Here is a 57671-nt window from a genome sequence, read left to right on the forward strand (position 1 = left end):
CTGAGGGCGGCCACCAGCTCCTTGGCGGAGGGGTCCGCCGGCATTTTCAGCTTTAGGATGTCAGCCAGCCGCCGCAGCTGGGAGGGGGAGGTCGTTTCCACACCGCTGTCGTCGGTGGTCACATTCTCAAAGGGCCGGGACTCGGTGTAGCCGAAGGGGACGCGGCCGCTTACCGGCAGGGTGTCGCTCCACGCCACCCCCTGCTCCCGGCAGATCTCCAGCAGCTCGAGCACCGTGTCGTTCCGGCCCTGGACGTTCCCCATAAGTTTCGTGTCCAGCGTCACTTGGTAGCCGGCCCGGTTGGACACCAGCACCCGGCCATACCGGTCCAGGATCTCCCCCCGGGCGGCCTGCACCGTCTCGGTGTTGGCGATCTTCCGGGTGGACTGCTCCAGATAATAGCTCCCGTGGACCACCTGGAGGTCATAGAGCACCCAGGCGAAGGTCAGCAGGACGGCGGCCAGGGCGGCCACCACCAGCCGGGAGCGGAGATGAAATTGTTTTCCGTCCATCGTATCTCCTTAACAAGACCTTGTTTGAAAATCGGCGGTATGCCCAGGGGCCAAAAGGCCCGCCGATCAGGCATGCCGGCAATTTTCAAACAAGGGCTAAAATACCGTGGCCTTGGGCACCCGCCGAAAGACCCAGCGGAAGAGCAGATACACCAGGGGCACAAAGCACAGCGACCACAAAATCTCCTTGCCCGCCACCGCCAGCATTGGCTCCAGCGGCGCCGAGGCCAGGAAAAGCCGGCCGGCCACCCGGCCGGCGTCGATCACGCACAGGGCCAGGGCCGAGCAGATCAGGCAGCCGATCAAGTCCTGACGCAGCACGTACTGGGCCAGCAGCCCCGTCCCCAGCCCCACCAAAGCCATGGCGAAGGTCATGACCCCGGCGGCGCCGGGGGTCACGGCGTCGAAGAGCACCCCCACCGCCAGGCCGAACCCGGCCCCGGCGGTGGCCCCCTCCAGAGTGGCCACCGCCACCGCCGCCAGGGGCAGCAGCATGGGCACCACCCCGAACAGGGGAAAGCGGTTCAATAAAAAGGATTGGGCAAACCACACCGGCAGCAGGGCCAGGGCATAGGCCAGCCATTTGATGGAAAAATCCTTGGTCGTCATGGTCCGGCCTCCCCTCTCCATGTGTATTGTCCCGGCGGGTTTCTCACCCAACCATGTCGAACGCCTTGATGACGAATACCTGTTCCAGCGTCCCCAGCTGGGCGGCGGGGGTGAGCACGGCGTAATCGCTCATGCCGCTGTCGTCGCTGCGCACCTCTTCCACATAGCCCACCACCAGCCCCGAGGGGTAGGTGGCCGTCCCCCCGGACACCAGCCCGGAGGTGAGGATGGTGTCCCCCGCCAGCAGTTGGGTGTCCTCGGGCAGATAGGTCAGCTTCAGCTTCCCCTGGCCCATGAGCTCGAAATCCCCCTCCAGGATGGCGGCCCCGTCGGTGCGGGCGATGAGCCCGCCCATCTCCAGATCCACGTCCACCACAGTGATGAGGGTGGACCAGTTGGCCCCCACCACAGAGATGACGCCCACCAGGTTCCCGTACTCGTCCACCACGCAGTCCCCCGCCTCCACGCCGGCGGCGGAGCCCCTGCTGATGGTGAGGGTGGAGGACCAGTTGGAGCTGGTGTGGGCGGTAATGGTGGCCTCCTGGAAGTCGAAGTCGGGCCGCTCGATCTTCAGCCCCAGCAGGTTGCGCAGCCGCTCGTTCTCCCGGCTGGCTGCCTCCCCCTCCCGGGCCTGGCGGCGCAGGTCGGCGTTTTCCTTCTTCAGCGCCTCCAGCTCCTCCCGCTCGTTCTCCCGCTGGAAGGCGTCGGAGTAGACCCCCTCGGTCCAGTTGACGAAGGCGTTGATGCCGTTTCGGAAGGGGGTGGCGATGACCCCGGCCACGTTGGCCAGGGGATTGGCCACCCCCCCGAAGGTGAGGGAGACCACCGCCGTGATGAGGGCCAGCAGAAGGGCGATCACCAGGATCAAGATTCCATTGTGTTTGAGAAAGTCCTTCACAGCCCTTGTCTCCCTATCTTACCCTTGTTTCGTCCCGCCGGCGGCCAGGGTCAGGCAGTCCACGCCGAACCCGGCCAGCACCCGGCCCAGGGCGCACACCGGCAGGCCCATCACGTTGAAATAGTCCCCCCGGATGCCGTCCACCAGCAGGGCCCCAAAGCCCTGGATGCCGTAGGCCCCCGCCTTGTCCATGGGCTCGCCGGTACTCACATAGTGCCCGATCTCCTCCGCCGTCAAACTTCGGAAGGAGACCTCCGTGCGCTCGCTGCGGGTGACCGCCTCCCCGTCCCGGAGGACGGTAAAGCCGGTGTACACCTCATGGCGCCGCCCGGCCAGAGCGGTGAGCATCTCCACCGCGCCGGCGGCGTCCCCCGGCTTGCCCAGCACGGCCCCGTCCAGGGCCACCACCGTGTCGGCGGCGATGATCAGCGCGTCCCCGCCCAACTGGGCGGCCACCGCCCGGGCCTTTTCGGCGGAGATAGTCTCCACCAGCCGGTGGGGGGGCAGGGGCCGGTCGGAGCGCTCGTCGATGTCGGGGGTGACGATGCGGAAGTCCCGCAGGCCCATCCGCTCCAGCAGCTCCCGCCGCCGGGGGGAGCCGGAGGCCAAAATGATATCCATAATCTGAATCCCTCTTATTATCTTATGATTTCCCGGTGGAGCCGAACCCGCCCGCGCCCCGCTGGGTATCGTCCAGGGTGTCGGTGACGGTGATCCGGGCTTGGGCCACGGGCATGACCACCAGCTGGGCGATGCGCTCGCCGGGCTGGATCAGATAGTCCTCCCAGCCCTGGTTGAAGAGGGCCACCTGGATCTCCCCACGGTAATCGCTGTCGATGACCCCCACGCCGTTGGCCAGAGCCACCCCGTGCTTGGAGGCCAGGCCCGACCGGGCAAAGACCAGGGCCACGTACTCCGGCCCCGGCAGGGAGATGGCAAGGCCGGTGGGCACCAGCCGGGGCATCCAGGTGCCGTACTTCATCTGCTTCTGACCGGGGAGATAGAAGGGCTCGTCAATGCAGGCCCGCAGGTCCATCCCGGCGGAACCGGGGGTAGCGTAGGACGGGTACTCGATCTCCGTCCCGATCTTGGGGGACAGAGCTTTTATTTTCAATTCCATATCCATGTTGGCTGCCTCCTGAATTGCCTTCCCCTGGGGGAAGGCGGCATTTGCGGGGCAAATGACGGATGAGGGGAACGTATCGTTTTACTCGGGCCCTTCTTGCCGAAAGGTTCCCCTCATCCGTCAGCGGCTTTGCCGCCGACACCTTCCCCCGGGGGAAGGCTTTTTGGGGGCTTTTTCTATTCCACGCCCCGGTAATAGAGGCCCCGGGTAAAGGCCCCCGGCGACCACTCGCTCCCGCCCTGATACCGCTCCAAGGCCTGGACGCACTCCCAGGGATTTTCCGTGGTGAAGGCCAGCCGGGCGTAGGTCAGCCCCGCCTTCTTCCACTCCGGCTTGTCCGCCAGGAACAGTTTTTTGCTGTTCAAAATCTCGTTGCGGCACCCGGCGGCCTTCACCACCGGGAAACGCTCGCCCTTGCGGTCGGTGAGGATGTTCTCCCCCTCGCAGGTGCATTGGCCCGAGCGGTTTTTCACGATGCAGTTCTCCACGATCATCAGCGGCAGCCGCCCATAGACCAGGGCCTCCGCCGGGATGGCCTTGGACAGGTCCCGGATCTGGGCCAGCTTCAGCTCAAAGGACAGGGTGGCCGAGGCAAACCCCAGGCGCTTGTACTCCTTGAGGGCCTGGGCGTTGAACACCGGCAGGCCGTAGTCGGCCCGGAGGGTGAAGCCCAGCGCCCGGGCAGCGGAGAGCATCCCCAGATTGCCCACCAATGCCTCGGTGGCCCCCAGCTCCCGGGCCCGCTTCAGCTGATCCAGGACGCCGGGCCACTCCCGGTCCCAGATGACCCGGGGGAGGATGACCCCCACCGCCGTCTCCGGCCGCAGGCCCTTGAGGCACTCGGGATGCTGGGAGAGCTCCTCCGCGGGAAGATAGAGTATGGCGGGGGCCCGCCCCAGCAGCTCCGGGCTCACCTGGGCGGCCTTCCGCACCGAGACGGTGAGGGCGGGGGGCGCCGTGGGATTCTCATACCGGGCCCCGGCGTGATATTCCCCGCTCCCCCGGGGCGGAAGGGCCCGGCGCTGGGCGGAGAGGTCCTCCAATACTTGGCGGCGCAGGGCGTTAAGGGCGGAGAGGGGCACCGAGAGCCCCTCCTCCACCAGGGCCTTCACCTTTCCGCACCGGTAGGGGGTCCCGCCGGTCCGGGCCAGCTGCTTCTCCACCTGGTCGGCGGTGATGGACCGGGTGAGGGCGGCCTCGGGGACATCCCCCGCGGCGGTGGCCACCCGGCCGTCCGGGTCCTCCACCCCAACCCGCACCGGTTCCCCCTTGCGGACCATGGCGTAAAAATTCACATCCACCAGGGGGTTTTCCTGGTTGACATAAGTTTGACGTGCCTGGGCAAACAGCTCCTTGGGTTCAGGGGTGTTCTCTGGCCGGACGCCGAACATATCCGGCCCGGTCCGGTCCTCGAAATAACCCTGGGTGAAGCCCTGGCGGGAGAAGGCCGCCTCCAGGTCCCGCAGCTCCTGGTCGGTGGGCAGCCGGTCCTCCTTGAGAACGGCGGCGTAGATCCGGGTGATGACCGCCACATACTCCGCCCGCTTCATCCGCCCCTCCAGCTTGAGGCAGGCCACCCCCATCTTTCTGAGCTGGCGCAGCTTGTCGATGAGGCAGGCGTCCTTGAGGGAGAGTGGATAGCCGTCGGGGCGGCCCCCCCAGCCGTATTTCATGCGGCAGGGCTGGGCGCACAGCCCCCGGTTGCCGCTGCGCTCCCCCACCACGGCGGAGAAGAAGCACTGGCCGGAGTAGCACATGCAAAGGGCCCCGTGGCCGAACACCTCGATCTCGATGGGGGAGCGGTCGCAGATGTACTCGATCTCGCTGGCGGACAGCTCCCGGGAGAGCACCGCCCGCTTCATCCCCAGGTCGGCGCAGGCCTTCACCCCGTCCAGGTTGTGGACGGTCATCTGGGTGGAGGCGTGGACGGTGAGGTCGGGGGCCGCCTGGCGCACCGCCCGGAGGACCCCCAGGTCTTGGACCAGCACGGCGTCCGCCCCCAGCTCGCTGGCCCTTCTCGCCAGGCCGGCGGCGGCGGGGAGCTCCCGGTCGGTAAGGAGGGTGTTGAGGGTCAGGTAGACCTTCACCCCCCGCAAATGGCAATAAGAGATCGCCGAGGCGAAATCCTCCTCGGTGAAATTTTTGGCGTTCCGGCGGGCGTTGAAGTCGCCGTAGCCCATATAGACAGCGTCCGCCCCGTTCTGCACGGCGGCGGTGAGGGAGTCCATAGACCCCGCGGGCGACAGGAGTTCCAGCATGTCAGCTCTTCTTGTTCTGAAGCTTGAAGATCTCCCGCTTGGCCTCGGACAGCTGCATCTTCAGGTCGGTGGCCTCCTCCAGGTACTCCTTGAGCTGGCCCCGCAGGTTCTCAGCGGCCTCCACCTCTTTAAAGTACTCGTCGGCCACGTTGAGGGCGGCCAGGACGGCGGCCTCGGTGGTGGAGACCTTCGAGCCCTCCAGCACTTCCCGCAGCTTGGCGTCCACGTGGTGGGCCACCTTCTCCATATAGGCGGCGTCCTCGGTCGCCACCAGGGTGTATTCCTGGTTGGCAATGGTCACGGTCACCCGGTTTTTCACACTGAGCCCCTCCTCTGTCTGTTTTTGTTTCACGGATGCGATTAGAGTTATTATATCATAGGTAGGGGCGGTTGAAAAATAAAAAATCGTGAATTTTTTATTCTTTGGGGCGGCAGGCCGCCGCAAAAGGCGGGGGACGGGGGCGGGCGGATAATATCCGCCCCTACATGGGACGCACAAATTACTTGCGTACCCGCGCGGCAGGCCGTATCCGTAGGGGCGGCTATCAGCCGCCCGCCCCTCGTCCCCCGCAGGGCCGCATCCCCCCACATTCCCACTTTACGCCAGGGGCGATTTCGTGTAGAATGAGATGATAGAATATTTCGTCGAAAGGAGGGCCTTCCCATGGCCGACAGCGTGTTCCTGCCCGGCAATATCCTCTCCCTGGCCGCCGGGGCCGCCGACCGGCTCATCGCCGCCGGGAACGGGGACGCGGCCCTCCTCTACCTGTGGCTTTTGAAGGCGGGGGGCGCCTATCAGACCGGCCCCGCCGCCCACGCCCTGCGCTGGGACCCCGCCCGGACCGAGGCCGCCCTCTCCCTCCTGGTGGGGATGGGCCTGGCCGAGGCCAACACCCAGGCTCTGGCCCCCGCCCTCCACCCCTCCGAGGAGCCGCCGGAGTACACCGCCGCCGACCTGAACCGGGAGCTGGAGAACAAGGATTCCCCCTTCCCCGCCCTGGTGGGGGAGGTCCAGCGCCGTCTTGGAAAGGTGCTGTCCACCGCCGACCTCAAGTGCCTCTACACCATCTACGACTTTGCCGGCCTCCCCGCCGAGGTGATCCTGCTGGCGGTGAGCTGGTGCGTGGAGGAGAGCGAGCGGAAATACGGCCCCGGCCGAAAGCCCCGGCTCCCTCAGATCCAGAAGGAGGCCCTGCGCTGGAAGGAGCGGGGGGTGGATACCATGGAGGGGGCGGAGGCCCACCTGAAACGGCTGGCCATGCTGCGCTCCCGGTCGGGGCAGATCATGGCCCTGCTGGACATCCGGGACCGGCCCCCGGTGGCCCGGGAAAAGGAATACATCGCCGCCTGGGTGGACATGGGCTTCGACGACGAGGCCATCCGCCTGGCCTACGAGAAAACGGTGCTGAAAAAGCAGTCCCTCAACTGGCCTTATATGAATTCCATTTTGAAGAACTGGCACCAGAAGGGCCTGCACACCCTGGCCCAGATCACCGCCGGGGACAGCGTCCGCCCCCAGCGCCCCGCCTCCGCCGCCGGGGCCACCGCCCCCCAGCCCGCCGCCCCCGGCGAGGCCGACCGAAGGGCCCGGGAGGATATGGAGCGGATGCGGGCCTTTTTGAGACAGCACAGCGAGGAGGGAACCTGAATGGCATATGATCCCGCCGTCCTCCGCCGGGCCTCCGCCCGGCTGGAAGGGGCCCGGAAAGCCCGGCAGGAGGACCTGTCCCGCCGCCGGAAGGCCATCTACGCCCAGGTGCCCGAGCTGGCCGACATCGACCGCCAGCTTAAGGGGACCATCCTGGACATCATCAGCTCCTGCCTGCGCTCGGGCACCGACCCCGGCCCCGCCCTGGGGGTCATCAAGGACAAAAACATGGCCCTCCAGGCCCGGCAGGCCGACCTGCTCCAGGCCGCGGGCTACTCCCCCGACGCCCTCAGCGACGCCCCCGCCTGCCGCAAATGCGGCGACTCCGGCTGGGTGGGCGCCCGGATGTGCGACTGCCTGAAGGCCCTGTGCGCCGAGGAGCAGGTGAAGGAGCTGTCCAAGCTCCTGGACCTGGGGGAGCAGTGCTTCGACGCCTTCTCCCTGGATTGGTACTCCCCCCTCCCCTGGCCGGGAGAGGCCATGTCCCCCCGGGAGAACATGGAGTTTCTCTATGAGCTGTGCCTCAACTACGCCCAGAAGTTCGGAAAATTTTACTTTAAAAACCTCTTCCTCACCGGCGATCCCGGCCTTGGCAAGACCTTCCTCTCGGCCTGCATCGCCCGGACGGTGGCGGAGAACGGCTTTTCCGTAGTCTATGATACGGCGGTGAGCGTCTTTGCCCGGTTTGAGGAACAAAAATTTTCCAGAGACGTCGAAGAGGGACAGGAGGCCGGCCGGGAGACCCGGCGGTACCTGAACTGCGATCTGCTCATCCTGGACGACCTGGGCAGCGAGATGACCACCCCCTTCGTCCAGTCCGCCCTCTACACTCTGGTCAACTCCCGCCTGCTCCACGGCAGGGCCACCGTCATTTCCTCCAACCTGTCCATGGACGGGGTGCGTGCCCGGTACGCCGGACAGACCGCCTCCCGGCTGGAGGGGGAGTACCGGGTCCTGCGGTTTTACGGGGAGGATATCCGCCTCAAACGCAAGCAGCGGCTCTGATCGGCCGATTCCCCCTCTTTTTGCTGGGAAATATTGGCCTGCCCATGGGAAATGATTGCATTTTCCCCGGTGAAAGCGTATAATTTATGTAAAGTACCCATTTTCAAGATTATTTTGGAGGTACCTATGATGAAATTGAAACGGCTCGGGGCGCTTGCCACCACACTGGCGCTCACCCTCTCCATGACGGCGCTGCCCGCCGCCGCCATTGAGTTTACCGACGTGCCCAGCACCTATTGGGGCTATTCCGACATCAGCAAGATGTCCAACCAGGGCTACGCCAAGGGCTACGAGGACGGAACCTTCAAGCCCGAGGGCAAGATGACCGCGGCCGAGACCCTCCTGTTCTGCGCCAGGGCCACGGGGGTGGAGTCCTCCACCCAGACCAAGATCGCCCAGGCCCGGGCCGAGCAGATGGAGGAGATCCTCCCCGAGAGCATGGTCTCCTGGGCCGCCAAGGAGATGGCCGTGGCCGTGGAGGCCGGGGTCCTCACCGTTCCGGAGCTGGAGGCCCTGTCCGAGGCGGGCGCCCTGGCCAAGACCATCACCCGGGAAAACATCTGCATGTACCTGGTGCGGGCCATGCAGCTGGAGCCCCTGGCCAAAAGCCTGACCACCTACTCCCTGACCTATAAGGACAAGAGCGACATCTCCGCCGCCCTGCAGCCCTATGTCTATGTCCTCACCAACTTCGGCATCGTCAAGGGCACCGACACCGGGGACTTCGACCCCAAGGGCGCGGTGACCCGGGCCCAGATGACCACCATGCTCAGCCGGGCCCTGGACTTTATGAAGACCTCCGGCATCGTCACCGAGCTTCCCGAATATACCACCTACGACTGGCAGGGGGGCACCATCGCCGCCGTCACCTCCTCCGCCGACGGCGCCATCATCCTCACCCTCTCCAGCGACATCTCGGGCAACCGCTCCTACTCCCTGCCCTCCACCGTGAAGATCTACGAGGACAATATGCTTACCACCTCCACCGCCCTGAAGACCGGCCAGTACGTCAGGCTGAACCTGACCTCCGGCGGCGCGGTGCGGGAGGCCCGGCTCAGCGGCGCCCTCACCACTTATAACGGCAGCGTCTCCAGCCTGGCCGACGGCCAGCTCTCCCTGCTGGTCAACGGCGCGGCCAGGAACCTGACCATCGACCGCTTCACCGAGGTGATGGTGGGCAAGACCGTGGGCGACCGCAGCATCATCGACGAGGACGCCGGGTACACCTCCGCGGTGTGTTACGTGGACGAGATGGGCCATCTGGCGGGTGTGAAGTTTGCCGGCGGCACCCAGCTGGTCAGCGGCCTGGTGGAGAGCGTCACCACCGTGGGCGGCACCACCACCCTGGGGGTCACCCAGTTCAACGGCGTGGTCTACCGCTACTCCGTGCCCACCGGCATCGCCGTCACCGTCAACGGGGTGCTGGGCTCCCTCACCACCGGCAACGTGGGCGACTACGTCCAGGTCCGGGTGAGCAACGACACCGCGGAGGCCGCCTCCATCGCCGTGGACACCGTCAGCAACTACATCCAGGGGCCCATCAAGCGGCTGGGCACCGTGGGCACCGCCCGGAGCGTCTACATCGTGGACCAGTTCACCGGCAAAGAGGTTTCCTATAACGTGAGCCAGAGCGCCGTCATCACCTACAACGGCGATGTGAAGACCGTCTCCCAGATCGAGAGCGGCTGGTACGTCACCGTCCTGGTGTCGGGCAATATGATCACCCAGATGGAGGCCTACTCCGGCTCCGTCACCGTGGAGGGTACCCTGACCTCCATCACCTACGGCACCACCACCGTGATCCAGATCACCCAGGCCGACGACAGCGTGGTGACCTATTCCCTGGACATCACCGACCTGCCCACCATCAACCGCAGCAATAAGACCAGCTCCATCGACCAGCTGCGCACCGGCGACAGCGTGGTGGTGACCATCCGCTACAACGAGGTGGAGAAGATCGACGCCACCCCCCAGACCGCCAACCTGAACGGCACCATCAACAAGATCACCATGGAGACCAACGGCGTCACCATGGAAGTAAAGCTCACCGACGGCACCACCGCCACCTATTCCGTCTCCGAGGGCGTGTCGGTCACCCAGGGGAGCGCTTCCTCCAATATTTACAGCCTGAAGCCCGGCTACACCGTGGGCCTCGTGACCAACGGGGACCAGGTCATCTCCATCGAGATCACCGCCACCTCCTCCTCCGCCACGGAGCTGAAGGGCACGGTGCTCCTCACCAACTCCTCCGGCGGCACCCGGACCATGACCGTCCAGGTCACCGATTCCCTGGGAAATACCAACCTGGTCACCGTGGACGTGAAGAACGCCAGCCTTATGAGCCTGTCCGGTTCCAGCCTGAGCCTGTCTTCCGGCTTCACCGCCGGGGACGTCATCACCGCCTACGGCAGCTATGACGGCGCCGCCTTCGTGGCCACCATCGTCATCAAGCAGAACTGAACCGCCCGCTGAACCCCAGACCGCCCCGGGACCCTTGTGGTCCCGGGGCGGTTTTTCTTTCCTTTTTTCTCTTTTAGGAGATCTCTCCCATTTTTATTTACATTTGGAAATAAATTTGCTATCCTATATGATAACTATATAGGAAACGAGGGACCTGCTATGAAACGCGCCGCCGCCCTTCTGCTCAGCGCCGCCCTGATCCTGTCCGCCCTCCCCGCCGCCGGGGCCTCCGACACGCCCTCCGCCTGGGCGGGGAACGCCGTCACCTGGCTTCAGAGCACCGGAAAGCTCACCGACGCCGACTTCAGCGGCTACGACAGGACCGTCACCCGGGCGGACTTTGCCCGGCTGGGGGTCGTCCTCTACGAACTCATCACCGTGATGCCCACCCCGGACGTCTCCCAGACGAAAAACCCCTTCACCGACACCGATGACGTGAACGTCCTGCGGGCCTACAAGCTGGGGCTGGTCAACGGCACCGGGGACGGCACCACCTTCTCCCCCGACGCGGCGGTGAACCGGGAGCAGATCGCCGTCATGCTCCTGCGGGTGCTGGATGCCTGCGGCCTGCCGTACAGCGGGGCCGACGTGTCCGCCGTCACCTTTTCCGACGAGGCCGAGCTGAGCTCCTGGGCCGCCGGGAGCGTGAAGCGGGCCTACCTTATCCAAATCATGAACGGCACCGGGGGCAACTCCATGTCCCCCCAGGCCCCCGTCACCCTGGAGCAGGCCTACCAGCTCCTCTACAACATTTACACCAACCGGGACGCCATTGCCGCCGGGCAGACCCGCTCCATCTCCGCCGGAGCCCTGGGGACCCTCTCCCTGAAATACACCGGGGCCGGGAAATACGACACCGGCTGGGTGGAGGAGGCGTACAACGCCCAGCCCGCCGTCTGCGACCTGGAGGGGGACGGTACCCTGGAGATCGTCGCCGCCTCCTACTCCATCACCTGCCTGGACGCCGCCACCGGCGCCCTCAAGTGGCGGGTGCCCTCGGGCTACGACCGAAGCAATCCGAACGCCCAATACCTGGGCCGGACCTGGGCCGACGTGTTCGTGGGAGACGTGGACGGCGACGGCTTCAACGAGATCGTCACCGGCCACTCCAACGGCACCCTGGCGGTATACGACCGCTACGGCTACTTCAAGCCCGGCTGGCCCGTGACTCTGCCCGGGGACATTTACAGCGTGGCGGTGGCCGACCTGGACGGGGACGGCACCCTGGAGATCGCCGCGGGCATCGGCGAGGCCGACGGGATCAACGTCTGGGTCTACGAGCATGACGGCAGCGTCCGCCCCGGCTGGCCCCAGCTGGACCCCAGCGTGGACGGCCAGAAGTTCCAGCGCAAGGAGACCGACCCCCAGGCCGCCGGAACCGCTTTCGCCTGGGGCGTGTTCAACGACAACATCGCCATCGGGGACATCGACGGCGACGGCGTCCCCGAGATCGTGGTGCCCGCCGACGTGCCCCAGATCTGCGCCTACAAGCCGGACGGCACCCAGGTCCGCTCCGCCGCCGCCCTCCGGGGCGGCGTGGTCTGGGGCCGGGTGGGGGCCTTTTCCGACGCCGCCTACGAGTATCAGGTCCCCAACGGCGGCTGGGGCATCCAGAATGACCGCATGGGATACCCCATCGACCTCTTTTCCCTGCCCATGAACGAGCGGCGCATCGCCACCTTTACCCACTCCAAGGCCGTTATCGCCGATGTGGACGGGGACGGGAAGAGCGAGGTGGCCGTGGTGGGCGCGGTCCACGACCGGGCGGTGGGGCCCCTGCCCAGCCTCTACCAGGAGCTCTACCTCTATCGGGGCGACCGCACCCGGTTCGACGCCGGCTGGATGTCCGCTCCCGACCGCCTGGGCGCCCCCCTCTCCGAGGACTGGTCGGTCATCGAGCGGTGCACCCCCGACCCGGTGTGCGCGGATCTGGACGGGGACGGGAAGCTGGAGATCCTCTACCCCGACTTCTCCGGCAAGCTCAACTGCTACTGGCTGGACCACACCCAGCACGGGAACTGGCCCATCAACGTCTACGACGGCACAACCATGGAGTACGCCACCGCCCCGGCGGTATATGACTTCAACGGCGACGGCACCCCCGAGATCGTTTTCGCCACCCACACCCAGAAGAACGGAAGCAAAAAGGGCTCCCTCCTCATCGCCGACACCCAGGGCAATGTGCTCCAGCGGGTGGAGCTACCCGACTCCCTGGGTGACCCCATCCCCAACGGCTGCTGCATCCCCCCGGTCATCGCCGACGTGGACGGGGACGGAAAAATGGAGATTGTGCTGCACACCTACCTGTCCGGGGTGACGGTATACGACCTGGACTGACAGAAAAAAGCGGAGGCCTCAACAGGCCTCCGCTTTCTTTTTCTTCTTTTTGCAGTAGCGGTCCTCTTCGCTGAACACGCACCCGCAGTACTTCTGCATGTAGAGCCCCAGGGCCCGGGCCTCGTCCTGGCCCTCCCGGTAGTGGGGGGAGAAGTCGTAGGGGGCGAATTTCACCCCGTACTGTCTCGCCAGCTTTTCCCCCGTCTCGAAGATGAGGGGGGTGTTCTGGTAGGGGCTGACGGTGAGGGTGGTGCAGAAGGCGTCGAAGCCGTTCTCGGCGGCGTACCGGGCGGTTTCCGCCAGGCGGCAGGCGTAGCAGTAGCCGCAGCGGCCGTCGATGTCGCCGCACACCGCCTTCACGAAGGGCCGCAGGCCGTACTCGTCCTCCATCACCAGCTCCAGGCCGATGGACTTGGCATAGTCGGTGAGGCAGTTGCGGCGGGCGCGGTACTCGGTGAAGGGGTGGATGTTGGGGTTATACCAAAAGCCCGTGGGCTCGATGCCCTCGGAGCGCAGCTGCTTGACGCAGGCCACCGAGCAGGGGGCGCAGCAGATGTGGAGCAGGAGTTTCATGGTTGGGGCCTCCTTCCTGGGATGGGGATATTGTAGCGCAGAAGAAAAGGAAGAGCAATCTCTTCCCTGTTAAAAGCCCTGGAAAAAATCATCATAGGAACAGCCTAAAACCTTGCGAAGGGCAGCAAGCTCACTGACACGGATATTATAAGTCCCACCTTCTATATGTGCGTAAAAATCCCGGGACATGTTGACCCCCAATACTTGCAGCTTTGCGGACACCTGCTCCTGGGTATATCCCGCCTTGATCCGCAGTCGGCGGATGTTTGCCCCAATGCTGTGATCCTGTTTGATCTTCTGCTCCATGCCTCATTCCTCCCACCCAAAATATGTGGTAATCCACACATTTTTAATTGATTATACAAGACGAATCCTGTATAATTGTGTGGTATTCCACATAAACGGGGGTAAATTTATGTACGAGGAAAACAAAACACTTAGACTTCAGCATTGGATTACAAAGAATTTCGATGACTGGAGCACAATTTGTGGGACAGGAAAATTTCCTATTGATGAACAGGAGTTTATGCGCTTGATAAAAGTCTTGGTCGACAATGATTTTGAAGAAATGACTTTAGTCCTGATAAACTGCCACTTTTATGCCATACAAAATCGGGCGCAAAAAGCACGGAACATAATTGCAGACGCTTGCAAGGACGAGTTAAGGCACAGAGGGTTGGAAGCAGATAAATAGCTTGTAAGACAAGGGGACGGTTCTTCCGCCCCAAATGCCTTCCCCTGGGGGAAGGTGCCCCAGTGCGCGCACTGGGGCGGATGAGGGGAGCGGCGGAGGGTCGAAAAGGCTCTGCGGAAGGGATAACCTCCCCTCATCAGTCTCGCTGCGCTCGCCAGCTTCAACGACTCCGCATGCATCAAGCGGCCCTAAGCTGCCGCTAAGGCCCGCTAGACCCCAAGGGGAAGCCTTTGAAAAAGCCCCCGGCGGCGCATGAGCGCCGCCGGGGGCTTCCTTTTTGTCGTTAGATGAGGTGATACCGCTCCAACAGCTCGGGCACGATGGTGCCCTCCACCTTTTTGAGGGCCTTTTTCCCCACGAACCGGGCGCCGAAGGGGAGGGCGATGTCCTCCAGCTTCTTGCCGTCCATCATCTTGGAGGTGGCGTCCAGCAGGGCCCGGACGTCGTAGACGCTGCCCCAGACCTCGGGGACGCCCCGGTCCACGTCCAGGAGGGTGTAGACGGCCTCCATGGCGGTGCGGACGGAGTACTCGGTGGTGAAGACGGTATCACGGGGGGTCTCGCAGAACTGGCCCAGGAAGGCGAAGTTCACGCAGCCCTCGGGGACCACCAGGGGCCGGTCGCCCTTGGTGCGGGGCATGAAGAAGGCGGTGATATAGGGCATCATGACAGGGACGGTGCGGGCGGAGTTGTGGGCCAGGTCCAAAATCTGGTCCTCGGGCACGCCGATGTGGTAGAGCCACTCCTGGCAAATCTCCTCGCCGGTGCAGTCGCGCATGGGCTTTTTGACAAAATCGCCGGGGCGGTCGGTGAAGAGGCCGTAGACCCAGACGCAGCACTGGTCCTTGGGCTGGGACTTGAACTGGCCCTGGCGGTTGATGGTCCAGGACATGTACCAGCCGGAGTCCTTGCAGGTGACGATGCCGCCGGTGACGGTGCGGCCGGAGAGGGGGTCGCGCTTGCAGATGTTCTGGATATAAGGCAGAATCTTGCCGTCCAGGGTGGTGACGGTGGCGGACTCCCAGTTGGTCTTGTGGATGTCCGAGCAGAACTTCTCCGGCCGGCCGAAGGCGGGGTCCTGGGCGGCGATGTTCTTCCACAGCTTCCAGCACTCCCCCTCGCCGTCCTTGACGTTCACCACGGGGGCGTGGTCCTGGTCGCCGTAGGCGGAGGAGTCGGTGCAGGAGCCGTTGGTGAGGAAGACCAGGTCGTCCTCGATGAGGTCGATGGCCTCCTCCTTTCCCTCGTGGAGGCAGAGGATCTGCTTGGCCACCTTCTTGTCCGGGGTGATGTCGAAGAGGACGTTCGTCACCTTGGTGTCGTACTGGAAGTGGACGTTGTGGGATTCCAGGTACTTCACCATGGGGAGGATGAGGGACTCATACTGGTTGTAGCGGGTGAACTTCAGGGCGGAGAAGTCGGGCAGGCCGCCGATGTGGTGAATGAAGCGCTGGATGTAGAGCTTCATCTCCAGGGCGGAGTGCCAGGTCTCGAAGGCGAACATGGTCTGCCAGTAGAGCCAGAAGTTGGACTTGTAGAACTCCTCGTCGAAGACGTCGTCGATGGTCTTGTCGTAGAGCTGCTCGTTGGGGGTCATGAAGAGCTTGATGAGCTCCATGCTGGCCTCGTCGGAGAGGGTGAACTTGTTCTCGGTGTGAAGGTCCTCCCCCCGGTTGTGGGTGGCCCGGCACAGGGAGTAGTTGGGGTCCTTCTTGTTGAGGCGGTAGTACTCGTCCAGGACGGTGAGCTCCGGGTCCTCCAGGGAGGGGATGGAGCGGAACAGGTCCCACAGGCACTCGAAGTGGTTCTCCATCTCCCGGCCGCCCCGCATGACATAGCCCCGGGTGGGATCGTTGATGCCGTCGCAGGCGCCGCCGGGGAGCTTCCCGGCCTCCAGGATGTGGATGCGCTCCCCCTTCATCTGGCCGTCCCGGACCAGAAAGCAGGCGGCGGACAGGGCCGCCAGGCCGGAGCCCACGATGTAGGCGGACTTTTTCTCCACGTCGCGGGGCTTCTCGGGGCGGGCAAAGGCTTCGTAATTACCGTTGGAATGATACATAAGATGACCTCCTAAAATCGGTGTGGTTTTCTTCCATGGCCCTATCATAAGCCCGCCCAGGGTTTCCCACCATAGACAGAAAAACCCCTCTGTCCGAAAACCAGACAGAGGGGCCGGTGTGTCATAAAATTCAGTTTTTCCGGGTGGAGAACCGCTCCAACGCCTGGGGGATGCTCCCCCGGATCACCAGCTCCAGCCGGTCGATGATCTCCCGAGGCTCCCCCTTCATGCCGCCCCCGATCCACTCCAGCACCAGACCCACCAGGGCGTATTTATAGAGGTGGGCGATGAAGGCCCGGTCCTCCTCCCGGACGGACAGGCCCGCCGCCTTCTCCTCCACCACACCCCACAGGAGGTCGTAGACCTCGTGGTAGAGGTAGCTCTCCAGGTGCTCCCGGCTCAGGGAGTGGTAGGTCCGGGTGACGAAGGCCCGGTTGTCCAGGACGTACTGGAAGATGTGGAGGAAGCCCTCCTGCCAGGTGTCGTAGGTCTTTTTGCCGCCGATGGCGGCCGTGGCCTCGCTGGTGTAGATCCACTCCACCAGGTCGTAGATATCCTGGAAGTGGTAGTAGAAGGTCTGGCGGTTCACGCCGCAGTCCTCGGCGATATCGGTGACGGTGATTTTGTCCAGGGGCTTTTGCTCCAGGAGCTTTTTCAGCGACGCCGCCAGGGCCCGCTTGGTGGTCTGGGACATGGAAACACCTCTTTTCCAGCCGGCGTATGATGAGTATTATGTTTATTTTACCATGGATGGGAATGGATTTCAAAGAAAAGGAACACTATGAAATCCGAAATTGTTTGGCCTTCATTTTGATTGGGACCGTTTTCCTGTTTTTCTGCCCCGGGTCCACTTTGTCCAAAACTTTTTGCTTCCCACACGAATTTCCCTTGCATTTTCCCATTGATTTTTCTTCAGCGCCCTGCTATAATAAAGCCTAAGTTGTGGACAGTTGTTTGTGTATCACGGACAGCTTGGCCATATATGGGATTAAGGAGGAAATGAATCATGAAGAAAGCACTCTCTCTGCTCCTGGCGGGCGCCCTGATGGCCGGCATGGCCGGCTGCGGCGGCGGCGGTACCACCGAGAGCCAGGCCCCTGCCGAAAGCCAGGCCGCCTCCGGCGGCAAGGTGGTCAAGATCGGCGTCTTTGAGCCCTCCACCGGCGACTCCGCCTCCGGCGGCAAGAAGGAGACCCTGGGCATGCAGTACGCCAACCAGGAGACCCCCACCGTGGAGGTGGGCGGCGAGACCTATCAGGTCCAGCTAGTCTACGCCGACAACGGCTCCACCACCGACAAGGCCCCCTCCGCCGCCTCCCAGCTCGTCAGCGAGGGCGTGGCCCTGGTCCTGGGCTCTTACGGTTCCGGCGTGTCCATTGCCGGCGGACCCAAGTTTGAGGAGGCCGGGCTGGCCGCTATCGGCGTGACCTGCACCAACCCCAACGTCACCGCCGGCAACGACTACTACTTCCGCATCTGCTTCCTGGACCCCTTCCAGGGCACCGTGCTGGCCAACTTCGCCCAGGAGAAGTTCTCCGCCCAGACCGCCTACTGCCTGGGCGAGACGGGCAACGAGTACGACCAGGGCCTCATCACCTTCTTTGAGCAGGCCTTCACCGCCGCCGGCGGCAAGGTAGTTAAGGACTCCTTCCCCACCAACAACTCCGACTTCACCACTTACCTGAACAAGGCCAAGGAGGCCGGGGCCGACGTCATCTTCACCCCCGTGTCCATCGCCTACGCCACCCAGATCATCTCCCAGGCCTCTTCCCTGGGCATCACCGCCCCCTTCCTGGGCTCCGACACCCTGGACGACAACATGGTGCTGGACGCCGCCAAGGACACCGACGTGCAGCTCTACGTCTCCACCTTCTACCAGGAGGGCGGCTCCCCTGACTTCGACGAGGGCGTGAAGAACTACATCAACTCCAACGCCGACGCCAAGGCCGCCAACGGCGGCAACGACACCATCGCCGCCGTCACCGCCATGGGCTACGACGCCTATTACGTGGCCCTGGAGGCCATGAAGGCCGCCGGCAGCGTGGACCCCGCCGACATCAAGGCCGCCCTGCCCGGGGTGTCCTACGACAAGGGCGTCTCCGGCGCCATCGCCTTCGACGACGTGGGCGACGCCGTCCGCGACACCGCCTACATCAAGCACTCCACCAACACCGGCTCCTGGGAGCTGGAGACCGTCCAGACCGTCAAGTAAGCAAGCCCCTTTTTTCACGGGATAAAAACGAGCCGGCGGGGGCCTGGGGCCCCCGCCGCTCGTATGCCCCGCTTTTGGACCGCCTCGAAAGAAGGTCCGTTCCCTTTTTTCGAGACGGCCCACCGCTGTATGTCCCACTTTTAAGGGAGGATACCATATGGAATTCTTTATCTCCATCCTGCTCTCCGGCATCTCGGTGGGAGGGCAGTATGCCCTCATCGCCATCGGCTACACCATGGTCTACGGCATCCTGCGGCTCATCAACTTCGCCCACGGCGACGTGTTCATGGTGGCGGGCCTGCTGGGCATCTACATCTCCGCCGCCCTGCCCCTCTACCTGGCCCTTCCCCTGGTGCTCATCCTCACGGTGCTGCTGGGCTTCGCCATCGAGCGGGTGGCCTACAAGCCCCTGCGCTCCGCCCCCCGGATGAGCGTCATGATCTCCGCCATCGGCGTGAGCTACCTGCTGCAGAACACCGCCACCTACATCACCGGCGGCCAGCCCATGAGCTATCCCACCATCCCGGGCCTGGCCGATACCGTGACCATCGCGGGCACCCCCACCAAGTGGGTGGTCATTCTGACCCCCTTCCTGGTGGTGTTCCTGGTGCTGGCCCTCACCCAGCTCATCAACCGCACCAAGATCGGCATGGCCATGCGGGCGGTGGCCAAGGACTTTGAGACCAGCCAGCTCATGGGCATCAAGATCAACTCGGTCATCTCCACCACCTTCATCATCGGCTCCGCCCTGGCGGCGGTGGGCTCCATCCTCTATTTTACCAACTATCCCGCCATCACCCCCACCGCGGGGGCCATGCCGGGGCTGAAGGCCTTCGTGGCCGCCGTTTTCGGCGGCATCGGCTCCATCCCCGGGGCGGTCATCGGCGCCTTCCTCATCGGCATCTGCGAGAACCTCATCAAGTCCACCGACTTCACCGTGTTCTCCGACGCCTTCACCTTCGCCCTGCTCATCGTGATCCTGGTGTTCAAACCCACCGGGCTCTTCGGTGAGAAGGCCACGGACAAGGTTTAAGGAGGGGAGCGGACATATGCTGAAACAAGAAAAGAGCAAGAAGGGCGCTTTTGCCGCCCTGGCCGCCGCCGCGGGGGTGCTGATCCTGGTGATCCTGCTGGAGAACCTCACCGCCCTCTTCCCCGGCGCCCCTAAGGTCTTTGCCCCCACCAGCCTGCTGTTCACCGTCCTGAAAAAGGGCGCGGTGTACTCCCTGGTGGCGGTGTCCATGAACCTGCTCAACGGCTTTACCGGCCTCTTCTCCCTGGGGCAGGCGGGCTTCATGCTCCTGGGGGCCTATACCTACGCCATCCTCATGGTCCCCGCCGCCGACAAGGCCACGGTCTACTACCTCTTCGGCGGCTCGGCCGTCCCCTGCTCCATCCAGGACATCCTGAACGGCGTCTTCGGCGCCTCCGGCGCGGGCGGGGCGGTGAGCCTGGGCCTCAGCGTGGTCATCGCCATGGTGCTGGCCGGCCTGGTGGCCGCCCTCTTCGCCTTCCTCATCGGCCTGCCCGTACTGCGGCTCAAGTCCGACTACCTGGCCATCGCCACTCTGGGCTTCGCCGAGATCCTGCGGGCCGTCTTCCAGTGGCAGCCCCTTGGCCCCATCACCAACGGGGCCAACATGCTCAAGAGCTTCCCCTCCTTCTCCAGCTTCAACATCACGGGGGCCGACGGCAAGATCATCCTGCGGCTGTCCACCTTCTTCCCCTTCCTGGTGGCCATCCTCTGCATCGCCGTCATCGTCCTGCTCATCAACTCCTCCTACGGCCGGGCCTTCAAGGCCATTCGGGAGGACGAGATCGCCGCCGAGGCCATGGGCATCAACCTGGCCCACCACAAGATGCTCTCCTTCTGCATCTCCTCCTTCTTCGCCGGGGTGGGCGGCGCCCTCTTCGCCATGTACGCCGCCAACGCCCAGGCCAAGGTCTTTACCTCCACCATGACCTACGAGCTGCTGCTCATTGTTGTCATCGGCGGCATCGGCTCCATCTCCGGCTCCTGCATCGCCACCTTCCTCTATGTGGCCTGCTCGGAGTGGTGGCTCAGGTTCCTGGACACCGAGGTGGTGATGAAGTCGGGCGCTTCCAAGCTGGTCTTCAACGTGGTATTCGCCCTGGCGGTCACCGCCATCGCCGCCCTGGCCTTCCTCAGCCAGAAGCGCAAGGGCAGAAAGCTCATCACCCAGCCCCCCGCCCCAGCCCCCGGGCAGAAGCGGGAGCGGCTCCAGGTCAACTGGGGCCTGCTGGCCCTGCTGGTGCTGGCGGCCGGGTTCCTCATCTGGGACGTGGTCTTCGCCCTCAGCGCCGGGATGAAGCTGCCTCTGCTGCGCAACGGCTTCCGCATGGTGGTGTTCTCCATCATCATCATGATCGTGGTCCTCTTCTTCCGCCGGGGCATCATGGGGGACAAGGAACTGTCCGACCTCTTCCGCCGGAAGGGCAGAAAACTGGATGAGGAGGCGGCGAAATGAGCGGCTTCGAGCATAAGGAACCTATCCTTCGCAACAAGAACATCGTGCTCAGTTTGGAGCACATCACCATGCAGTTCGGCGGCGTGGTGGCCGTCAACGACCTGACCCTCCACGTGGACAAGGGGGAGATCGTGGCCCTCATCGGCCCCAACGGCGCGGGCAAGACCACCGCCTTCAACTGCATCACCGGGGTCTACGAGCCCACCAACGGCCGGGTGGACTTTTTCCAGGACACCATCATCGAAAACCACCCCCAGGGCAAGATGAAGAAGCTCTACCAGGGCACGGAGCTGGGCAAGTACACCAACGCCATCCACCCCACCCCCGACCGGGTGACCCAGCTGGGCATCGCCCGAACCTTCCAGAACATCCGCCTTTTCGGGGCCCTCACCGTGTTTGAGAACGTCCTCATCGCCAAGCACATGCGGGCCAAACAGAACGTCTTTTCCGCCACCTTCCGGGCCAACGCCAAGGAGGAGAAGCGGATGCGGGAAGAGGCCATGGCCCTGCTGGAGGAGCAAGGGCTGGCCCACCTGAAGGACGAGGTGGCCTCCTCCCTGCCCTACGGCCTCCAGCGCCGGCTGGAGATCGCCCGGGCCCTGGCCACCAGCCCTCGGCTCCTGCTGCTGGATGAGCCCGCCGCGGGCATGAACCCCCAGGAGACCCAGGAGCTCACCGACTTCATCCGGAAGATCCGGGAGGAGTACGACCTGACCATTTTCATGATCGAGCACCACATGGACCTGGTGATGCAGATCTCCGACCGCATCTACGTGCTGGACTTCGGCAGGCTTATCGCCCAGGGGACTCCGGCGGAGGTGCAGAACGACCCGCGGGTGATCGCGGCCTATCTGGGGGTGGCGGAAGATGCTTAACATTGAAAACCTGAAGGTGAACTACGGCGGCATCGAGGCCGTGAAGGGCATCTCCTTCGCCGTCCCCGACGGCCAGATCGTCACCCTCATCGGGGCCAACGGCGCGGGCAAGTCCACCACCCTGCGCAGCGTGGCGGGGCTGGTGAAGCCCTCCGCCGGGACCATCACCTGGAACGGGGAGGACATCACCGGAGTGTCCCCCGACCGCATCGTCTCCAAGGGCATCACCCTGGTGCCCGAGGGCCGGCGGGTCTTTCCCGACCTGACGGTGCTGGAGAACCTGAAAATCGGTGCCTACCTGCGTAAGGACAGCCTGGAGGAGGACATCGAGTGGGTCTACTCCCTCTTCCCCCGGCTGAAAGAGCGCTCCTGGCAGGCGGCGGGTACCCTCTCCGGCGGCGAGCAGCAAATGCTGGCCGTGGGCCGGGCCCTCATGTCCCGGCCCGCCCTCATGATGATGGATGAGCCCTCTCTGGGTCTGGCCCCCCTGGTGGTGAAGGACATCTTCTCCATCATTCGGAAGGTCAACGAGCAGGGGGTCACAATCCTCCTCATCGAGCAGAACGCCAATATGGCCCTTCACGTGGCCGATACCGCCTACGTGCTGGAGACCGGGCGGCTCACCCTGTCCGGGACGGGGGCGGAGCTGCTGTCCAATGAGGCGGTCAAGAAGGCGTACCTTGGGTAGGGGCTGTTCCTTCTTTCATTGCCTGACTGTACGTTGGGACATGCGCAAATCTGGGGGACATTTCTTTTCGGTCTCAGGGACGGGTGACCTGGCCGGCATAGCCGGCCAGCCTGCGCTAAAAATGCGCCACCGGCGCATTTTCTCAACGCTGCGGCCCCAGGCCCCCAAAGAAAAGTCTTTGGTGCTGACCTGGAGACAGCCTTCCTTTCCAGTAGAAGGTCTGCTGCCCGTTGATAGGGGGATAAGCACGGGTGCGTCTGTCAACCCGTGGTCCTCCTAGCGCCGCTCGGCCGCTGGCATGTTCTTGCCTGAAGGCGTTGCCAAGGGCTCCCCCTCCGGGGGAGCTGTCAGCGAAGCTGACTGAGAGGGGCCCACTGCTGACGTGTTCTTAATGGATGGGTGGGTGGGTTCGGGCGGATACTATCCGCCCCTACGGATGCGAGGAGACTTGCATGACTTGGGCTTTCCACGTAGGGGCGGCTATCAGCCGCCCGGCCCTCGTCCCCCGTCCTGCGTAAAACGAACCCCGTGGCCGCACTTCGCAGCGGCCACGGGGTTTTCTTACGTTTTTGCGGACAGCTTGGGGAAGCGCTCTCAAACAAACTCCCCAGCCCAGTTCCCGTCCCGGAACACCGGCACCTCCACCCCGTCAGCGGTGACCCCGGTGATGGACAAATCGGCGGTGCCGATCATGAAGTCCACGTGTGCGGCGGACAAATTCACATGGTGCTCGGCCAACCCCTTCTCGTCCATCTCCAGCCCCCCGGCCACGCACTCGGGGAAGCCCTTCCCAAGGGCCAGGTGGCAGGCGGCGTTCTCGTCATAGAGGGTGGAGTAGAAGAGGATGCCCGACTGGGCGATGGGGGAGGCGTGGGGCACCAGGGCCACCTCGCCCAAGTGCCGCGCCCCCTCGTCGGTGTCCAGGATGCTCTGGAGCCGGTCCAGTCCGGCCTTGGCCCCGCAGTCCACCGCCGCGCCGTTCTCAAACCGGATCCAGAAGTCCTCGATGAGCCCACCCTGGTAATTCAGCGGCAGGGCGGAGTGGACCACCCCGTCGGCCCGGTCCCGGTGGGGGGAGGTGAAAATCTCCTCGGTGGGCATGTTGGGGAAAAACCAGGTGCCGTCCACTGTCTCGGCCCCGCCCCCGGCCCAGATGTGGCCGGGGTTCATGCCCACGGTGAAGTCGGTGCCGTTGGCGGCGGTGTAATGGAGGGCGTCGAAGCCCTTGTCGTTCAAGAGCCGGATCCGCCGCTGGAGGGCGGCGGAGTGGGCCCTCCAGGCCCCCGCCGGGTCGGGGCCGTCGGCCCGGGCGGTGGAGAGTATGGCCCCCCACAGCTGTTCCATGGCCTCCCCCTCCGGCAGGCCGGGAAAGACCTTCTTCGCCCAGGCGGGGGTGGCCGCCCCGGCGATGCACCAGACGTTTCGGCCCATGTCCATCCCCTCATAGAAGGGCTTGCAGTCCCGGTGGGAGGCCCGGGCCCAGGCGGTGAACCGGGCGGGGTCGATGCCCGCCATGCCGTCGGGGTCCTCCCCGTCCAGGGTGAGGATGGCGGCCCCGGCCTGGGCGGCCCCGTTCAAAAGGGTCTGCTTCCAGGCGGGCACCACCTCGAAGGCGGACATGGGGGCGTGGAGGTAGCGAAGGCGGCTCACCCCCTGGTCGGCCCACTCCACGGTCACGTCCCCGGCCCCGGCGGCCCAGGCCGCCTCGGCCACCATCCGGGCAAAGGGGGCGGCCTCCACGGGGACGGTGAGGAGGAGGGGCTGGCCCGGCTTCAGGGCGCAGCCGGTTTCCACCAGGAGCTTGGCGTATTGGGGAAGAAGGGCTTTTATATCCATATTGAACGGCTTCCTTTCCTTGACGATTGACCCGATGTGATATAATATTAGACTGTAATAATATCTGTATGCCGTTCTGCGGCATATTTATCAATTATACTGTGAGGGAACTTGAATGGCAAGCAGAAAACCCCAATACGACAACTCATCCATCACCTCCCTGAAGGGGGCCGACCGGGTCCGCAAGCGCCCCGGCGTCATCTTCGGCTCCGACGGGCTGGACGGCTGTGAGCACGCCGTCTTTGAGATCCTCTCCAACGCCATCGACGAGGCCAAGGAGGGCCACGGCGACCTCATTACGGTCACCCGTTTCCTGGACCACTCCATCCAGGTGGAGGACCTGGGCCGGGGCTGCCCGGTGGACTGGAACGAAAAAGAGGGCAAGTTCAACTGGGAGCTGGTGTTCTGCGAGCTCTACGCCGGCGGCAAGTACGGCGGCGGGGACGACAACTACGAGTACTCCTTAGGGCTGAACGGCCTGGGCTCCTGCGCCACCCAGTACGCCAGCGAGTACTTTGACGCCCTCATCCGCCGGGACGGCTTTGAGTACACCCTCCACTTTGAAAAAGGCGAGAACGTGGGCGGGCTCAAGAAAGAGCCCTACGCCGGGAAAAAGACCGGCTCCACCTTCCACTGGAAGCCCGACCTGGACGTGTTTACGGACATTGATATCCCAACGGAATATTACACCGATGTGATGAAGCGCCAGGCGGTGGTCAACGCCGGGGTCACCTTCCGGTTCAAGAACGAGACCGCCCCCGGCAGGTTCGAGACCACCGATTTTCTCTACGAAAACGGCATCCAGGACTACGTCAAGGAGCTGGCGGGGGAAAAGTCCCTGACCCAGCCGGTGTTCTGGCAGACCGAGCGCAAGGGCCAGGACCGGGAGGACAAGCCGGAATATAAGGTAAAGCTGTCGGTCTCCTTCTGTTTTTCCAACACGGTGAATATCATCGAGTATTACCACAACTCCTCCTGGCTGGAGCACGGCGGCAGCCCGGAGAAGGCGGCCAAGTCCGCCTTCGTCTCGGCCATCGACGGGTATCTCCGGCAGCAGGGGAAGTACCAGAAGAACGAGAGTAAGATCACCTGGAACGACATCATGGACTGTCTGGTGATGGTGTCCAACAACTTCTCCACCCAGACCTCCTACGAAAACCAGACCAAGAAGGCCATCAACAACAAGTTCGTCCAGGAGGCCATGACCGACTTCCTGAAGGAGCAGATGCAGGTCTACTTCATCGAAAACCCCTTCGACGCGGAGAAGATCGGCGAGCAGGTGCTCATCAACAAGCGCTCCCGGGAGTCCGCCGAGAAGGCCCGGCTGAACATCAAGAAAAAGCTGACGGGGAACATGGACCTGTCCAACCGGGTCCAGAAGTTTGTGGACTGCCGCACCAAGGACGCCGAGCGCCGGGAGCTCTACATCGTGGAGGGCGACTCCGCCCTGGGCTCGGTCAAGCTGTCCCGGGACGCGGAGTTCCAGGGCATCATGCCCGTCCGGGGCAAGATCCTGAACTGCCTCAAGGCCGACTACGCCAAGATCTTCAAGTCGGAGATCATCACTGACCTTTTGAAGGTGCTGGGCTGCGGCATCGAGGTCAACGACAAACACGCCAAGGACCTGGCCTCCTTCGATTTGATGAACCTGCGGTGGAGCAAGGTGGTCATCTGTACCGACGCCGACGTGGACGGCTACCAGATCAGGACCCTCATCCTGACCATGCTCTGGCGGCTCACCCCCACCCTCATCCGCCGGGGGTACGTGTATATCGCCGAGTCCCCCCTCTACGAGATCAATTACAAGGAAAAGACCTGGTTCGCCTATTCCAACAAGGAGAAGGACGACATCGTGGCCGAAATCGGCGCGGACAAGAAAATCAGCATCCAACGCTCCAAGGGCCTGGGCGAGAACGAGCCGGAGATGATGTGGCTGACCACCATGAACCCGGACACCCGGCGGCTCATCAAGGTGATGCCCGAGGACGTGGAGGCCACCGCCCGGATGTTCGACCTTCTTTTGGGGGACAACCTCCAGGGCCGGAAGGACCACATCGCGGAAAATGGGTACAAATTCCTGGAGCTGGCCGACATCTCCTGATCTGTAAACGGTTTGATACACAATTTGTTTGTGTTTATGATAGGGTATCCATAGAAGCTGCTGAAACCGTGCGGAGCGAGTCCCCAATAAAAAGGAGGTATTTTCCATGAAGCATCGTCGTTTTCTCGCCGCCCTCACCGCCCTGACGCTGGGGCTGTCCCTGTCCGTTCCCGCCTTCGCCGAGGAGGCGGAGCCCACCCCTGAGGAGATCCAGGCCATTACCGAGGCCTATGACCTGGACACCCCCGCGCCGCTGCTTGTCCCCGAGGCGGAGGCTGACGTCGGGATCTCCGTCAGCGCCAACACCGTGTCGGACTACGAGGCTTTTGAGACCCAGTTCATCGCCGATTATACCGCCGCCCACCCCGAGGAGTACGCCGCCTTTGACGCCGACGCCTGGTTCGCCGAGAACTGGGAAAGCGGCTGCGCCGTCTGGACCAAGGAGGAGTACATGACCTTCTTCGAGGTCGACGACGCCGGCTTCAAGGACGCCATGTGGCGGGAGTATCTCAGCGACCAGGTTTACGACGCCTACTCCAGCTACGTGGTGACGTCTTACGAGGCCGCCCACCCCGAGGAGATGGCCAATTTTGACGTAAACGCCTATCTGGTCTCCCAGGGTTATCAGGACCCGACGGAGGCGTTCATGGAGGACTACGGCCTGGACAGCCCGGACCAGGTGCCCGCCCGTGCGAAGTTCCTCTATATCAACGACCGTCTGAACGTGGCCGAGACCCACGCCAAGGCGGAGGCCTACCGGGCCGCCGACCCGGAGAGCTGGGAGAACTTTGACGCCGACACCTTTTTTGAGGAGAGCTTCTACTTCTATGACGGCAAGGACGCTTACATGGACCTCTATACCCTCCTGAGTCAGGAGGAGTTTGCCGAGGATATGTACGTGGAGTACATGACCTATTACAACTATGACTACGACTGGTATCCCGGTCAAGGCTCCGGCGACCGCCCCCTGACCCTGGTGTCCAACGGCGAGTACGTGGACACCGAGCTCACCGCCGTGGACGGCGTGACCTACGTCTCCGCCGAGACCGCCAACACCCTCTTCGGCGCCCACTTCACCGAGGAGAGCGTCCCCCTCCGCACCGCCGCCGAGTCCAATGGCTGGGACGTGGTGTGGAACGCCAACCAAAACCAGGTGGTGCTTTTGAACCGGGAGACCATGATGGCCGGGACCGACTTCTCCTCCTTTGACAAGCTGATGAACCGGCTGATGAAGGCCCAGATGGGCGAAGCCGGCCAGAGCTACCGTACCACCGGCACCTCCGACATCTCCTTTACCGCCTTCAACTCCATCGACGGTGACAAGACCTACCACGCCACGGTGAAGAGCGAGGCTCTCTTCCGGGACAATGTGTACGACGTGACCGTGACGGTGAGCGTGGCCGACCTGCTGGGCCTTCTGAGCCAGCAGACCCTCGACAAGCTGGCCGCCGACATGCCCAAGTTCACCCTCAAGGACCTGAAGACCCTGCTCACCGGCATCAAGGTGGAGCTCATCATGAACCTGGATACCGGGATGGTCTACTGGAATGCCCCCATCCTGGCCTCCTTTGACGACAGCGTCAGCGCCGACACCTGGTACGCCCTGGACCTGGGCCTCACCGCCGACAGCCTCAAGAAGATGATGGCCGGGGAGTGGAACACCGCCGACATCCTCTACGACGAGCTGGTCGCCCAGAGCGAGTCCAGCTGGAGCCCCACCTACTCTTATTACTCCTTCACCAGCTCCCTGGACACCTTGGCCCTCCTCTTCGGCGCCGACCGGTTCACCGAGAGCGACGGCACCCTCACCTGGAAGATCGACGCCAAGACCGTCAACGGCCTGATGTCCGAGCTGGCCGGGCAGGACGTCTCCATCTTCAAGGAGTATGACATGGCCATCTCCGTCAGCGAGAACGGGAAGTTCTCCGCCAAGGCCGCCTTCCGGATGGACATGGACGCCGCGGCCGCCATGATCGCCGACAGCAGTTGGTATGCCACCGGCGCCGCCGAGACCGCCGCCATCACCTGGGCCATGAACCTCTTCGATTTCCGCATGGCCTCCTCTTCCTCCGGCACCGCCGACCAGGCTTCCGGCACCGCCGAGTTCCACTGGAAGAACCAGTTCTCCCTGAAGATGGACACCCAGTCCAGCCGGAAAAAGACCTCCGACGTGCCCACCGACGCGCCTCCCGAGGAAGCCGAGCTGGTGGAGCTGGGCAGCTTCTGATCGAAGGAGCTTCCCTTTCCCCGCGACCCAAACAGCGCCGCCGGCCCGCCCCTCAGGAGGGGGCGGGCCGGCAATGCTGATTTTTCCCCTGTCTCCGAACTCCGGCTTTTTTTATTCCACCCCGCATGGTGAGAAGGAGGAAGGTTTTTATGAAGCGCAATTCGTTTCTCCCGCTGTCCCTGGTATTGGCCCTGCTGCTGGCGCTCTTCCCCGCCGCCCGGGCGGCCGATTCCGTCACCCCCACGCCGCCGGACTGGGTCCCGGCGGAGGAATACGCCGTATTCGAGGGCTCGGCGGCCTATACGCCGGAGAACTGGGAGACCATTCTCCAGGCCCGCTCGGAGGTGGCCTGGGGGGCCATCAACCTGGGGGCCCTGACCCAGCGGCGGGCTTTCGACGCTCTGCCCACATATAACAAGGAGACCAAGGGCTACGACCTGGGAATGCTTTTGGAAATGGCCCTCATTGAGACAAGGCTCCTCTATACCCACGACAGCTATGTGAACGGCCCCTATTGGACCACCCTGTCCGTCTACCTGAAAAGCCCGGACAGTGAGCTTTTGGACGGCCTTACCGACCAGCAGCGGTATGCGCTCCTGCTGTGGGTGGCCCGGGACACCCTGCGCAGCCAGGGGGTGGGGGCGGCCCTGTACGAATGGCTGCCCGCCCTGTCCCAATACCCTCAGTTCTCCCCGGAGGTTTTGATCCGGTCGGCCATCTTCTCCGAGGAGGAGCAGGCCGAATATGGAGCGGATCTCGCCGCCGGGTGGGTCTATCTGGACGGAGCGCCGCTTGACATGGACTTGCCCCCAGAGGTCCGCAATGAGCGTACCATGGTGCCCATCCGGGCCGTGGCCGAGGCTCTGGGGGCCGACGTGGAGTGGGTAGCCGACACCCAGCAGATCGTCATGACCCGGGCGGGCTCCACCGTCATCATGACTCTGGACCAGACCGCCGCCACGGTGGACGGACAGACCATCCAGATGGACGTGGCCCCCTACGCCACCGAGGGCCGCACCCTGATCCCCGCCCGGTACGTGGCCGAGTTCTTCGGCCAGACGGTAAATTGGAATGGCGAAGCGCGCCGGGTGGACATCACCGAGGACAGGACGGCCGCGGAGGGCTCCAACCTGGAGGCCTGGGCCCTTCCCATGGGCGCCATGCTGGCCCAGATCAACGGGGGTGACCCCACCCTCTTCGGCACCTATCCCCGCAGCGCCAAGGGTGTAAAGCGGTGCCACGGCTTCCTGGACGGGGGCTCCTGGTCCATTCCGGACCGGGACGATCTGGCCCAGACGGTGCTCTCCATGACCTTTTACGGCCACAACGCGTCCTTCTACGCCGCCGCCGCGGACGCCAGGACCCTCACCGACGCGGAAAAGGCCGCCATGAACGCGCAGATCGCCAACAATCCTGGGTATGACTGGCCGGAGTACATGTGGGACTATACGCAGAAACTGGATCAAAAATGGGGGGACCGGGGGATCCTATGCTGGGACCTGTTCCGTATGTCCAACCTGGTCCAGTGGGGCTACACCGCGGGATATGTGACCTATGAGGAGGCCCTGGCCCTGCTGGAGCCCGCCGCGACCCTGCTGGCGGACAATTTCTCCTCCTGGGACGAGGCCTATGAGAACTACCTTGACGGCTACAACTGGTGGGCCAAAAACAATGTTCTGGACAAGGACATCTGGGAGACCCCGCGGGGCAAAACGTATCAGCAAATGAAGGCCGACCCCGCCATTGCCCCCATCTTCGACGACACCCTCTTTCAAACCGGCGTCATCGGACTGCCGGAGTGAGACAGAAACCTGACGACAAGGACTGATACCAATGGCAAAGAAAAAGAGCCCCGATGAGGTGAAGCACCGCCCCGCCGACCCCAATGTGATGGGCCTTCGGCCCGAGGTGCTGGAGCAGCCCATCACCCAAACCCTGGAGATCAACTACATGCCCTACGCCATGAGCGTCATCATCTCCCGAGCCATCCCCGAGATCGACGGCTTCAAGCCCTCCCATAGAAAACTCCTCTACACCATGTACCAGATGAAGCTGCTGGGGGGCGGGCGGACCAAGTCGGCCAACATCGTGGGCCAGACCATGAAGCTGAACCCCCACGGGGACCAGGCCATCTACGACACCATGGTGCGTCTCTCCCGGGGCTACGGGGCCCTTCTCCACCCCCTGGTGGACTCCAAGGGCAACTTCGGCAAGGTCTACTCCCGGGACATGGCCTGGGCCGCCAGCCGGTACACCGAGGCCCGGCTGGACCCCATCTGCGCCGAGTTCTTCCGGGACATCGACCAGGACGCCGTGGACTTCGTGCCCAACTATGACGGCTCCCTCACCGAGCCCACCCTTCTGCCCACCACCTTCCCCAACGTGCTGGTGTCCTCCAACATGGGCATCGCCGTGGGCATGGCCTCCAACCTGTGCGGCTTCAACCTCCACGAGGTCTGCGAGGCCACCATCGCCTTCATGAAGGACCCGGAATGCGACCTGCTGTCCATCCTGAAGGCCCCCGATTTCCCCACCGGCGGCCAGCTTCTCTACGACGGGTCGGCCATGGCCGCTATCTACAACACCGGCCGGGGCTCCTTCCAGGTCCGGGCCAAGTGGCGCTACGTGAAGGAAGAGAACGTCATCGAGATCTTTGAGATTCCCTATACCACCACCGTCGAGGCCATCATGGACAAGGTGACGGAGCTGGTGAAGGCGGGAAAGCTCAAGGAGATCGCCGATATGCGGGATGAGACCGACCTGAACGGCCTCAAGCTCACCATCGATCTGAAGCGGGGCACCGACCCGGACAAGCTGATGGCCCGGCTCTTCAAGTCCACCCCCCTCCAGGACTCCTTCGGCTGCAACTTCAACATCCTCATCGCCGGGATGCCCCGGGTGATGGGGGTGCGGCAGATCTTGGAGGAGTGGGTGGCCTGGCGGGTGGAGAGCATCCGCCGCCGGACCTATTTCATCCAGAAAAAGAAAAAGGACAAGCTCCACCTTTTGAAGGGCCTTAAAAAGATCCTGCTGGACATCGACCGGGCCATCAAGATCATCCGGGACACCGAGGCTGACGCCGAGGTCATCCCCAACCTGATGATCGGCTTCGGCATCGACCAGATCCAGGCCGAGTACGTGGCGGACATCCGCCTGCGAAACATCAACAAGGAGTACATCCTCAAACGGGTGGCCGAGACCGAGGACCTGGAGAAGGAGATCGAGGACCTCCAGGACATCCTGGACCACCCCCAGCGGGTGAAGAGCATCATCGCGGGCGAGCTCAAGGAGGTGGAGAAAAAGTACCCCGCCCCCCGGCACACCGAGATCGTCTACGAGCATCAGCGCTCCGACGAGCCCGAGCCCGAGGAGGAGGTCCCCGACTACCCGGTGCATGTCTTCCTCTCCAAAGAGGGATACTTGAAGAAGATCACCCCCCAGTCCCTTCGGATGAGCTCCGACCAGAAGTACAAGGAGGGGGACGGCCCCTACCTGCGCTGGGACGGCAGCAACCGGGACGAGCTGCTGGTCTTTACCGACACCCAGCAGTGCTACAAGACCCGGCTTTGCGACTTCGACGACGCCAAGGCCAGCGTCCTGGGGGATTACCTCCCCACAAAGCTGGGCATGGACCCCGGGGAGAGTGTGGTGTGGGCCTGCGTCACCGGCGACTACTCCGGCCACCTGCTGTTCTTCTTCCAAAACGGCAAGGCGGCCCGGGTGGAGCTGGCGGCCTACCAGACCCAGACAAGGCGCAAGAAGCTGACGGGGGCCTACTCCGACAAGTCCCCCCTGGCGGCGGCTTACCACCTGAAGGAGGACCTGGAGATGGCCCTCACCTCCTCCGAGGGCCGGTGCGTGATCTTCCACACCGCCGTCCTGGCCCCCAAGGCCACCCGCTCCACCCAGGGGGTCAACGTGATGACCCTCAAGCCCAAGTATCACCTGGAGACCGCCCGGCCCCTGGCCGACACCGCCATCCAGGACCCCGCCCGGTACCGGGCCCGCTCCCTCCCCGTGGCCGGGGCCCTTTTGAAGGAGACCGACCGGGGGGAGAAGCAGCTCTCCCTGCTGGAGGAATAACGGAGGCGTCCACATGAAGCGTTCCGCCCGGAAACTGGTTCAAAACTATATCCTCATCCTGCTGGGCTCCGCCCTCTACGCCCTGGCCTTCGACTGGTGCTTCGTGCCCAACGGCATCGCCTTCGGCGGCATCACGGGTCTGGCCCAGATCATCAATTCCCTGCTGCCCTGGGCCCCGGTGGGTACGGTGGTCATCGTCCTGAACGTGCCCCTCTTCCTGCTGGGGTGGCGCTTCCTGGGCGGGCACCTGCTGGTGTCCTCCCTGGTGTCCATGGCGGTGTCCTCCCTCATGATCGATGGCTTGGCCCTGGTGTGTGAGTTCCCCACCATGGAACCGCTGCTGGGCTGCATCTTCGGCGGGGTGCTGCTGGGGGCCGGGCTGGGTGTCATCTTCCTCCAGGGGGCCACCACCGGCGGTACCGACATCGTGGCCCGGCTTTTGAAGCTCAAGCTGGCGTGGCTGCCCATGGGCAAACTCCTCATGGTCATCGACCTGACGGTCATCGTGGCGGTGGCCGTGGCCTTCCGCAGCCTGGAGACCGCCCTCTACGGCGTGGTGGCCCTCTATATCTCCACCCTGGTGATGGACGGGGTGCTCTACGGTCTGGACAACGCCCGGGTGTGCTATATCATCAGCGATAAGCCCGAGGAGATCGCCCGGGTCATCATCGACGATTTGGACCGCAGCGTCACCTATCTGGACGGGGAGGGGGGCTACTCCGGATCCGCCAAGAAGGTTATCCTCTGCGCCTTCAAGCAGCGGCAGATCGTCGCCATCAAGGAGACGGTGCGGCAGGTGGACCCCAACGCCTTTATGATTGTCACCGCGGCCCACGAGGTGCTGGGCGAGGGATTCCGCAGCTACCATCAAAACGAATTGTAAGGGTCCTTCCGCCCTGGGGCGGAAGGACAAAAAGGAGGCAGTGCTCATGACAAACTGGGATGCTCTGACCCAAACCCTGGAGCGCCACGGCTTCACCGTCTCCCGCTTCGCCACCGGGAGAGAGGCCGCCGCCTACATAGACGGGAAGATCGATGGAAAGACCGTGGGCATGGGCGGCTCCATCACCCTGAAGGACCTGGGGCTCTATGAGCTCCTGGCCGCCCACAACACCGTCCACTGGCACTGGAGCGGGGACGGACAGCCCGCCCGGGCCCGGGACCTGGCCGTGGGCGCCCAGGTCTACCTCTCCTCCGTCAACGCCCTGGCCGAGACCGGGGAGATCATCAACATCGACGGCACCTGCAACCGGGTGGCCTCCCTCCTCTATGGACACGAGGAGGTCTATCTGGTGGTGGGGGCCAACAAGATCGCCCCGGACGCCGAGGCCGCCCTCTGGCGGGCCCGGAACGTGGCCTCCCCCAAAAACGCCCAGCGCTTGGGCCGAAAGACCCCCTGCGCCGTGAAGGGCGACCGTTGCTATGACTGCGACAGCCCGGAGCGGGTCTGCGGCAGCCTGGTCACCCTGTGGCGCAAGCCGGGGGGCATCGGCCGGATGGAAGTGGTGCTGGTGGAGGAAGATCTGGGATACTGAGCCCACGGGCGGAAAGGAGGCGGCGGAATGAAAAAGCGGGTCCTGGCCCTGGCCCTGTGCGGGTGTCTCGCCCTCACCGGGTGCTCGGCCATGCTGGAGCGGTCCTATGAGTCCACCGCCGCCCACGTGGACAAGCCCGTCACCGCCGAGGACTCCTCGGTGCTGCGGGTGGAAAACTACCAGGAGCTGGTCTCCGCCGTCCTCTACCTGGTCACCCAGTGCCAGGAGGAGGGGGCCATCCAGCTCTACGACTACCAGGGAGACGTGGAGCGGGACCTGACCGACGCCTGCCTGGAGGTGGCCAAGGAGGACCCTCTGGGGGCCTACGCCGTGGACTACATCAAGCACGAGTACACCCGGGTGGTGTCCTATTACCAGGCCACCGTGTCCATCCGCTACCGGCGCACCCCGGAGCAGGTGCGCTCCATCGTCAACGTCACCGGCGCCAGCGCCATCCGGGACCAGCTCCAGGACGCCCTGGCCGCTTTCTCCAGTGAGGTGGTGCTGCGGGTGGCCTACTTCGCCGAGGACGAGGCCTCCATCGCCCAGCTCATCCGTCAGGCCTACTACGACACCCCGGTGGCCGCCCTGGGGATGCCCGCGTCCGAGATCACCCTCTACCCCGACAGCGGCAGCCAGCGGGTGGTGGAGATCCTGCTCACCTACCCCGAGGAGAGCGAGGCACTGTGGCGCAAGAGCGACCTTCTCTCCGCCCAGGCCGGGACCATCTCGGCCGCCTTCCGGGGGCTGGACGCCCGCTCCACCGCCCTCCGGGCCGCCTCGGAGCTGCGGGGCTACGCCGCCTATGACCCCGAGGGGGGCTCCACCGCCTACGACGCCCTGGTGGGGGGCTCCGCCAACGCGGAGGGGCTGGCCCTGGCCTACGAGCTTCTCTGCCAGCAGGCCGACGTGACCTGCGAGGTGGTGGAGGGCACCCGCCTGGGCCAGAGCTGGTTTTGGAACGTGGTGCAGACCAGCTCCGGGGAGCGGCTCTACCTGGACGCGGTCTACGGCGACGGCCTGCTCCACACCGACCAGGAGCTGGCGGTCGTGGGCTACCAGTGGGCCGACGCCCCCGCCGAACTAAGCGGGGCCGCCGGATAGCCACATTTTTCCGCCCCAAAGCGATATTTTCCCTTTACAATGGGGAAAATCTATGATATATTTTGAAAGCACGCCAACCTGCCCGCCGGCTTAGAGATCGGGAGACGGCCTCTTTCCAGGAGGTGTTCACCCACCCATCCCTCAGCCCTCTGGGCAATGAAAAATGAAAGGTGGAACCCAAACATGATCCGTAAGGACGAAAAGACGGCCGTTATCGAGGCCAATCGCACCCACGCCACGGACACCGGCTCTCCCGAGGTCCAGATCGCCATTCTCACCGCCCGCATCAACGAGCTCACCGAGCATCTGCGCACCCACATCCACGACAACCACTCCCGTCGTGGCCTGTACAAGATGATCGGTAAGCGCCGCAAGCTGCTGGACTATCTGGCCAACAAGGACGTGGAGCGCTATCGTGCCCTCATCGCCAAGCTGGGCATCCGTAAGTAAGAAACGTGAATCAGGGTGGCGGGTTTGACCCGCCACCCTGTTCCCCTATTTCGAGAGGCAAACATACCTCCGCAAAGCCGCCGATTTAGCAGTTGAATCTGGGCCCCGTCCGCCGGGGGAGGCATGGATTCAAGTGCTAAAGGAGGAGGCCGCGCGGGGAGAACAAAGGAGGACAAAATCATGTCAACCGTCATCACCCACAAGCAGTTCCCCAACCGCAAGGTCTACGAGATGGACCTGGCCGGCCGCCCCCTGAAGCTGGAGATCGGCAAGGTGGCCGAGCTGGCCAACGCCTCCGCCATGGTCACCTACGGCGAGACCACCGTGCTGGTGGCTGTCACCGCCTCCGCCCGTCCCCGGGACGGCATCGACTTCTTCCCCCTGTCTGTGGACTTCGAGGAGAAGCTCTACGCCGTGGGCCGCATCCCCGGCTCCTTCATGCGCCGGGAGGGCCAGCCCTCCTTGCCCGCCGTGCTGGCCAGCCGGGTCATTGACCGGTCCATCCGGCCCCTGTTCCCCTACGATTTTCGCAACGACGTGGTGGTCACCTGCACCGTCATGAGCGTGGACCGGGACTGCTCTCCCGAGGTCACCGCCATGATCGGCGTGTCCGCCTGCCTGGCCTTCTCCGACATCCCCTGGGTCGGCCCCATCGGCTGCCTGGAGGTGGGCTACGTGGACGGCCAAATCGTCATGAACCCCAACCAGGAGCAGCGCCACAACTCCAAGCTGGACCTGACCGTGGCCGCCTCCCAGGAGAAGGTCATCATGATCGAGGCCGGCGCCAGCGAGCTGCCCGACGACATCATGTACGACGCCATCGTGAAGGCCCACGAGGAGATCAAGGCCCAGGTGGCCCTCATCAACCGCATCGTGGCCGAGATCGGCCGGGAGAAGATGACCTACGACCACGCCGACTTCAACCAGGAGCTTTTCGACAAGATTGTGGCCGCCACCATGGACGAGGCCAAGGCCGCCATGGACACCGATGACAAGAACGTCCGGGAGACCCGGTGGAACGCCCTCATCGACCACTGGCACGAGCTGTTCCTGGAAGAGTACCCCGACATGGACAAGTATCTGGAGGAGATCACCTACAAGTTCCAGAAGAAGATCGTCAAGGCCTGGCTCCTGGAGGGCCACCGGGTGGACGGACGGGCCAAGAACGAGATCCGGCCCCTGGCCGCCGAGGTGGGCGTCCTGCCCCGGGTCCACGGCTCCGGCCTCTTTACCCGGGGGCAGACCCAGGTGCTCTCCATCTGCACCCTGAACACCCTCTCCGCCAACCAGAAGCTGGACACCATCTGGGAGGACACCGAGAAGCGGTACATGCACCACTATAACTTCCCCTCCTACTCCGTGGGCGAGGCCCGTGGCGCCCGGTCCACCAACCGCCGGGAGAAGGGCCACGGCGCCCTGGCCGAGCGGGCCCTGGACCCCGTCATCCCCTCCGTGGACGAGTTCCCCTACGCCATCCGGGTGGTCTCCGAGGTGGTGAGCTCCAACGGCTCCACCTCCCAGGGCTCCATCTGCGGCTCCACCCTGGCGCTGATGGACGCCGGCGTGCCCATCAAGGCCCCCGTGGCCGGCATCTCCTGCGGCCTCATCCAGGACGACGACGGCGGCTTCACCACCTTCATCGACATCCAGGGGGTGGAGGACTTCCACGGCGAGATGGACTTCAAGGTGGCCGGCACCAAGGCCGGCATCACCGCCATCCAGATGGACATCAAGAACGACGGCCTTTCCCACGCCATCATCAAGGAGGCCCTGGAGATCACCAAGGACGCCCGGTTCGCCATTCTGGACGAGATCATGCTTCCCTGCATCTCCGCCCCCCGGTCCGAGGTGAGCAAGTACGCCCCCAAGATGATCACCATGAAGATCGATTCCGACAAGATCCGGGAGGTCATCGGCAAGGGCGGCTCCGTCATCCAGAAGATCACCGCCGAGTCCGGCGCCCAGATCGACATCGAGGACGACGGCACCATCCACATCGCCTCTCCCGATTCCGCCGCCTGCGACGTGGCCAAGAAGATGATCGAGACCATCGTGTTCGTGCCCGAGGTGGGGAGCCTCTACTACGGCAAGGTGGTGCGCATCATGACCTTCGGCGCCTTCGTGGAGCTGGCCCCCGGCAAGGACGGCATGGTCCATATCTCCAAGCTGGCCGACCACCGGGTGGAGAAGGTGGAGGACGTGGTGAATATCGGCGATATGATTTGGGTGAAGGTCACCGAAATCGACGAGAAGGGCCGGGTCAACCTCTCCTATAAGGACGCGTTGAAGGAAATGAAGGATAACCCCGGGATTAAGAAGTAAGGTTTACCCAAATATAAAAGGGCCACCCGCTGGATTGGCGGGTGGTCCTTCTTTTATATCTGGTTGCACGTCGAGACATGCGTAAATCTGGGGGACATTTCTTTTCCCGAGGAAAAGAAACGCCACCCCAGGCCCCCAAAGAAAAGTCTTTTGGTGCAGCCCTGGTCGCAGTTTCCCTTTCCAGTAGCAGGTCTACTGCTCAAAGACAGGGGGGGGGGAAAGCACGGGAGCGTCTGTGCGATACATGGTCCCTTTAGCGCCGCTCGCCGCTGATGTATTCTTAATTGATACGTGCGTTTTGTGTGTCTTTAGCCTTCCCCTCGGGGGAAGGTGGCAGCCTGAAGGGCTGACGGATGAGGGGAACTGGAGATAACAGAAAAGGCCCTACCAAACGGATAACTTCCCCTCATCAGTCTCGCTACGCTCGACAGCTTCCCCCAGGGGAAGCCGAAGACCTTACGAACCCCGGGGCCGCTACGAAGTGCTACCCCGGGGTTTTCTTACCCTCTTGTGGACAGCTTGGGGTGGTTTCCAAAGGAGGGGCACCCGCAGGTGCCCCTCCTTTGGTCGTTTCAAGGGGTGGTCCCGGAGGGGGAAATCGAAATCCCCCTCCGGGTGCTTTTCTGGGGGGGGGGCTGGGGGGGAGGTCTTTTCCAGAAAAGACCTCCCCCCAGCTTTCCCCCACCTTTCATAAAAGTGGACTCACAACAAATCCAGTTTGCTGTCCTCCTCCGTAATGGGCCGCACCGCCCGGCAGGGGTTCCCATAGGCCAGCCACCCGGCGGGGATGTCCTTGGTGACCACGCTCCCGGCCCCCACCACGGCCCCGTCCCCGATGGTGACCCCGCCGCACACCACCACGTTGCACGCCAGCCACACGTGGCTGCCGATGACGATGCCGGGGGCGTATTCCGAGGTGGACACGTGCCCGTCGGGGTAGGTCATGGTCTCCCGCTCGCCGTAAATCAGCGGATGGGTGGTGGCCATCAGGGACACGTTGGGACCGAACATCACCCGGTCCCCGATGACGATGGGCCCGTCGTCCATCACCGTGAGGTTGAAGTTGGCGAAAAAGTTGTCTCCGATTTTCGTGTGACAGCCGTAATTAAACTGGATGGGCCCCTGGAAATAGTAGTTCTCCCCAATGGCGCCGATAAATTCCCGGACGATGGGCAACCGCTCCGGGTCATACTCGTCCATGGCGTTGAACCTCTGGCACAAGACATGGGCCTTGTGCTTCAAGTCCCGCAACTCCTGGCTCCTGGCGTCAAAGAGCTTCCCGGCCAGCGCCCGCTGGTGCTGGGTCATAAATATCCCCTCCTTTTCCCCTATTGTAACATTTTTTGCCCCCGGGGTCGAAAACTTTTTCTTGACAAACGGGAAATCCATGATATCATTACTTCAGCTTTTTTAGTTAAAAGTTTTTAATTAAAATCATTGAACTAATAAGGAGTATATGACGATGGAATTCGAGAAAGTGCGCGACATCATTGTGGAGACCCTGAGCTGCGACGCCGACAAGGTGGTGCTGGAGGCCAACCTGGCCGACGACCTGGAGGCCGATTCCCTGGCCGCCGTGGAGCTGTCCATGGCGCTGGAGGAGGCCTTCGGCGTGACCATCCCCGACGAGGATGTGGCCAACTTCAAGACCGTGGGCGACATCGTGGACTACATCAAGACCCACGCCAACTGAGAACGTCAAAGGCCCACCTAAATTGGTGGGCCTTTTCCAACTCAGAAAGGAGCATACCCCAATGACCAACGAAGAAATTTTCGCCCTGATGGCCCGCTTTGAGCAGAGCACTTGCGCCACCTTTAAGCTGACCATGAAGGACTTCTCCCTGGAGCTGGGCAAGGCTGCGGCTTCCGCGCCCAACCCGGCCCCCGTCGCCGTCCCGGTTGCCGCTGCCGCCCCCGCGCCGGAGAAGCCGGAAGGGCTTTTTGTCACCGCCCCCCTGGTGGGCACCTACTACGCCTCCGCCGCCCCGGACCAGCCCCCCTTCGTGAAGGCGGGGGACAAGGTGAAAAAGGGGCAGACCGTGTGCCTGATGGAGGCCATGAAGATGATGAGCGAGGTCCCCGCCCCCTGTGACCTCGTCGTGGAGGAGCTTCTGCGGTCTGACGGAGAACTGGTGGCCTTCGGGGACGCCATTCTCCGCTACCGGGCGGTGTAACCATGTTCAAGCGGGTTTTGATTGCCAACCGGGGGGAGATCGCCCTCCGGGTCCTCCGGGCCTGCCGGGATTTGGACATCGACACGGTGGTGATCCACTCCACCGCCGACGCCGACTCCCTGGCCGTCCAGTTCGCAGGGCGGGCGGTGTGCGTGGGCGGGCCTCGCGCCGCCGACAGCTACCTGAACACCGCCGCCATCCTCACCGTGGCCCAGGCCACGGGGTGCGACGCCGTCCACCCCGGCTACGGCTTCCTCTCGGAGAACGCCGACTTCGCCGACGCCTGCGGAAAGGCGGGGCTGAAGTTCATCGGCCCTTCCGGGGCCGTCATTCGCAAGATGGGCAACAAGGCCGCCGCCCGGGAGCTGATGAAGTCCGTGGGCGTGCCCGTGGTCCCCGGCTCCGACGGGGCCGTGGCTGACGCCGCCCAGGCCAAGGCCGTGGCCGACGCCATCGGCTACCCCGTCCTCATCAAGGCTGCCGCCGGCGGCGGCGGGCGGGGGATGCGCCGGGCCTTCACCCCCGAGGAGGTGGAGGCCAGGTTCGAGGAGGCCCGCAGCGAGGCGGTGGCCAACTTCGGCGACGGGGAGATGTACCTGGAAAAGCTCATCCTCTCCCCCCGGCACATCGAGTTTCAGATCCTGGCCGACCAGCAGGGGAACGTCATCCAGCTGGGGGAGCGGGACTGCTCTATCCAGCGCAAGAACCAGAAGCTCATCGAGGAATCCCCCTCCAAGGCCCTGACCCCCGAGCTGCGGGAGCGGATGGGAGCCGCCGCCATATTGGCCGCCAAGGCCGCCGGATATGAAAACGCCGGCACCATCGAATTTGTGCTGGACAAGGACGGCAATTTCTACTTCATCGAGATGAACACCCGCATCCAGGTGGAGCACCCGGTGACCGAGTTCGTCACCGGCATGGACCTGGTGCGGGAGCAGCTCCGCATCGCCGCGGGGCTGCCCCTCTCCAAGCCTCAGGAGGAGGTGGCCCTTACCGGCCACGCCATGGAGTGCCGCATCAACGCCGAGGACCCCCGCCGGGGCTTCGCCCCCTGCCCGGGGAAGGTGGACTTCCTCCACCTCCCCGGCGGCCAGGGCGTCCGGGTGGACACCCACCTCTTCACCGGCTACACTCTGCCCCCCTATTACGATTCCCTGTGCGCCAAGGTGGTGGTCCACGCCCCCACCCGGCTGGAGGCGGTGCGGAAGATGCGCCGCGCCCTGGAGGAATTGGTCATCGAGGGCTGCACCACCAATGCCTCCCTGGCCCACCTCATCATGTACCACCCGGAGTTCGTCAGGGGCAGCGTGGACACCGGCTTTCTGGAGCGGAACCTGGAAGAGCTTTTGAAGTGGTATGACAGCGTGGGAGAGGAGGCCGAGGCATGAACAGCGCCTTCGCCAGACGCCGCCAGCATTTGCTGGCCCTGAAGGCCATGCGGGACGGCCAGGCCCCCCAGCTCTCCCAGGCCACCCCCTGCCCCAAGTGCGGGGAGACGGTGCCCCGGCGGGATTTGGTCCACGCCCGGTACGTCTGCCCCAAGTGCGGCCACCACTACCCCGTGGGGGCCTATTACCGGCTGAGCCTCATCCTGGACGCAGGCTCCTTCCGGGAGCTGGACGGGCGGCTCACCGCCACCGACCCCTTCCGCTTCCCCGGCTACGGCAAGAAGCTGGCCGAGACCAAGGCCCGCACGGGCCTCAACGAGGCGGTGGTCACCGCCGCCGGGACCATCGAGGGCCGCAAGGTTGCCATCGGCGTACTGGACAGCCGCTTTTTCATGGGCAGCATGTCCGCCGCCGTTGGTGAGAAGGTCACCCGGCTTATTGAGTACGCCGAGAAAAACAAGCTGCCCCTGGTCATCTTCTCCGCCAGCGGCGGGGCACGGATGCAGGAGGGCATTTTGTCCCTAATGCAGATGGCCAAGACCTCCGCCGCCCTGGAGCGGTTCTCCCAAAAGGGGGGGCTCTACATCTCCGTCCTCACCGACCCCACCACCGGCGGAGTCACCGCCTCCTTCGCGAGCCTGGGCGACATCACCCTGGCCGAGCCGGGGGCCCTCATCGGCTTCGCCGGGCCCCGGGTCATCCAGCAGACCATCGGCCAGACTCTCCCCGACGGCTTCCAGCGGGCGGAATATTTGGAGGAGCACGGCTTCGTGGACGCCATCGTCCCCCGGACCGAACTGCGGGAGACCCTGGCCCGCCTCTTAAAACTCCACGGAAAGGGGGAGAGGGCATGAGCGACCTTACCGCCGCCCAGCGGGTGGCCCTGGCTCGCCACGCGGGCCGCCCCGGCACCGCCGACTTCATCTCCGCCCTTTTCACCGACTTCTTCGAGCAGAAGGGGGACCGGCAGTGCCGGGAGGACCCCTCCATCCTGGGGGGCGTGGCCCTCTTCCACGGCAGGCCCGTCACCGTCCTGGGCCACCGGAAGGGCCGGAACCTGGAGGAAAACCTGAAATACAACTTCGGTATGCCGGGGCCGGAGGGCTACCGCAAGGCCCTTCGGATGATGACCCAGGCCGAGAAGTTCGGCCGGCCGGTCATCACCTTCATCGACACCCCCGGCGCTTACCCCGGCTTGGAGGCCGAGGCCAGGGGCCAGGGGGAGGCCATCGCCCGGAACCTGGCCGCCATGTCCGCCCTGACGGTGCCCGTTTTGTGCGTGGTCACCGGGGAGGGCAGCTCCGGCGGGGCGTTGGCCATCGGCGTGGGGAACACCGTCCTTATGCTGGAAAACGCCATCTACTCCGTTCTCTCTCCCGAGGGCTTCGCCTCCATCCTGTGGAAGGACTCCGCCAAGGCGGAGGAGGCCAGCGAGGTGATGAAGCTCACCGCCGCCGACCTGCTGGTGGAGGGGGTCATCGACGGCATCATCCCCGAGCCGGAGGGGGGTGCCCACGCAGACCCCGAGGCCCTCTACCGGGTGCTGGACCGGGCCCTCCTTCGGGCCCTGGACGGCCTCAAGCGCCTGAACGGGGCGGCCCTGGCCGAGCAGCGCTACAAGAAATTCCGCGCCATGGGCGTGACCAGGAGGGAAAAGCCGTGAGCGGCATCAAAATACGGGGCACCGGCAGCCGTGTGCCCGCCAAGGTGACCACCAACGAGGATCTGAGCCGCATGGTGGACACCAGCGACGAGTGGATCACCAGCCGTACCGGCATCAAAGAGCGGCACCACTGCGTGGCCGAGAGCCACCTGGACCTGTGTACCGGGGCGGCCAAGGCCGCTTTGGAGGCGGCGGGGGTGGACCCCGCCGAAGTGGGGGCCTGCGTCGTGTGCACCGTATGCGCCGACCAGTTCTCCCCGGCGGCGGCCTGCCTGCTCCAGCGGGAGCTGGGCCTTGCCGAGGACACGGTCTGCTTTGACCTGAACGCCGCCTGCTCCGGCTTCCTCTTCGGCCTGCACACCATGGAGTGCCTCCTCTCCGCCAGCCCCAAGCGCTACGGCATTGTGGTGGGGGGCGAGGTTTTGAGCCGCCTCACCGATTTCACCGACCGCTCCACCTGCGTCCTCTTCGGGGACGCCGCCGGGGCCGTGGTGGTGGAGTTCCGCCCCGAGTGGCCCTCCATCTCCGCCGTCCTGGGCGTGCGGGGGAACGACAAGGTGCTGGGGGTCACCGGCGTGCTAGCCGGGGGGAAGCCCCGGATCTACATGGAGGGCCAGCCGGTGTTCAAGTTCGCCGTGGAGACGGTGCCCAAGTGCATCCAGGCGGTGCTGGACAAGACCGGCGCGGCCATCGACGACGTGGATCAGGTGGTCTTCCACCAGGCCAACGAGCGCATCGTGGATCTGGTGGTCAAAAAGTTCGGCGTGCCCACCGAAAAGGTGCACAAGAATCTCTCCCGCTACGGCAACACCTCGGCGGCCAGCGTGCCGCTGGTGCTGGACGAGCTGTGCCGGGACGGCCGGCTGGGGCCGGGGAAAAAGGCCCTGTGCGTCGGGTTCGGCGGGGGGCTCACCTGGGCGGGGGCGCTGATTGGGTTCGCTTGAACCACCAAACGATGGTGCTTGGTGCTTTCCTGATTGCACGTCGGGACGTGCGTAAATCTGGGGGACATTTCTTTTCCCGAGGAAAAGAAACGCCACCCCAGCCCCCCAAAGAAAAGTCTCTGGTGCGGCCTTGAGCGCAGTTTTCCTTTTTAGTAGGAGGTCTACTGCCCGAAGAAAAGGGGGAAAGCACGGGTGCGTCTGTGCGACCCGTGCTTCTCCTAGCGCCGCTCGGCCGCTGACGTGTGCTTGATTGATAGGTGCCGTTTGTGCGTGCCCTTAGCCTTCCCCTTGGGGGAAGGTGGCAGCCCGAAGGGCTGACGGATGAGGGGAACTGGGGATAACAGCAAAGGCTCTGTGAAACGATAGGTTCCCCTCATCAGTCTGCTTCGCAGACAGCTTCCCCCAGGGGAAGCCTATTTAACAAACTTCCACCCACTTAGGTGCGCCGATGAGTTGCAAACACTGGCTGTACAGCAGTACCTAGCGGCAGCGGTGCAATGAGAAGCAGGAGTTGACAGACGTGAGCGCCGGTCAATAGAAGTGACCACCCATAAATTTAGTTTGGCTTTTTTCTTTGGCATCAAAGACCGTTTCTTTTTTCACGAAAAAAGAAATGGGCTTTGCCCCGCCGGAGGCGGCCCCGCAGGGCGCAACCCTGCCCCCGTCCCCGCCCGCAGGCGGGAATCGTCAACAAGGAGGACCACGCAATGCTGAACCTCAACACCATCCTGGGGACGGAATTCCCCTTCATCCAAGGCGGCATGGCCAACATCGCCACCGGCGCCTTCGCCGCCGCCGTCTCCAATGCCGGGGCCCTGGGCCTCATCGGCTCCGGCGGCATGGACACCGAGACCCTGCGGGCCCACATCCGCCAGTGCCGGGAACTCACCGACAAGCCCTTCGGCGTCAATTTGATGCTGATGAACCCCGAGGTGGAGGAGCAGGCCCGGCTTCTGGTGGACGAGGGGGTCCGGGTGGTCACCACCGGCGCGGGCAACCCCGGCAAATATATCCCCATATGGAAGGACGCGGGCATGAAGGTCTTCCCCGTGGTGGCCGCCGCAGTCCTGGCCCAGCGGCTTACCCGCTACGGCATCGACGGCGTGATCGCCGAGGGCTGCGAGTCCGGCGGCCACATCGGCGAGATGAACACCATGGCCCTGGTCCCCCAGGTGCGGGACGCGGTGGACGTGCCCGTCATCGCCGCCGGGGGCATCGCCGACGGCCGCCAGCTTTTGGCCGCCGAGGCGTTGGGCGCCTGCGGGGTGCAGATCGGCACCTGCCTGCTGGTCAGCGCCGAGTGCCCCATCCACGACAACTATAAGCAGGCCCTTTTGAAGGCCAAGGACTCGGATACCATGGTCACTGGCCGCACCACCGGGGCCCCCGTCCGGGTGCTCAAGAACAAGATGGCCCGGGAGTACGTCCGGATGGAGAAGGATCACCTCCCCCTGGCCGAGATGGAGAAGCTCACCCTGGGCTCTCTGCGCCGGGCGGTCTTCGACGGGGACACCGACACCGGCAGCCTGATGGCCGGCCAGGTGGCGGGCCAGCTCCACGAAATCAAGCCTCTGCGTAATATTTTCGAGGAACTATACGCCGGGTATCAAGAGTGCAAGAAAGGTTTGGTGAACGAGGCATGAAACTCGCCTTTCTATACGCCGGCCAGGGCAGCCAGAAGGTGGGCATGGGGCAGGAGTTCTACGACGCCTCCCCTGCCTTCCGCAAGGTCTACGACAATGCCCCGGTGGACTTCGGTTTGAAGGAGACCTGCCTTGCCGACCCCCAGGGGGTCCTGAACCAGACCGAGTACACCCAGCCCTGCATGACGGCCTTCGCCGTGGGGGTCACCGCCCTGCTGCGGGAGGCGGGGGTGGCCCCTGCCTACGCCGCGGGCCTCAGCCTGGGGGAGTATTCCGCCCTCCACTGCGCCGGGGTCTTCGACGCCCACACCGCCATCTCCCTCACCGCCTTCCGGGGCCGGGCCATGACCGCCGCCTCCCTGGGCGTCCAGAGCGCCATGGTGGCCGTGCTGGGGCTGGACGTGGAGGCCATCCGGGCCTGCTGCGCCCAGGCTTCCGGCCTGGGCGTGGTGGAGGTGTGCAACCTCAACTGCCCCGGCCAGACCGTCATCGGCGGCGTACAGCCCGCCGTGCTGGAGGCCGCCCGCCTGTGCGGGGAGGCGGGGGCCAAGCGGTGCATGACCCTCCAGGTCAGCGGCCCTTTCCACACCTCCCTGCTCACCGCCGCGGGGCTGGCCCTGCGGGAGAAATTCCGGGAAATCACCTTCGGAGAAATGCAAATCCCCGTCCTCTTCAACCGTCTGGGCGACGTGATGGGCCCTGGCGACACCATCCAGGGGCTTTTGGAGGAGCAGGTGAGCCATGCCGTGCGCATGGAGGACACCATCCGCAAACTGTCTGAGTACGGGGTGGACACCGTGGTGGAGATTGGCCCGGGCAAGGCCCTCACCGGCTTCGTCCGCAAGACCTGCCCCGATATCCGGTGCTTCCCGGTGGAAAAGCCGGAGGACCTGGAGAAATTTTTGACCGCCTGGAAGGAGGCATCCCTATGACCTTAGCAGGAAAGACCGCCGTGGTCACCGGCGGCAGCCGGGGCATCGGCAGGGCCGTGGTGGCCGAGCTGCGCGCCCTGGGCGCCAACGTGGTGTTCTCCTACGCCGGGAACGCCGACGCCGCGGAAGAGACCGCCGACGCCACCGGCGCCGTGGCCGTCAAGGCCGACGCCGCCGACCCCGCCGGGGCCCAGGCCCTGGTGGACGCCGCCGTAGATGCTTTCGGCTCGGTGGACATTCTGGTGAACAACACCGGCATCACCCGTGACGGCCTTCTCATGACCATGAAGGAGGACGCCTTCGACGCCGTCATCGCCACCAACCTGAAGGGGGCCTTCCTCACCATGAAGGCGGTGTGCCGCCCCATGATGAAGGCCCGGTGGGGCCGCATCGTGAACCTCTCCTCGGTGGTGGGCCTGCGGGGCAACGCCGGCCAGGCCAACTACTCCGCCAGCAAGGCGGGGATCATCGGCCTGACCAAATCCGCCGCCAAGGAGCTGGCCACAAGGGACGTCACGGTGAACGCCGTGGCCCCCGGCTTTATCGACACCGATATGACCGCCGCCCTGCCCGAGAAGGCCCGGGAGGAGCTTTTGAAGTCCATCCCCATGGCCCGCCTGGGCCAGCCGGAGGATGTGGCCCACCTGGTGGCCTTCCTGTGCTCTGAGGAGGCCGGCTACATCACCGGCCAGGTCGTCTGCGTGGACGGCGGCATGGCCGTCTAAAGGAGGAAACACCATGGAGAAAAAACGGGTCGTCATCACCGGCATGGGCACGGTGAACCCCCTGGGCCACAGCGTGGCCGAGAGCTGGCAGGCCGTCCGCCAGGGCGTGTGCGGCATCGCCCCCATCACCCGCTACGACACCACAGGCCGCAAGGTCACCCTGGCGGGGGAGGTCAAGGACTTCGACCCCGAGGGGTGGATGGAGAAAAAGGACGCCAAGCGTATGGGCCTCTATGCCCAGTTCGCTATGGCTGCCGCCGTGGAGGCCATGGCCGACGCGGGTCTGTCCGAAAACGGGGAGGAGGACCGCACCCGCTGGGGCTGCGTCATCTCCAGCGGCATCGGTGGTATGGACATCACCGTGGGCGAGACCCTCAAGGCGGAGGAAAAGGGCTACGACCGGGTTTCCCCCTTCTTCATCCCCATGATTATCGCCAATATGGCCGCGGGGCTGGTGGCCATCCGCTTCGGCCTCAAGGGCATGTGCACCTGCCCGGTGACCGCCTGCGCCGGCGGCAGCAACGCCGTGGGGGACGCCTTCCGCTCCGTCCGGGACGGCTACGCCGACGTGATGGTCTGCGGCGGCACCGAGGCCTCGGTGAACGCCCTGGCCATCGGTGGCTTCACCTCCATGAAGGCCCTGTGCGCCGGCGCCGACCCGGACCGGGCCTCCATCCCCTTCGATGCCGAGCGCTCCGGCTTCGTCATGGGGGAGGGCGCCGCCGTTCTGGTGCTGGAGACCCTGGAGCACGCCCAGGCCCGGGGCGCCCATATCTACGCTGAGGTGGTGGGCTACGGCGCCACCTGCGACGCCTACCACATGACCGCCCCCGCCCCCGCCGGGGAGGGCGGCGCCCGGGCCATGGCCGAGGCCTTGGCCGACGCCGGGGTGGCCCCGGAGGCGGTGGGCTACGTCAACGCCCACGGCACCTCCACCGCCCTCAACGACGCCGGGGAGACCGCCGCCATCAAGACGGTGTTCGGCCCCCACGCCTACCAAATGGCCGTCTCCTCCACCAAGGCCATGACCGGCCACCTTCTGGGGGCCGCCGGGGCGGTGGAGGCGGTGTTCTGCGCCATGGCCCTCAAGGACGGCTACCTCCCCGCCACCATCCACTACCAGGTCCCCGACCCCGCCTGCGACCTGGACTATATCCCGAACGAGGGCCGGGCCCAGCGGGTGGACTACGCCCTCTCCAACTCCCTGGGCTTCGGCGGGCACAACGCCTGCCTCCTCTTCAAGAGATGGGAGGGCTGAGGGATGGGTTTACAGTATAACTCCAACGAGATCGCCGCCCTCCTGCCCCACCGCTTCCCCTTCGCCCTGGTGGACCGCGTCACCGACGGGGAGGCCGGGGCCTGGGCCACGGGCATCAAGTGCGTCAGCGTGGGGGAGCAGTGGTTCTGCGGCCACTTCCCCCAAAAGCACGTCCTCCCCGGCGTCCTCATCATCGAGGCTATGGCCCAGGTGGGGGGCGTGGCCCTCATGTCCCTGCCGGAGAACCGGGGCAAACTGGCCCTCTTCCGGGGGGTCAAAAACGCCACCTTTAAGCAGCAGGTCACCCCCGGCGACGTGCTGGAGATGACCTGCACCATCACCGGCCAAAAGGGCCCCCTGGTGATGGGGGAGGGGAAGGCCCTCGTGAACGGCAAAACCGCCGCCGTGGCCGAGATGACCTTCGCCCTGGTGGACGGAAATTGAGTGTTTCCCACACAAAAATGTGCTATACTAACAGCAAACGACATTCGGCGGGAGGAACGGCACATGCTGGAAAGGCTGTTTGAGGAAGTGTACGTCAAATTCAAGCTGCATTTTTATCAGGAGATCTTCGAACGGTTCCAGATGCGGGAGGCCAGCCTCACCACGGTGGAGACCTTCGCCATGGAGACCATCCAGGCCCTTGGCTCCCCCACCGTCAACGAGTTCGCCACCTTCATGCGCATCTCCCCACCCAACGCGGCCTACAAGGTGAACAGCCTCATCAAAAAGGGGTATGTGCGCAAGGTCCAGTCCCAGGCGGACAAGCGGGAGTACCACCTGGAGGTGACGGAGAAGTACCAGAGCTACTACAACATCTCCAGCGACTACGTCAAGACGGTGGTGGGCCGGATGCGCCAGCGGTTTTCCCCGGAGGAGCAGGAGAAGCTCACCGAGATGCTGCAGGTCATCACCTCCGAGCTGATGCCGGAGGTCAGCGAGGGGATAAGATTGCCATAATCTATGGCTGATTGCACGTCAAACGTGCGCTTTTCTGGAGAACCATTCTTTTCTAGAAAAGAATGGCCCCCCAGACTCTCCAAGAAAAGTCCCTGGTGCTGACCTGTGCGCAGACTCCCTTTTCAGTAGGAGGTCTACTGCCCGCTGATAGGGGGAAAAGCACGGGAGCATCTGTGCGACACGTGGTCCCCCTTGCGCCGCTGCCGCTGATAGCTTCTTGATACAGGGTGGTCCTTGCCTTCCCCTTGGGGGAAGGTGGCAGCCCGAAGGGCTGACGGATGAGGGGAACTGGGGATAACAGCAAAGGCCCTGCTAAAGAGATAAGTTCCCCTCATCAGTCTCGCTACGCTCGACAGCTTCCCCCAGGGGAAGCCTAAGACCTGCTGAACCCCGGCCCCGTTACGAAGTAAGGGGCCGGGGTTTTCTCACACTCTTGTAAACAGCCCGGGGAGGTTTCCAAAGGAGGGGCACCCGCAGGTGCCTCTCCTTTGGTCGTTGAGAGGGGGTCCAGGGGGAGAGAGTCGAAACTCTCCCCCAAGCGTCTTTTCTGGGGGGCCTGGGGGTGCCATCTTTTCCACGCGGAAAAGATGGTCCCCCAGAAGGTACCACCTCCCAAGGTGGCCCAACCTATGGTATAATAGCAGAAAACATCATCCTACCACAGGAGGGACCCCCCACCATGGACAACCTCACCCTGGGCGTCCTCGCCCACGTCGACGCCGGCAAAACCACCCTATCGGAAGCCCTCCTCTACCGGGGCGGCGCCCTGCGCCGCCTGGGCCGGGTGGACCACGCCGACGCCTTTTTGGACACCGACGCCCAGGAGCGGGAGCGGGGCATCACCATCTTCTCCAAGCAGGCGGTACTCCCCCTGGAGGACGTGACCCTCACCCTGCTGGACACCCCCGGCCACGTGGACTTCTCCGCCGAGATGGAGCGCTCCCTGGCCGTGCTGGACTGCGCCGTGCTGGTGGTCTCCGGCCCCGACGGCCCCCAGGGCCACACCCTCACCCTCTGGAAGCTGCTGGAGCGCCAAGGGGTGCCCACCTTCCTCTTCCTCAACAAGATGGACCAGCCCGGCACGGACCGGGATGCCCTGCTCATGAAGCTCCGCGCCGCCCTCTCCCCCGCCTGCCTGGACTTTTCCCTCCTGGGCCGGCCTGCCTTCTGGGAGGAGGCCGCTCTCACCGACGAGGCCGCCCTGGAGGAGTACATGGAGACGGAGGCCCTCTCCGACGCCACCCTCCACCGCCTCATCGCCCAGCGGAAGGTCTTCCCCTGCCGCTTCGGCTCCGCCCTCAAGGTGGAGGGGGTGGACGAGCTTTTATCCGACCTGACCCGCCTCGCCCCCCGGCCCCGGTGGCCAGAGGCTTTCGCCGCCAGGGTGTTCAAGATTTCCCGGGACTCCCAGGGCACCCGCCTCACCCATCTGAAGATCACCGGCGGGACCCTGCGGGTAAAGTCTGTCCTCCCCGGCGTCGAGGAGAAGGCCGACCAGCTCCGGCTCTACTCCGGGGCCAAATTCACCCCCCTGGAGGAGGCCCCGGCGGGGACGGTGTGCGCCGTTACCGGCCTCACCGCCACCTACCCCGGCCAGGCCCTTGGGGCGGAGCGGCCCTGGGCCGCCCCGGCGCTGGAGCCTGCCCTCTCCTACCAGCTCATCCTCCCCGACGGCTGCGACCCCCACGCCGCCCTGCGAAAACTCCGGGAGCTGGCGGAGGAGGATCCCCAGCTCCACATCCAGTGGAACGAGCGGTTAGGGGAAATCCACGTCCGCCTCATGGGGGCGATTCAGGCGGAGGTGTTGAAGCGGGTCATCCTGGACCGTTTCGGCCTGGCCGTGGACTTCGGCCCCGGCAGCGTGGTCTACCAGGAGACCATCGCCGCCCCGGTGGAGGGGGTGGGCCACTTCGAGCCCCTACGCCACTACGCCGAGGTGCATCTGCTCCTGGAGCCCCTCCCCTTGGGCAGCGGCCTCCAATTCAGCTCCATCTGCCCCGAGGACGCCCTGGACGGCCACTGGCAGCGGCTGATCCTCACCCATATGATGGAAAAGCCCCACCTGGGGGTGCTCACCGGCTCCCCCATCACCGACATGAAGCTCACCCTGGTGGCAGGCAGAGCCCACGAAAAGCACACCGAGGGGGGCGACTTCCGGCAGGCTACCTACCGGGCGGTGCGCCAAGGGCTGATGGGGGCCGAGAGCATCCTCCTGGAGCCCTGGTACGCCTTCCGCCTGGAGCTGCCCACCGTCCATCTGGGCCGTGCCCTGGCCGACCTCCAGCGGCTAGGGGGCGACACGGAGGCCCCCGTCACCGTGGGGGAGGAGACCGTCCTCACCGGCTCGGCCCCGGTGTCCGCCCTCCGGGACTACAACCAGGAGGTGGCGGCCTACACCAAGGGCCGGGGGCGGCTCTCCCTCACCCCCGGTGGCTACCGCCCCTGCGCCCGGCAGGAGGAGGTGGTGGCGGCGCTGGCCTACGACCCGGAGCGGGATGTGGAAAACCCCTCCGGCTCGGTGTTCTGCGCCCACGGCGCGGGCTTCAACGTCCCCTGGGACCAGGTGCCGGCGCATATGCACCTCCCCGCCCTGGACCTGTCCGGCCCGAAGGAGGCCCCGCCCCCGGAACCCCCTGCCCGCCGCCCCGCCGCCCCCGCCGGGAGCCTGGAGCAGGACAAGGAGCTACGGGGCATCTTTGAAAAGACCTACGGGGCCATCAAGCCCCGGGCCTTCCAGCCGCCCCCCAAGCCGTCCCGTCCCGCCCCGGCGGAGGGCAAGCGCTTCATCCCCCCGCCCTCGGGGCCGGAATATCTGCTGGTGGACGGCTACAACGTCATCTTCGCCTGGGAGGACTTGAAGGCGGTGGCCCGGGAAAACCTGGACGCCGCCCGTAAGATTTTGATGGACCTTTTGAGCAACTACCAGGGCTTCCGGGGCAGCCGGGTCATCCTGGTCTTCGACGCCTACAAGGTCCCCCAGGGCGCCGGCTCGGTGAGCAGATACCACAACATCCACGTGGTCTACACCAAGGAGGCGGAGACGGCGGACGCCTATATCGAGAAGGCCAGCTACCAGCTCTCCCAGGAGCGCCGCCGGGTCCGGGTGGCCACCTCCGACGGGGCGGAACAGCTCATCATCCTGGGCCACGGCTCCCTCCGGGTCTCCGCCCTGGAGCTGCGGGCCGAGCTGGAGCAGACCCAGGGGGAGATTTCCGCCATCCTCCGCTCCAACAACCGCCGCCTCCCCGCCCAGCCCATCAAAACCGCCCTGGAGCAGGCGGAGCAGTGATGACAAACGCCCGGAACGGCAAGCCGTTCCGGGCGCTTTTTACTTTGCCTCTTCCAATAGAGGCGAGTACATCATGACGGCCTGGTTCTCCGCCACCTGCTCCTCGTAGAGCGGCTTTCCGTCCAAGTCGCAGACCAGGCGGAAGAGCTTGTTGCGGCGGGTGTAGCCGCCCCAGAACTCCCCCCGCATCTCGTGGTCCCGCTCCACGATCTCGTAGCGGAACACGGGGGGCTGGTCCCCCAGAAAGGCCCCCTCCAGATTTTCCGGCCCCACCCGGAGCCGGAGCTGGAAGGTCTCGTCGGTGTCGTTGCGGAGGGTCAGGTCCCCGTAGGGGTAGGCGCAGGTGGCACCGCTGCCGAAGGGCTGGGTGCGGCCGGAGTCCGGGAACACGTCGTAGCCGTGGCGGTGGCGCTCGGTCACCGTCAGGGGGGTGTGGAGGGCCATCCAGTAGATGAGGTTGGAAAGCTGGCACAGCCCGCCGCCCACGCCGGAGGTGACCTTGCCGTTTCGGAGGACCATCCCCTCTCGGTAGCCCTTCCGGCGGGAGGGCTTGCCGATGAGGTACCAATAGCTGAAGGTCTCGCCGGGGCGGATGACCACCCCATCCAGCCGCTTCACCGCCAGCTTCAGGTTTTCCACCTTGTTGTGCTGGAGGGCCATGTCCACGTCCCTCAGCCTGCGCAGCAGGGGGGTGGCGTGGGCAAAGTGCTCATAGGGCATGTCCTCCGCCCGCCGCTCCTTGGCGAAGGTTGGGGCCATTTTCAGCCACAGCAGGCGGCGGAGGGTCCCGTAATAAAGCGCCCCCGCCTTTGCCCGGAGGGGGGAGCGGTGTTTCGGCCGCTCCGCCGGGCCGGTCATACCGCGCCCTCCAGGGGCAGGCCCAGATACTTCCGGGCCAGCATCCCGTCGGGGACGCAGGGGACGGGGCCGTCCCTGCGCTTCTGCTCCATCTCGGCCCCCTTGCCCGCCAGGAGCACCACCGACGGGGCGGGGGCCTCCTCAATAGCGGTTTTGATGGCCTGTTCCCGGTCGGGGATGACGGTGTAGGTCTTGCCGAAGGGGGCGATGAAGCCGCCGATGGCGGCGCAGATGTCCTCCAGCGCCTCGGGACCGGGGTCGTCCTCGGTCAGGATGATGTTGTCGGCGTAGGCTCCCGCCGCTCTGCCCATGCCCTCCCGGCGGTCCAGGCCCTTGCCGCCGGTGCAGCCGAAGAGCAGGGTGATGGGCTGGCCGGGGTAGTCCGCCTGCACCGAGCGCAGGAGGGCCTCCAGGGCCATGCCGTTATGGGCGTAGTCCACGATGACGGTCTTGCCGTCCACGTGGTAGGTCTCCATCCGCCCGGGCACCCTGGCCCGGGCCAGGCCCGCCTGGGCCAGCTCGGCGGGGACCCCCAGGAGGCGGCAGACCGCCAGGGCGGCCAGGGCGTTGGAGACGTTGAAGTCCCCGGTCATGGGAATGGAAAAGGGCAGCTCCGCCCCGGCGTAGTCGGCCAGGAAGGTCAGGCTGGCCCCGCTCCGGGACAGGCCGTGGCCGTAGAGGTCTGCGGCCCGGTCCTTGAGGGAGTAGGTGAGGGTGGTCTCGCACCGCTTGGCCGCCGCCAGAATCTCGCCCGCCCGGTCGCTGTCCAGGTTCACCACGGCGCGCTTGGCCTGGTCGAAGATCTTCAGCTTGGACTGGAAGTAGTCCTCCAGGGTGGGGTGCTCCTTGGGGCTGATGTGATCCTCCCCCAGGTTCAAAAACACCGCCGCCGCCAGCTCCACGCCGATGACCCGGCCGTACTTGAGGGCCTGGCTGGACTCCTCCATGACCACGCAGCCGCAGCCGGCGTTGACGGCGTTCCACAGGTGGCGCTGGAGGTCCAGGGGCTCCGGGGTGGTGAGCTTGGCGGGGCGGCGCTGGGCGCCGTCGTCGGTGACGATGGTGGACAGAAGGCCCACCGAGTGGAGGTTTTGGGCCTCCCGCCACAGGTCCAGGATGGACTTCAAAAAGTAAGCGGTGGTGGTCTTGCCCTTGGTGCCGGTGATGCCCACAATATCCAGCGCCCCGGAGGGGTGGCCCCAGGCCCGGTCGGCCAGCAGGCCCATGGCCCGGCGGATGTCCGTCACCCGGATGCAGGGGGCGGGGAGGGGGTAGGGCGTTTCGCTGACGTAGGCGGAGGCCCCCCGGCGGAGGGCCTCCGCCAGGTATTCCGCCTTGAAGGCCGCGCCCTTACAGAGAAACAGGCTGCCGGGGACGGCGGAGCGGGAGTCACAGGTGACGGAGGAAACGGGCTTCGTCAGGTCGGCGGGGAGGGGGGACCGGTCGGCCAGCAGGTTGTTTTTCAACAAGAGCTGGTAGTAGTCGCCCAGGGGGAGGCGGGGGCGGTCCATGGGGGTCACCTCGCTTTCGTTGTAACGGTTTTCCGTTTGATTGTTCGTTGGTTGCACGTCAAACGTGCGTTTTTCTGGGGGACATTTCTTTTCCCGAGGAAAAGAAACGCCGCCCCAGACCCCCAAAGAAAAGTCTTGGGTGCAAACCTGCTCGCAGATTCCCTTTTCAGTAGGAGGTCTACTGCCCGCTGTTAGGGGGAAAAGCACGGGTGCGTCTGTGCGACACGTGGTCCTTCTCGCGCCGCTCGACCGCTGACATGTGCTTGACAGAAGGCTGGTCTTTAGCCTTCCCCTCGGGGGAAGGTGGCAGCCCGAAGGGCTGACGGATGAGGGGAACTGCGGACATGGGAAAGGCTCTACCAAACCGATAAGTTCCCCTCATCAGTCTCGCTTCGCTCGACAGCTTCCCCCAGGGGAAGCCTAAGACTTGCCGAACCCCGGACCCGTTACGGAGTAAGGGGACGGGGTTTTCTTACGTTCTTGTGGACAGCTCGGGGAGGTTTCCAAAGGAGGGGAAACCGCAGTTTCCCCTCCTTTGATCGTTGAGAGAGGGGGTCCAGGGGGAGAGAGAGTCGAAACTCTCTCCCCCTGGTGTCCTTTCGGTTCCTTTCCCACAGGGGAAAGGAACGCCCCCGGCAGGGCCGTGCCCTGTCAACGGTCGTCGGAAAGCCCCAAAAGATAATCCGCAGAAACGTTAAAATATTTAGCAAACGCCTCAATAAAAGGCGCCATCGGTTCCCGCTCATTTAATTCATAACGGCGATAAGCACTAATAGACACACCAAGGGCCTCCGCCACAATTTCTTGGCGCAAGTGTTGTTCCTTCCGGACAATGCGCATGCGTTTTGCTAAAATTTCCATGCTTATCCCCTTGACTATACCCGTATGGAGATAGTATAATATCTCCAAGGGGGTATACTTTTATGTTTGACATTATAGACGCCATTTACTACCTTGTCGATGAAAACCTACCCGCCGTCAACCGTCCCGACCCGGCGGCCCAAGCCTTCTTTAAAACCTTCTCCCCAGAGCAGGAACAGCTTTTCAATGCCTTTTACAGCGAATTTATGGATCAAATCACTGACCGGCAGTTAGCCCTGTTCCGTTACCTGGTGAAGCTGGGGCTACACATTCCGTAAGGGATACCCGCAGACCTCTACACTGCGCCGGGCCAGGACGTCCATGGCGTCCAGATAGAAGTCCGGCAGGCCGTGCCAATCCTTGTAGACCGACAGCTCGGTGCAGGCCAGCACCGCCCGGTCACAGCCCATGGCCCGGAGGGCGGCGTCGATGGCGGCGAACTTCTCCCGGCTTCCCTTCTCCCCCTTCTTGATCTCATCGTAGATGACGCTCATGACCAGCTTTTGGATGTCCGGGGGCGGGGTCACGGCCTGGAGGCCCGCCGCCTCACAGGCGGACTGGTAGAGGCCCATCTGGACGGTGCCGTCGGTGGCCAGGATACCCACCTGCTTCGCCCCCTGGGCTTTCAGGGCGGCGGCGGTCTCGGTGACCATATTGATGACGGGGACGGTCAGCTCCCCCTGGATGCGGGGGACAAAGGTGTGGGAGGTGTTGCAGGGGATGGCGATGGCCGACGCCCCCCAGCCCTCCAGCACCCTGGCGTCGGCCAGGAGCTGGGCGTAGATGGCGGCGGTGTCCCCGGAGCGGATGGCCGCCGTGCGGTCGGGCATGGCGGTGTCGCTCAAAATCAGGGTGGGGATGTGGTCCTGGTCCCGCTCGGCGTCGGTGCGGTCCAGGACCCGCTGGTAGAACATCTGGGTGGCCTGGGGGCCCATGCCGCCCAGGACGCCGAGCTTTCCTTTGGTCATGTGGGGGCTCCTTTCGGTGGGAGAGGCGCGGGCGGCTGATAGCCGCCCCTACATGGGGTGGGACCCTCTCAGTCAGCTTCGTTGACACAAGGTGAATTGGCTCGAAGGGCCAAGACAAGGTGAGCCGCCGAAGGCGGCGAGAGAGGCCCCTGGGGGCGAGGGCATCCTGGGGTGGCTCCCCCCGGAGGGGGAGCCCTTGGCAAATAGGCTTCCCCTGGGGTCTAGCGGCCCTTAGCGGCAGCCTAGGGCCGCTTGATGCATGCGAAGTCGTTGAAGCTGGCGAGCGGAGCGAGACTGATGAGGGGAGGTTATCGTTTTGCAGGGCCTTTTCCGTGTCCACAGTTCCCCTCATCCGTCACGGGCGGTGCCCGTGACACCTTCCCCCAGGGGAAGGCT

50 protein-coding genes (1 of these 50 only partly in view) are annotated in these 57671 nt (G+C 64.4%); 33 read left to right on the forward strand and 17 right to left on the reverse strand.

Features of this window, described 5'->3' with window-relative positions; translation table 11 throughout:
• From AAEU42_RS10315 to zapA, 7 genes are all read right to left on the reverse strand, one after another.
• Positions 1-512, reverse strand: partial view of a penicillin-binding transpeptidase domain-containing protein gene (locus AAEU42_RS10315; RefSeq protein ID WP_342233466.1) — the 5' end (the start) only. The gene continues 1582 nt to the left of window position 1, outside the view; the window shows 512 of its 2094 coding nt (coding positions 1-512); it begins with the start codon at positions 510-512; its stop codon lies beyond the left edge, outside the window.
• A gap of 96 nt (positions 513-608) precedes the next feature.
• On the reverse strand, positions 609-1121 hold the full coding sequence (gene mreD, locus AAEU42_RS10320) for a rod shape-determining protein MreD (RefSeq protein WP_342233467.1): 513 nt from the start codon (positions 1119-1121) through the stop codon (positions 609-611).
• A gap of 43 nt (positions 1122-1164) precedes the next feature.
• A complete protein-coding gene (gene mreC, locus AAEU42_RS10325) occupies positions 1165-2019 on the reverse strand; it encodes a rod shape-determining protein MreC (protein ID WP_342233468.1) in 855 nt (284 codons plus the stop codon).
• An 18-nt stretch (positions 2020-2037) separates the two neighbouring features.
• Positions 2038-2640, reverse strand: a complete 603-nt coding sequence (locus tag AAEU42_RS10330) for a Maf family protein (RefSeq protein ID WP_342233469.1) — start codon at positions 2638-2640, stop codon at positions 2038-2040.
• A 22-nt stretch (positions 2641-2662) separates the two neighbouring features.
• Complete coding sequence (dut, locus tag AAEU42_RS10335) at positions 2663-3139, reverse strand: dUTP diphosphatase (RefSeq protein ID WP_342233773.1); 477 nt, start codon at positions 3137-3139, stop codon at positions 2663-2665.
• Between the two features lie 182 nt (positions 3140-3321).
• A complete protein-coding gene (locus AAEU42_RS10340) occupies positions 3322-5403 on the reverse strand; it encodes a U32 family peptidase (protein WP_342233470.1) in 2082 nt (693 codons plus the stop codon).
• Position 5404: 1 nt separating this feature from the next.
• On the reverse strand, positions 5405-5722 hold the full coding sequence (zapA, locus tag AAEU42_RS10345) for a cell division protein ZapA (protein WP_342233471.1): 318 nt from the start codon (positions 5720-5722) through the stop codon (positions 5405-5407).
• Positions 5723-6067: 345 nt separating this feature from the next.
• On the opposite strand from zapA, the gene AAEU42_RS10350 reads away from it, so the two are divergent.
• The 4 genes from AAEU42_RS10350 to AAEU42_RS10365 all read left to right on the forward strand — a co-directional run bounded on the left by AAEU42_RS10350 (position 6068) and on the right by AAEU42_RS10365 (position 12853).
• Positions 6068-7051 carry a DnaD domain protein gene (locus AAEU42_RS10350; protein WP_342233472.1) on the forward strand — a complete coding sequence of 328 codons (984 nt, stop codon included), beginning with the start codon at positions 6068-6070 and terminating at the stop codon, positions 7049-7051.
• Complete coding sequence (locus tag AAEU42_RS10355; RefSeq protein WP_342233473.1) at positions 7052-8056, forward strand: ATP-binding protein; 1005 nt, start codon at positions 7052-7054, stop codon at positions 8054-8056.
• Positions 8057-8182: 126 nt separating this feature from the next.
• Positions 8183-10516, forward strand: coding sequence for an S-layer homology domain-containing protein (locus AAEU42_RS10360; protein WP_342233474.1), 2334 nt, complete (start codon positions 8183-8185; stop codon positions 10514-10516).
• Between the two features lie 159 nt (positions 10517-10675).
• Positions 10676-12853 carry an FG-GAP-like repeat-containing protein gene (locus AAEU42_RS10365; RefSeq protein WP_342233475.1) on the forward strand — a complete coding sequence of 726 codons (2178 nt, stop codon included), beginning with the start codon at positions 10676-10678 and terminating at the stop codon, positions 12851-12853.
• 18 nt (positions 12854-12871) lie between these two features.
• Here AAEU42_RS10365 and AAEU42_RS10370 read toward each other — a convergent pair whose 3' ends face one another.
• Positions 12872-13426, reverse strand: coding sequence for an epoxyqueuosine reductase QueH (locus AAEU42_RS10370; protein ID WP_342233476.1), 555 nt, complete (start codon positions 13424-13426; stop codon positions 12872-12874).
• Between the two features lie 69 nt (positions 13427-13495).
• Positions 13496-13732: a helix-turn-helix domain-containing protein gene (locus AAEU42_RS10375; RefSeq protein WP_342233477.1), complete on the reverse strand. Its 237-nt coding sequence runs from the start codon at positions 13730-13732 to the stop codon at positions 13496-13498.
• A 109-nt stretch (positions 13733-13841) separates the two neighbouring features.
• On the opposite strand from AAEU42_RS10375, the gene AAEU42_RS10380 reads away from it, so the two are divergent.
• Complete coding sequence (locus AAEU42_RS10380; RefSeq protein ID WP_342233478.1) at positions 13842-14120, forward strand: hypothetical protein; 279 nt, start codon at positions 13842-13844, stop codon at positions 14118-14120.
• 283 nt (positions 14121-14403) lie between these two features.
• On the opposite strand, the gene AAEU42_RS10385 is transcribed toward AAEU42_RS10380, so the two are convergent.
• Together AAEU42_RS10385 and AAEU42_RS10390 are read right to left on the reverse strand one after the other, a co-directional pair.
• Positions 14404-16179, reverse strand: coding sequence for an oleate hydratase (locus tag AAEU42_RS10385; protein ID WP_342233479.1), 1776 nt, complete (start codon positions 16177-16179; stop codon positions 14404-14406).
• Positions 16180-16309: 130 nt separating this feature from the next.
• A complete protein-coding gene (locus AAEU42_RS10390) occupies positions 16310-16873 on the reverse strand; it encodes a TetR/AcrR family transcriptional regulator (RefSeq protein ID WP_342233480.1) in 564 nt (187 codons plus the stop codon).
• Between the two features lie 312 nt (positions 16874-17185).
• On the opposite strand from AAEU42_RS10390, the gene AAEU42_RS10395 reads away from it, so the two are divergent.
• From AAEU42_RS10395 to AAEU42_RS10415, 5 genes are all read left to right on the forward strand, one after another.
• On the forward strand, positions 17186-18391 hold the full coding sequence (locus AAEU42_RS10395) for an ABC transporter substrate-binding protein (RefSeq protein WP_342233481.1): 1206 nt from the start codon (positions 17186-17188) through the stop codon (positions 18389-18391).
• Between the two features lie 157 nt (positions 18392-18548).
• Positions 18549-19424, forward strand: a complete 876-nt coding sequence (locus tag AAEU42_RS10400) for a branched-chain amino acid ABC transporter permease (protein WP_342233482.1) — start codon at positions 18549-18551, stop codon at positions 19422-19424.
• Between the two features lie 16 nt (positions 19425-19440).
• A complete protein-coding gene (locus AAEU42_RS10405) occupies positions 19441-20880 on the forward strand; it encodes a branched-chain amino acid ABC transporter permease (protein ID WP_342233483.1) in 1440 nt (479 codons plus the stop codon).
• The gene (locus tag AAEU42_RS10410) at positions 20877-21755 is read left to right on the forward strand and encodes an ABC transporter ATP-binding protein (RefSeq protein ID WP_342233484.1); all 879 of its coding nucleotides are present in this window, start codon (positions 20877-20879) and stop codon (positions 21753-21755) included. The genes AAEU42_RS10405 and AAEU42_RS10410 overlap by 4 nt, the downstream gene beginning before the upstream one ends.
• Complete coding sequence (locus AAEU42_RS10415) at positions 21748-22443, forward strand: ABC transporter ATP-binding protein (RefSeq protein ID WP_342233485.1); 696 nt, start codon at positions 21748-21750, stop codon at positions 22441-22443. Before AAEU42_RS10410 ends, AAEU42_RS10415 begins: the two co-directional genes overlap by 8 nt.
• A gap of 594 nt (positions 22444-23037) precedes the next feature.
• Here AAEU42_RS10415 and AAEU42_RS10420 read toward each other — a convergent pair.
• Complete coding sequence (locus AAEU42_RS10420; protein WP_342233486.1) at positions 23038-24279, reverse strand: aminopeptidase; 1242 nt, start codon at positions 24277-24279, stop codon at positions 23038-23040.
• Between the two features lie 115 nt (positions 24280-24394).
• On the opposite strand from AAEU42_RS10420, the gene AAEU42_RS10425 reads away from it, so the two are divergent.
• The 9 genes from AAEU42_RS10425 (at position 24395) to AAEU42_RS10465 (ending at position 38101) form a co-directional block, all read left to right on the forward strand.
• Positions 24395-26380 carry a DNA gyrase/topoisomerase IV subunit B gene (locus tag AAEU42_RS10425; RefSeq protein WP_342233487.1) on the forward strand — a complete coding sequence of 662 codons (1986 nt, stop codon included), beginning with the start codon at positions 24395-24397 and terminating at the stop codon, positions 26378-26380.
• A 106-nt stretch (positions 26381-26486) separates the two neighbouring features.
• Positions 26487-28607 (forward strand): hypothetical protein, encoded by a 2121-nt coding sequence (locus tag AAEU42_RS10430; RefSeq protein WP_342233488.1) that lies wholly within the window; start codon positions 26487-26489, stop codon positions 28605-28607.
• 149 nt (positions 28608-28756) lie between these two features.
• Positions 28757-30409 (forward strand): stalk domain-containing protein, encoded by a 1653-nt coding sequence (locus AAEU42_RS10435; RefSeq protein WP_342233489.1) that lies wholly within the window; start codon positions 28757-28759, stop codon positions 30407-30409.
• Positions 30410-30440: 31 nt separating this feature from the next.
• The gene (locus AAEU42_RS10440; RefSeq protein ID WP_342233490.1) at positions 30441-32690 is read left to right on the forward strand and encodes a DNA gyrase subunit A; all 2250 of its coding nucleotides are present in this window, start codon (positions 30441-30443) and stop codon (positions 32688-32690) included.
• Positions 32691-32703: 13 nt separating this feature from the next.
• Complete coding sequence (locus AAEU42_RS10445) at positions 32704-33573, forward strand: YitT family protein (protein ID WP_342233491.1); 870 nt, start codon at positions 32704-32706, stop codon at positions 33571-33573.
• A 46-nt stretch (positions 33574-33619) separates the two neighbouring features.
• Entirely contained in the window at positions 33620-34225 is a 606-nt protein-coding gene (locus tag AAEU42_RS10450; protein ID WP_342233492.1) for a lactate utilization protein, read from the forward strand.
• Between the two features lie 27 nt (positions 34226-34252).
• Entirely contained in the window at positions 34253-35329 is a 1077-nt protein-coding gene (locus AAEU42_RS10455; RefSeq protein WP_342233493.1) for a hypothetical protein, read from the forward strand.
• Positions 35330-35512: 183 nt separating this feature from the next.
• Positions 35513-35779 (forward strand): 30S ribosomal protein S15, encoded by a 267-nt coding sequence (rpsO, locus tag AAEU42_RS10460; RefSeq protein WP_342233494.1) that lies wholly within the window; start codon positions 35513-35515, stop codon positions 35777-35779.
• A 180-nt stretch (positions 35780-35959) separates the two neighbouring features.
• Complete coding sequence (locus tag AAEU42_RS10465) at positions 35960-38101, forward strand: polyribonucleotide nucleotidyltransferase (RefSeq protein WP_342233495.1); 2142 nt, start codon at positions 35960-35962, stop codon at positions 38099-38101.
• A 702-nt stretch (positions 38102-38803) separates the two neighbouring features.
• Here AAEU42_RS10465 and AAEU42_RS10470 read toward each other — a convergent pair.
• Positions 38804-39409 carry a sugar O-acetyltransferase gene (locus AAEU42_RS10470; RefSeq protein ID WP_342233496.1) on the reverse strand — a complete coding sequence of 202 codons (606 nt, stop codon included), beginning with the start codon at positions 39407-39409 and terminating at the stop codon, positions 38804-38806.
• 154 nt (positions 39410-39563) lie between these two features.
• On the opposite strand from AAEU42_RS10470, the gene acpP reads away from it, so the two are divergent.
• The 13 genes from acpP to AAEU42_RS10535 all read left to right on the forward strand — a co-directional run bounded on the left by acpP (position 39564) and on the right by AAEU42_RS10535 (position 53077).
• Positions 39564-39794: an acyl carrier protein gene (gene acpP, locus AAEU42_RS10475; protein WP_342233497.1), complete on the forward strand. Its 231-nt coding sequence runs from the start codon at positions 39564-39566 to the stop codon at positions 39792-39794.
• Between the two features lie 61 nt (positions 39795-39855).
• Complete coding sequence (locus AAEU42_RS10480; protein WP_342233498.1) at positions 39856-40275, forward strand: acetyl-CoA carboxylase biotin carboxyl carrier protein; 420 nt, start codon at positions 39856-39858, stop codon at positions 40273-40275.
• A gap of 2 nt (positions 40276-40277) precedes the next feature.
• A complete protein-coding gene (accC, locus tag AAEU42_RS10485; RefSeq protein ID WP_342233499.1) occupies positions 40278-41663 on the forward strand; it encodes an acetyl-CoA carboxylase biotin carboxylase subunit in 1386 nt (461 codons plus the stop codon).
• Positions 41660-42517 carry an acetyl-CoA carboxylase, carboxyltransferase subunit beta gene (gene accD, locus AAEU42_RS10490; protein ID WP_342233500.1) on the forward strand — a complete coding sequence of 286 codons (858 nt, stop codon included), beginning with the start codon at positions 41660-41662 and terminating at the stop codon, positions 42515-42517. Before accC ends, accD begins: the two co-directional genes overlap by 4 nt.
• The gene (locus AAEU42_RS10495; protein WP_342233501.1) at positions 42514-43326 is read left to right on the forward strand and encodes an acetyl-CoA carboxylase carboxyltransferase subunit alpha; all 813 of its coding nucleotides are present in this window, start codon (positions 42514-42516) and stop codon (positions 43324-43326) included. Before accD ends, AAEU42_RS10495 begins: the two co-directional genes overlap by 4 nt.
• The gene (locus AAEU42_RS10500; RefSeq protein WP_342233502.1) at positions 43323-44270 is read left to right on the forward strand and encodes a beta-ketoacyl-ACP synthase III; all 948 of its coding nucleotides are present in this window, start codon (positions 43323-43325) and stop codon (positions 44268-44270) included. Before AAEU42_RS10495 ends, AAEU42_RS10500 begins: the two co-directional genes overlap by 4 nt.
• Before the next feature lie 707 nt (positions 44271-44977).
• Entirely contained in the window at positions 44978-45913 is a 936-nt protein-coding gene (locus AAEU42_RS10505; protein WP_342233503.1) for a nitronate monooxygenase, read from the forward strand.
• Complete coding sequence (locus tag AAEU42_RS10510) at positions 45910-46845, forward strand: ACP S-malonyltransferase (RefSeq protein WP_342233504.1); 936 nt, start codon at positions 45910-45912, stop codon at positions 46843-46845. The genes AAEU42_RS10505 and AAEU42_RS10510 overlap by 4 nt, the downstream gene beginning before the upstream one ends.
• A complete protein-coding gene (gene fabG / locus AAEU42_RS10515; protein ID WP_342233505.1) occupies positions 46842-47570 on the forward strand; it encodes a 3-oxoacyl-[acyl-carrier-protein] reductase in 729 nt (242 codons plus the stop codon). The genes AAEU42_RS10510 and fabG overlap by 4 nt, the downstream gene beginning before the upstream one ends.
• Before the next feature lie 13 nt (positions 47571-47583).
• Positions 47584-48828, forward strand: a complete 1245-nt coding sequence (fabF, locus tag AAEU42_RS10520; RefSeq protein WP_342233506.1) for a beta-ketoacyl-ACP synthase II — start codon at positions 47584-47586, stop codon at positions 48826-48828.
• Between the two features lie 3 nt (positions 48829-48831).
• Positions 48832-49272 (forward strand): 3-hydroxyacyl-ACP dehydratase FabZ, encoded by a 441-nt coding sequence (gene fabZ, locus AAEU42_RS10525; RefSeq protein ID WP_342233507.1) that lies wholly within the window; start codon positions 48832-48834, stop codon positions 49270-49272.
• Positions 49273-49335: 63 nt separating this feature from the next.
• Positions 49336-49788, forward strand: coding sequence for a MarR family winged helix-turn-helix transcriptional regulator (locus AAEU42_RS10530; RefSeq protein WP_342233508.1), 453 nt, complete (start codon positions 49336-49338; stop codon positions 49786-49788).
• Positions 49789-50467: 679 nt separating this feature from the next.
• Positions 50468-53077, forward strand: a complete 2610-nt coding sequence (locus AAEU42_RS10535; protein WP_342233509.1) for an NYN domain-containing protein — start codon at positions 50468-50470, stop codon at positions 53075-53077.
• A gap of 39 nt (positions 53078-53116) precedes the next feature.
• Here the strand turns inward: AAEU42_RS10535 and AAEU42_RS10540 are convergent, their stop codons facing one another.
• The 3 genes from AAEU42_RS10540 to AAEU42_RS10550 all read right to left on the reverse strand — a co-directional run bounded on the left by AAEU42_RS10540 (position 53117) and on the right by AAEU42_RS10550 (position 56307).
• Positions 53117-53935 carry a VanW family protein gene (locus AAEU42_RS10540; protein WP_342233510.1) on the reverse strand — a complete coding sequence of 273 codons (819 nt, stop codon included), beginning with the start codon at positions 53933-53935 and terminating at the stop codon, positions 53117-53119.
• Positions 53932-55503 carry a Mur ligase family protein gene (locus AAEU42_RS10545; RefSeq protein ID WP_342233511.1) on the reverse strand — a complete coding sequence of 524 codons (1572 nt, stop codon included), beginning with the start codon at positions 55501-55503 and terminating at the stop codon, positions 53932-53934. The genes AAEU42_RS10540 and AAEU42_RS10545 overlap by 4 nt, the downstream gene beginning before the upstream one ends.
• Before the next feature lie 594 nt (positions 55504-56097).
• Positions 56098-56307 carry a helix-turn-helix domain-containing protein gene (locus AAEU42_RS10550; RefSeq protein WP_342233512.1) on the reverse strand — a complete coding sequence of 70 codons (210 nt, stop codon included), beginning with the start codon at positions 56305-56307 and terminating at the stop codon, positions 56098-56100.
• Between the two features lie 62 nt (positions 56308-56369).
• Between AAEU42_RS10550 and AAEU42_RS10555 the strand changes: the two genes are divergently transcribed.
• Positions 56370-56585: a hypothetical protein gene (locus AAEU42_RS10555; protein WP_342233513.1), complete on the forward strand. Its 216-nt coding sequence runs from the start codon at positions 56370-56372 to the stop codon at positions 56583-56585.
• Here AAEU42_RS10555 and cuyB read toward each other — a convergent pair.
• Complete coding sequence (cuyB, locus tag AAEU42_RS10560; RefSeq protein ID WP_342233514.1) at positions 56571-57275, reverse strand: cysteate racemase; 705 nt, start codon at positions 57273-57275, stop codon at positions 56571-56573. The genes AAEU42_RS10555 and cuyB overlap by 15 nt on opposite strands.
• Positions 57276-57671: the final 396 nt, after the last annotated feature.

The sequence above is a fragment of the Pseudoflavonifractor phocaeensis genome (genome assembly GCF_038439875.1).
Classification (GTDB): Bacteria; Bacillota; Clostridia; order Oscillospirales; family Oscillospiraceae; genus Vermiculatibacterium.

Coding starts and splice junctions, on each gene's coding strand:
- mreD (WP_342233467.1), bottom strand. CDS start 1,121: ATGACGACCAAGGATTTTTCCATCAAATGGCTGGCCTATGCCCTGGCC.
- AAEU42_RS10430 (WP_342233488.1), top strand. CDS start 26,487: ATGAAGCATCGTCGTTTTCTCGCCGCCCTCACCGCCCTGACGCTGGGG.
- AAEU42_RS10445 (WP_342233491.1), top strand. CDS start 32,704: ATGAAGCGTTCCGCCCGGAAACTGGTTCAAAACTATATCCTCATCCTG.
- AAEU42_RS10380 (WP_342233478.1), top strand. CDS start 13,842: ATGTACGAGGAAAACAAAACACTTAGACTTCAGCATTGGATTACAAAG.
- cuyB (WP_342233514.1), bottom strand. CDS start 57,275: ATGACCAAAGGAAAGCTCGGCGTCCTGGGCGGCATGGGCCCCCAGGCC.
- AAEU42_RS10440 (WP_342233490.1), top strand. CDS start 30,441: ATGGCAAAGAAAAAGAGCCCCGATGAGGTGAAGCACCGCCCCGCCGAC.
- AAEU42_RS10410 (WP_342233484.1), top strand. CDS start 20,877: ATGAGCGGCTTCGAGCATAAGGAACCTATCCTTCGCAACAAGAACATC.
- AAEU42_RS10535 (WP_342233509.1), top strand. CDS start 50,468: ATGGACAACCTCACCCTGGGCGTCCTCGCCCACGTCGACGCCGGCAAA.
- AAEU42_RS10415 (WP_342233485.1), top strand. CDS start 21,748: ATGCTTAACATTGAAAACCTGAAGGTGAACTACGGCGGCATCGAGGCC.
- acpP (WP_342233497.1), top strand. CDS start 39,564: ATGGAATTCGAGAAAGTGCGCGACATCATTGTGGAGACCCTGAGCTGC.
- AAEU42_RS10390 (WP_342233480.1), bottom strand. CDS start 16,873: ATGTCCCAGACCACCAAGCGGGCCCTGGCGGCGTCGCTGAAAAAGCTC.
- AAEU42_RS10350 (WP_342233472.1), top strand. CDS start 6,068: ATGGCCGACAGCGTGTTCCTGCCCGGCAATATCCTCTCCCTGGCCGCC.
- AAEU42_RS10330 (WP_342233469.1), bottom strand. CDS start 2,640: ATGGATATCATTTTGGCCTCCGGCTCCCCCCGGCGGCGGGAGCTGCTG.
- AAEU42_RS10455 (WP_342233493.1), top strand. CDS start 34,253: ATGAAAAAGCGGGTCCTGGCCCTGGCCCTGTGCGGGTGTCTCGCCCTC.
- AAEU42_RS10540 (WP_342233510.1), bottom strand. CDS start 53,935: ATGACCGGCCCGGCGGAGCGGCCGAAACACCGCTCCCCCCTCCGGGCA.
- AAEU42_RS10400 (WP_342233482.1), top strand. CDS start 18,549: ATGGAATTCTTTATCTCCATCCTGCTCTCCGGCATCTCGGTGGGAGGG.
- fabG (WP_342233505.1), top strand. CDS start 46,842: ATGACCTTAGCAGGAAAGACCGCCGTGGTCACCGGCGGCAGCCGGGGC.
- AAEU42_RS10405 (WP_342233483.1), top strand. CDS start 19,441: ATGCTGAAACAAGAAAAGAGCAAGAAGGGCGCTTTTGCCGCCCTGGCC.
- AAEU42_RS10530 (WP_342233508.1), top strand. CDS start 49,336: ATGCTGGAAAGGCTGTTTGAGGAAGTGTACGTCAAATTCAAGCTGCAT.
- AAEU42_RS10370 (WP_342233476.1), bottom strand. CDS start 13,426: ATGAAACTCCTGCTCCACATCTGCTGCGCCCCCTGCTCGGTGGCCTGC.
- AAEU42_RS10420 (WP_342233486.1), bottom strand. CDS start 24,279: ATGGATATAAAAGCCCTTCTTCCCCAATACGCCAAGCTCCTGGTGGAA.
- AAEU42_RS10550 (WP_342233512.1), bottom strand. CDS start 56,307: ATGGAAATTTTAGCAAAACGCATGCGCATTGTCCGGAAGGAACAACAC.
- AAEU42_RS10450 (WP_342233492.1), top strand. CDS start 33,620: ATGACAAACTGGGATGCTCTGACCCAAACCCTGGAGCGCCACGGCTTC.
- AAEU42_RS10425 (WP_342233487.1), top strand. CDS start 24,395: ATGGCAAGCAGAAAACCCCAATACGACAACTCATCCATCACCTCCCTG.
- fabZ (WP_342233507.1), top strand. CDS start 48,832: ATGGGTTTACAGTATAACTCCAACGAGATCGCCGCCCTCCTGCCCCAC.
- AAEU42_RS10365 (WP_342233475.1), top strand. CDS start 10,676: ATGAAACGCGCCGCCGCCCTTCTGCTCAGCGCCGCCCTGATCCTGTCC.
- AAEU42_RS10495 (WP_342233501.1), top strand. CDS start 42,514: ATGAGCGACCTTACCGCCGCCCAGCGGGTGGCCCTGGCTCGCCACGCG.
- rpsO (WP_342233494.1), top strand. CDS start 35,513: ATGATCCGTAAGGACGAAAAGACGGCCGTTATCGAGGCCAATCGCACC.
- AAEU42_RS10480 (WP_342233498.1), top strand. CDS start 39,856: ATGACCAACGAAGAAATTTTCGCCCTGATGGCCCGCTTTGAGCAGAGC.
- AAEU42_RS10375 (WP_342233477.1), bottom strand. CDS start 13,732: ATGGAGCAGAAGATCAAACAGGATCACAGCATTGGGGCAAACATCCGC.
- dut (WP_342233773.1), bottom strand. CDS start 3,139: ATGGAATTGAAAATAAAAGCTCTGTCCCCCAAGATCGGGACGGAGATC.
- AAEU42_RS10470 (WP_342233496.1), bottom strand. CDS start 39,409: ATGACCCAGCACCAGCGGGCGCTGGCCGGGAAGCTCTTTGACGCCAGG.
- AAEU42_RS10555 (WP_342233513.1), top strand. CDS start 56,370: ATGTTTGACATTATAGACGCCATTTACTACCTTGTCGATGAAAACCTA.
- AAEU42_RS10340 (WP_342233470.1), bottom strand. CDS start 5,403: ATGCTGGAACTCCTGTCGCCCGCGGGGTCTATGGACTCCCTCACCGCC.
- accD (WP_342233500.1), top strand. CDS start 41,660: ATGAACAGCGCCTTCGCCAGACGCCGCCAGCATTTGCTGGCCCTGAAG.
- AAEU42_RS10435 (WP_342233489.1), top strand. CDS start 28,757: ATGAAGCGCAATTCGTTTCTCCCGCTGTCCCTGGTATTGGCCCTGCTG.
- AAEU42_RS10505 (WP_342233503.1), top strand. CDS start 44,978: ATGCTGAACCTCAACACCATCCTGGGGACGGAATTCCCCTTCATCCAA.
- AAEU42_RS10395 (WP_342233481.1), top strand. CDS start 17,186: ATGAAGAAAGCACTCTCTCTGCTCCTGGCGGGCGCCCTGATGGCCGGC.
- AAEU42_RS10510 (WP_342233504.1), top strand. CDS start 45,910: ATGAAACTCGCCTTTCTATACGCCGGCCAGGGCAGCCAGAAGGTGGGC.
- accC (WP_342233499.1), top strand. CDS start 40,278: ATGTTCAAGCGGGTTTTGATTGCCAACCGGGGGGAGATCGCCCTCCGG.
- fabF (WP_342233506.1), top strand. CDS start 47,584: ATGGAGAAAAAACGGGTCGTCATCACCGGCATGGGCACGGTGAACCCC.
- AAEU42_RS10465 (WP_342233495.1), top strand. CDS start 35,960: ATGTCAACCGTCATCACCCACAAGCAGTTCCCCAACCGCAAGGTCTAC.
- AAEU42_RS10355 (WP_342233473.1), top strand. CDS start 7,052: ATGGCATATGATCCCGCCGTCCTCCGCCGGGCCTCCGCCCGGCTGGAA.
- AAEU42_RS10385 (WP_342233479.1), bottom strand. CDS start 16,179: ATGTATCATTCCAACGGTAATTACGAAGCCTTTGCCCGCCCCGAGAAG.
- AAEU42_RS10360 (WP_342233474.1), top strand. CDS start 8,183: ATGATGAAATTGAAACGGCTCGGGGCGCTTGCCACCACACTGGCGCTC.